Source organism: Pseudomonas fluorescens, from assembly GCF_040448305.1.
GTDB classification, from domain to species: Bacteria; Pseudomonadota; Gammaproteobacteria; order Pseudomonadales; family Pseudomonadaceae; genus Aquipseudomonas; species Aquipseudomonas fluorescens_BH.
The window spans coordinates 3,278,039-3,335,709 of the sequence record NZ_CP148752.1 but is presented as its reverse complement, the minus strand read 5'-3'; the positions used below and the strand labels follow the sequence as shown (position 1 = coordinate 3,335,709).

At 57.7% G+C, this 57,671-nt stretch carries 51 protein-coding genes and 1 pseudogene (1 of these 52 cut by a window edge); 26 read left to right on the top strand and 26 right to left on the bottom strand.

All coding sequences use genetic code 11. The annotated features are described in order from the left end of the window. From WHX55_RS15060 to WHX55_RS15000, 13 genes are all read left to right on the top strand, one after another. On the top strand, nucleotides 1–296 hold the 3' end of the coding sequence (locus tag WHX55_RS15060; protein ID WP_150755494.1) for a dihydrodipicolinate synthase family protein. The gene continues 616 nt to the left of window position 1, outside the view; 296 of the gene's 912 nt are visible here — the last part of the coding sequence; its start codon lies off the left edge, out of view; the stop codon is at nucleotides 294–296. Further along, nucleotides 289–1,806, top strand: a complete 1,518-nt coding sequence (locus tag WHX55_RS15055) for an aldehyde dehydrogenase (RefSeq protein ID WP_150723830.1) — start codon at nucleotides 289–291, stop codon at nucleotides 1,804–1,806. Before WHX55_RS15060 ends, WHX55_RS15055 begins: the two co-directional genes overlap by 8 nt. After that, the gene (locus tag WHX55_RS15050; RefSeq protein WP_353742995.1) at nucleotides 1,803–3,149 is read left to right on the top strand and encodes an FAD-binding oxidoreductase; all 1,347 of its coding nucleotides are present in this window, start codon (nucleotides 1,803–1,805) and stop codon (nucleotides 3,147–3,149) included. Before WHX55_RS15055 ends, WHX55_RS15050 begins: the two co-directional genes overlap by 4 nt. Nucleotides 3,150–3,217: 68 nt before the next feature. Next, nucleotides 3,218–4,069, top strand: coding sequence for a glycine betaine ABC transporter substrate-binding protein (locus tag WHX55_RS15045; RefSeq protein WP_353742994.1), 852 nt, complete (start codon nucleotides 3,218–3,220; stop codon nucleotides 4,067–4,069). Between the two features lie 75 nt (nucleotides 4,070–4,144). After that, nucleotides 4,145–5,263, top strand: a complete 1,119-nt coding sequence (locus WHX55_RS15040; protein ID WP_353742993.1) for a glycine betaine/L-proline ABC transporter ATP-binding protein — start codon at nucleotides 4,145–4,147, stop codon at nucleotides 5,261–5,263. Beyond that, entirely contained in the window at nucleotides 5,260–6,108 is an 849-nt protein-coding gene (locus tag WHX55_RS15035; protein WP_353742992.1) for an ABC transporter permease subunit, read from the top strand. Before WHX55_RS15040 ends, WHX55_RS15035 begins: the two co-directional genes overlap by 4 nt. Further along, complete coding sequence (locus WHX55_RS15030; RefSeq protein ID WP_150723835.1) at nucleotides 6,105–6,953, top strand: ABC transporter permease subunit; 849 nt, start codon at nucleotides 6,105–6,107, stop codon at nucleotides 6,951–6,953. Before WHX55_RS15035 ends, WHX55_RS15030 begins: the two co-directional genes overlap by 4 nt. Nucleotides 6,954–6,965: 12 nt before the next feature. Beyond that, nucleotides 6,966–7,964 (top strand): 4-hydroxyproline epimerase, encoded by a 999-nt coding sequence (locus WHX55_RS15025; RefSeq protein WP_353742991.1) that lies wholly within the window; start codon nucleotides 6,966–6,968, stop codon nucleotides 7,962–7,964. A gap of 102 nt (nucleotides 7,965–8,066) precedes the next feature. Then, a complete protein-coding gene (locus WHX55_RS15020) occupies nucleotides 8,067–9,080 on the top strand; it encodes a GlxA family transcriptional regulator (RefSeq protein WP_191624885.1) in 1,014 nt (337 codons plus the stop codon). A gap of 34 nt (nucleotides 9,081–9,114) precedes the next feature. Then, nucleotides 9,115–10,032: a DMT family transporter gene (locus WHX55_RS15015; protein ID WP_150723837.1), complete on the top strand. Its 918-nt coding sequence runs from the start codon at nucleotides 9,115–9,117 to the stop codon at nucleotides 10,030–10,032. 103 nt (nucleotides 10,033–10,135) lie between these two features. Further along, nucleotides 10,136–10,915, top strand: a complete 780-nt coding sequence (locus tag WHX55_RS15010; RefSeq protein ID WP_150723838.1) for an SDR family NAD(P)-dependent oxidoreductase — start codon at nucleotides 10,136–10,138, stop codon at nucleotides 10,913–10,915. 209 nt (nucleotides 10,916–11,124) lie between these two features. Continuing rightward, entirely contained in the window at nucleotides 11,125–11,832 is a 708-nt protein-coding gene (locus tag WHX55_RS15005; RefSeq protein ID WP_150724302.1) for a TetR/AcrR family transcriptional regulator, read from the top strand. Further along, the gene (locus WHX55_RS15000) at nucleotides 11,822–12,598 is read left to right on the top strand and encodes a pyrroline-5-carboxylate reductase dimerization domain-containing protein (protein ID WP_151213527.1); all 777 of its coding nucleotides are present in this window, start codon (nucleotides 11,822–11,824) and stop codon (nucleotides 12,596–12,598) included. Before WHX55_RS15005 ends, WHX55_RS15000 begins: the two co-directional genes overlap by 11 nt. 105 nt (nucleotides 12,599–12,703) lie before the next feature. On the opposite strand, the gene WHX55_RS14995 is transcribed toward WHX55_RS15000, so the two are convergent. Then, nucleotides 12,704–14,740, bottom strand: coding sequence for an NADH:flavin oxidoreductase (locus WHX55_RS14995; RefSeq protein ID WP_353742990.1), 2,037 nt, complete (start codon nucleotides 14,738–14,740; stop codon nucleotides 12,704–12,706). A 192-nt stretch (nucleotides 14,741–14,932) separates the two neighbouring features. Between WHX55_RS14995 and WHX55_RS14990 the strand changes: the two genes are divergently transcribed. Together WHX55_RS14990 and WHX55_RS14985 are read left to right on the top strand one after the other, a co-directional pair. Then, nucleotides 14,933–15,913 (top strand): 2-oxoglutarate and iron-dependent oxygenase domain-containing protein, encoded by a 981-nt coding sequence (locus WHX55_RS14990; protein WP_353742989.1) that lies wholly within the window; start codon nucleotides 14,933–14,935, stop codon nucleotides 15,911–15,913. 10 nt (nucleotides 15,914–15,923) lie between these two features. Then, nucleotides 15,924–16,850 (top strand): glyoxylate/hydroxypyruvate reductase A, encoded by a 927-nt coding sequence (locus tag WHX55_RS14985; protein ID WP_151213526.1) that lies wholly within the window; start codon nucleotides 15,924–15,926, stop codon nucleotides 16,848–16,850. A gap of 978 nt (nucleotides 16,851–17,828) precedes the next feature. Here the strand turns inward: WHX55_RS14985 and WHX55_RS14980 are convergent. From WHX55_RS14980 to WHX55_RS14970, 3 genes are all read right to left on the bottom strand, one after another. Further along, nucleotides 17,829–18,446 (bottom strand): dTMP kinase, encoded by a 618-nt coding sequence (locus WHX55_RS14980; protein WP_151213488.1) that lies wholly within the window; start codon nucleotides 18,444–18,446, stop codon nucleotides 17,829–17,831. Nucleotides 18,447–18,730: 284 nt separating this feature from the next. Continuing rightward, nucleotides 18,731–20,014, bottom strand: coding sequence for a salicylate 1-monooxygenase (salA, locus tag WHX55_RS14975; RefSeq protein ID WP_151213487.1), 1,284 nt, complete (start codon nucleotides 20,012–20,014; stop codon nucleotides 18,731–18,733). Nucleotides 20,015–20,190: 176 nt separating this feature from the next. Further along, nucleotides 20,191–21,531, bottom strand: coding sequence for an aromatic acid/H+ symport family MFS transporter (locus WHX55_RS14970; protein ID WP_150755307.1), 1,341 nt, complete (start codon nucleotides 21,529–21,531; stop codon nucleotides 20,191–20,193). Nucleotides 21,532–21,870: 339 nt separating this feature from the next. Here WHX55_RS14970 and WHX55_RS14965 point away from each other — a divergent pair, with 339 nt between their 5' ends. Further along, nucleotides 21,871–22,773 carry a LysR family transcriptional regulator gene (locus WHX55_RS14965; RefSeq protein ID WP_150755306.1) on the top strand — a complete coding sequence of 301 codons (903 nt, stop codon included), beginning with the start codon at nucleotides 21,871–21,873 and terminating at the stop codon, nucleotides 22,771–22,773. Nucleotides 22,774–23,128: 355 nt separating this feature from the next. On the opposite strand, the gene astA is transcribed toward WHX55_RS14965, so the two are convergent. From astA to WHX55_RS14930, 7 genes are all read right to left on the bottom strand, one after another. After that, complete coding sequence (gene astA / locus WHX55_RS14960; protein ID WP_150755305.1) at nucleotides 23,129–24,163, bottom strand: arginine N-succinyltransferase; 1,035 nt, start codon at nucleotides 24,161–24,163, stop codon at nucleotides 23,129–23,131. Continuing rightward, entirely contained in the window at nucleotides 24,160–25,098 is a 939-nt protein-coding gene (gene ctlX, locus WHX55_RS14955) for a citrulline utilization hydrolase CtlX (protein WP_151213486.1), read from the bottom strand. Before ctlX ends, astA begins: the two co-directional genes overlap by 4 nt. Before the next feature lie 268 nt (nucleotides 25,099–25,366). Further along, a complete protein-coding gene (locus WHX55_RS14950; RefSeq protein WP_007974731.1) occupies nucleotides 25,367–25,846 on the bottom strand; it encodes an Lrp/AsnC family transcriptional regulator in 480 nt (159 codons plus the stop codon). A gap of 12 nt (nucleotides 25,847–25,858) precedes the next feature. Beyond that, nucleotides 25,859–26,620 (bottom strand): ATP-binding cassette domain-containing protein, encoded by a 762-nt coding sequence (locus tag WHX55_RS14945; protein WP_007986657.1) that lies wholly within the window; start codon nucleotides 26,618–26,620, stop codon nucleotides 25,859–25,861. A 56-nt stretch (nucleotides 26,621–26,676) separates the two neighbouring features. Next, on the bottom strand, nucleotides 26,677–27,387 hold the full coding sequence (locus tag WHX55_RS14940; protein ID WP_353742988.1) for an ABC transporter permease: 711 nt from the start codon (nucleotides 27,385–27,387) through the stop codon (nucleotides 26,677–26,679). Beyond that, a complete protein-coding gene (locus tag WHX55_RS14935; protein WP_353742987.1) occupies nucleotides 27,384–28,109 on the bottom strand; it encodes an ABC transporter permease in 726 nt (241 codons plus the stop codon). The genes WHX55_RS14940 and WHX55_RS14935 overlap by 4 nt, the downstream gene beginning before the upstream one ends. 59 nt (nucleotides 28,110–28,168) lie before the next feature. After that, entirely contained in the window at nucleotides 28,169–28,948 is a 780-nt protein-coding gene (locus WHX55_RS14930; protein WP_150755301.1) for a transporter substrate-binding domain-containing protein, read from the bottom strand. A gap of 633 nt (nucleotides 28,949–29,581) precedes the next feature. Between WHX55_RS14930 and WHX55_RS14925 the strand changes: the two genes are divergently transcribed. Together WHX55_RS14925 and alr are read left to right on the top strand one after the other, a co-directional pair. Continuing rightward, complete coding sequence (locus WHX55_RS14925; protein ID WP_353742986.1) at nucleotides 29,582–30,628, top strand: ornithine cyclodeaminase; 1,047 nt, start codon at nucleotides 29,582–29,584, stop codon at nucleotides 30,626–30,628. 249 nt (nucleotides 30,629–30,877) lie between these two features. Then, nucleotides 30,878–32,116 (top strand): alanine racemase, encoded by a 1,239-nt coding sequence (gene alr, locus WHX55_RS14920; protein WP_223448335.1) that lies wholly within the window; start codon nucleotides 30,878–30,880, stop codon nucleotides 32,114–32,116. Nucleotides 32,117–32,264: 148 nt separating this feature from the next. Here the strand turns inward: alr and WHX55_RS14915 are convergent, their stop codons facing one another. Next, complete coding sequence (locus WHX55_RS14915; protein WP_150755298.1) at nucleotides 32,265–32,954, bottom strand: GntR family transcriptional regulator; 690 nt, start codon at nucleotides 32,952–32,954, stop codon at nucleotides 32,265–32,267. Nucleotides 32,955–33,280: 326 nt separating this feature from the next. On the opposite strand from WHX55_RS14915, the gene WHX55_RS14910 reads away from it, so the two are divergent. Next, nucleotides 33,281–34,015, top strand: coding sequence for an amino acid ABC transporter ATP-binding protein (locus tag WHX55_RS14910; RefSeq protein WP_150755297.1), 735 nt, complete (start codon nucleotides 33,281–33,283; stop codon nucleotides 34,013–34,015). A 27-nt stretch (nucleotides 34,016–34,042) separates the two neighbouring features. Here WHX55_RS14910 and WHX55_RS14905 read toward each other — a convergent pair whose 3' ends face one another. From WHX55_RS14905 to WHX55_RS14880, 6 genes are all read right to left on the bottom strand, one after another. Continuing rightward, nucleotides 34,043–35,155, bottom strand: a complete 1,113-nt coding sequence (locus WHX55_RS14905) for a CapA family protein (RefSeq protein WP_353742985.1) — start codon at nucleotides 35,153–35,155, stop codon at nucleotides 34,043–34,045. Nucleotides 35,156–35,244: 89 nt separating this feature from the next. After that, nucleotides 35,245–36,201 (bottom strand): ornithine cyclodeaminase family protein, encoded by a 957-nt coding sequence (locus WHX55_RS14900; RefSeq protein ID WP_353742984.1) that lies wholly within the window; start codon nucleotides 36,199–36,201, stop codon nucleotides 35,245–35,247. A 160-nt stretch (nucleotides 36,202–36,361) separates the two neighbouring features. Next, nucleotides 36,362–36,751 carry a Rid family hydrolase gene (locus tag WHX55_RS14895; protein ID WP_150755294.1) on the bottom strand — a complete coding sequence of 130 codons (390 nt, stop codon included), beginning with the start codon at nucleotides 36,749–36,751 and terminating at the stop codon, nucleotides 36,362–36,364. 11 nt (nucleotides 36,752–36,762) lie between these two features. Continuing rightward, nucleotides 36,763–37,854, bottom strand: coding sequence for an amino acid ABC transporter permease (locus tag WHX55_RS14890; RefSeq protein WP_150755293.1), 1,092 nt, complete (start codon nucleotides 37,852–37,854; stop codon nucleotides 36,763–36,765). Next, entirely contained in the window at nucleotides 37,844–38,980 is a 1,137-nt protein-coding gene (locus tag WHX55_RS14885; protein ID WP_353742983.1) for an ABC transporter permease subunit, read from the bottom strand. The genes WHX55_RS14890 and WHX55_RS14885 overlap by 11 nt, the downstream gene beginning before the upstream one ends. A 62-nt stretch (nucleotides 38,981–39,042) precedes the next feature. Continuing rightward, entirely contained in the window at nucleotides 39,043–39,567 is a 525-nt protein-coding gene (locus WHX55_RS14880; protein ID WP_353742982.1) for a hypothetical protein, read from the bottom strand. Here WHX55_RS14880 and WHX55_RS14875 point away from each other — a divergent pair. From WHX55_RS14875 to WHX55_RS14850, 6 genes and pseudogenes are all read left to right on the top strand, one after another. Then, a pseudogene (locus WHX55_RS14875) lies at nucleotides 39,559–39,888 on the top strand (M20/M25/M40 family metallo-hydrolase); the annotation flags it as partial. The gene WHX55_RS14880 and the pseudogene WHX55_RS14875 overlap by 9 nt on opposite strands. 177 nt (nucleotides 39,889–40,065) lie before the next feature. After that, complete coding sequence (locus WHX55_RS14870) at nucleotides 40,066–41,394, top strand: MFS transporter (protein ID WP_150755287.1); 1,329 nt, start codon at nucleotides 40,066–40,068, stop codon at nucleotides 41,392–41,394. Nucleotides 41,395–41,474: 80 nt separating this feature from the next. Then, entirely contained in the window at nucleotides 41,475–42,800 is a 1,326-nt protein-coding gene (locus tag WHX55_RS14865) for an OprD family porin (RefSeq protein WP_353742981.1), read from the top strand. 59 nt (nucleotides 42,801–42,859) lie between these two features. Continuing rightward, complete coding sequence (locus WHX55_RS14860; RefSeq protein WP_150758548.1) at nucleotides 42,860–43,249, top strand: RidA family protein; 390 nt, start codon at nucleotides 42,860–42,862, stop codon at nucleotides 43,247–43,249. 3 nt (nucleotides 43,250–43,252) lie between these two features. Beyond that, the gene (locus tag WHX55_RS14855; protein WP_353742980.1) at nucleotides 43,253–43,870 is read left to right on the top strand and encodes an RraA family protein; all 618 of its coding nucleotides are present in this window, start codon (nucleotides 43,253–43,255) and stop codon (nucleotides 43,868–43,870) included. A 216-nt stretch (nucleotides 43,871–44,086) separates the two neighbouring features. Beyond that, complete coding sequence (locus WHX55_RS14850; RefSeq protein ID WP_353742979.1) at nucleotides 44,087–48,925, top strand: glycosyl hydrolase family 28-related protein; 4,839 nt, start codon at nucleotides 44,087–44,089, stop codon at nucleotides 48,923–48,925. A 125-nt stretch (nucleotides 48,926–49,050) separates the two neighbouring features. On the opposite strand, the gene WHX55_RS14845 is transcribed toward WHX55_RS14850, so the two are convergent. Next, the gene (locus tag WHX55_RS14845) at nucleotides 49,051–50,598 is read right to left on the bottom strand and encodes a phospholipase D-like domain-containing protein (protein ID WP_353743053.1); all 1,548 of its coding nucleotides are present in this window, start codon (nucleotides 50,596–50,598) and stop codon (nucleotides 49,051–49,053) included. Between the two features lie 307 nt (nucleotides 50,599–50,905). Between WHX55_RS14845 and WHX55_RS14840 the strand changes: the two genes are divergently transcribed. After that, nucleotides 50,906–51,727 (top strand): DeoR/GlpR family DNA-binding transcription regulator, encoded by an 822-nt coding sequence (locus WHX55_RS14840; protein WP_150723844.1) that lies wholly within the window; start codon nucleotides 50,906–50,908, stop codon nucleotides 51,725–51,727. Between the two features lie 53 nt (nucleotides 51,728–51,780). Here the strand turns inward: WHX55_RS14840 and otnI are convergent, their stop codons facing one another. The 7 genes from otnI to WHX55_RS14805 all read right to left on the bottom strand — a co-directional run bounded on the left by otnI (nucleotide 51,781) and on the right by WHX55_RS14805 (nucleotide 57,503). Next, on the bottom strand, nucleotides 51,781–52,563 hold the full coding sequence (gene otnI, locus WHX55_RS14835) for a 2-oxo-tetronate isomerase (RefSeq protein ID WP_353742978.1): 783 nt from the start codon (nucleotides 52,561–52,563) through the stop codon (nucleotides 51,781–51,783). Nucleotides 52,564–52,584: 21 nt separating this feature from the next. Continuing rightward, a complete protein-coding gene (locus WHX55_RS14830) occupies nucleotides 52,585–54,045 on the bottom strand; it encodes an SLC13 family permease (RefSeq protein WP_353742977.1) in 1,461 nt (486 codons plus the stop codon). Nucleotides 54,046–54,234: 189 nt separating this feature from the next. Next, the gene (locus tag WHX55_RS14825; RefSeq protein ID WP_353742976.1) at nucleotides 54,235–54,873 is read right to left on the bottom strand and encodes an aldolase; all 639 of its coding nucleotides are present in this window, start codon (nucleotides 54,871–54,873) and stop codon (nucleotides 54,235–54,237) included. Nucleotides 54,874–54,881: 8 nt separating this feature from the next. After that, on the bottom strand, nucleotides 54,882–56,180 hold the full coding sequence (otnK, locus tag WHX55_RS14820) for a 3-oxo-tetronate kinase (RefSeq protein ID WP_353742975.1): 1,299 nt from the start codon (nucleotides 56,178–56,180) through the stop codon (nucleotides 54,882–54,884). A gap of 10 nt (nucleotides 56,181–56,190) precedes the next feature. Further along, nucleotides 56,191–57,096: an L-threonate dehydrogenase gene (gene ltnD, locus WHX55_RS14815; protein ID WP_353742974.1), complete on the bottom strand. Its 906-nt coding sequence runs from the start codon at nucleotides 57,094–57,096 to the stop codon at nucleotides 56,191–56,193. Next, a complete protein-coding gene (locus WHX55_RS14810) occupies nucleotides 57,089–57,256 on the bottom strand; it encodes a hypothetical protein (RefSeq protein WP_353742973.1) in 168 nt (55 codons plus the stop codon). Before WHX55_RS14810 ends, ltnD begins: the two co-directional genes overlap by 8 nt. A gap of 73 nt (nucleotides 57,257–57,329) precedes the next feature. Continuing rightward, entirely contained in the window at nucleotides 57,330–57,503 is a 174-nt protein-coding gene (locus WHX55_RS14805; protein WP_191633649.1) for a hypothetical protein, read from the bottom strand. Nucleotides 57,504–57,671 lie beyond the last annotated feature (168 nt).

Sequence of the window (57,671 nt, the reverse complement as noted above, 5' to 3'; positions counted from 1 at the left end):
GTTCCAACTTCCTGCCCAAGGAACACGTCGCGCTTTATGAAGCCTGCGTGATCGAAAAGAACTTCGACAAAGGCCGTCAAATCATGTCGGCAATGATGCCGCTGATGAATGCCCTGGACGGTGGCAAGTTCGTGCAGTCGATCAAGTACGGCTGTGAAGTTGCCGGATTGAAAGTCGGTAACGTGCGCCTGCCATTGCAGCCACTTGAAGCGGACGAAAAGCAGAGTTTCGCGTCGGTCATTACTGAACTCAAACGTAACGTAGCCAACATTTCTTCGGGAGCCAGCCATGGGTGATCTTCTGAACAAGGCCGAGTATGCCGCTCTGGCCAAAGACATTTCGCTGCCCTCCAAGGCATTCATCAATGGCGCGTTTAAACCCGCGATCTCGGGCAAAACCTTCGCCACGAACAATCCGGCGACGGGTGAGTTTTTGACTGACGTCGCCGCCTGTTCGTCCGAGGATGTCGACTTTGCGGTGAGCAATGCCAAAGAGGCCTTTGAGGATGGACGCTGGAGATCTGTTTCTCCTCGGGAGCGCAAAGCGGTTCTGTTGAAGTTTGCAAACCTGCTTGAAAGCCATCAACACGAACTGGCCATCCTCGAAAGTCTCGATAGCGGCAAACCGGTCAGTGAATGTCAGTTGGTCGACATCCCGGACACCATCCACACGATCCGCTGGCACGCAGAACTGATCGACAAGATTTATGACAACACCGCCCCGGTGGGCAGCGACGCGCTGACCATGGTGGTCCGGGAGCCGATCGGCGTGGTGGGCTGCGTATTGCCCTGGAACTTCCCGCTGCTGATGCTGGCCTGGAAAATCGGCCCGGCGCTCGCCGCAGGATGCTCGGTCATCGTCAAACCTGCTGAACAAACGTCGCTGACCACGTTGCGTGTTGCTCAACTGGCGTTTGAAGCCGGTATACCCGCCGGTGTACTGAACATTGTGACCGGCACGGGCAAAGAGGTCGGCGAGCCCATTGGCTTGCATAACGACGTCGACATGGTGAGCTTTACCGGTTCCACTGCGACCGGCCGCCGCTTCCTGCATTACGCCGCCGATTCGAACCTGAAGCGCATCGTCCTTGAGTGCGGCGGGAAAAACCCGGCCGTGGTGATGGACGATGCCCAAGACCTGGATCTCGTCGCTCAGCATGTCGTCAATGGCGCGTTCTGGAATATGGGCGAGAACTGCTCCGCGACCTCGCGTCTGATCGTCCATGCGTCTGTTAAAGACGAACTGCTGGAGCGCATGGGCGCGTACATCCGCGAATGGAAAATGGGTGACCCACTCGATCCGGAAAACCGCGTAGGGTCGCTGGTCAGCCCTGAGCATTTCGCAAAAGTGAAGTCGTACCTTGAGCACGCCACCGCCGGAAAGCTTGAAGTGGTTTACGGTGGTGCGACCAAAGACGGTGCCTTCGTAGAGCCGACCGTGATAGACGGTGTCGGTCCAGACAACCGTCTGTTTCAGGAAGAGATCTTCGGCCCGATTCTTTCGGTCACCACCTTCAATACGATCTCGGAAGCGATTGCCCTGGCCAATAACACGGTCTACGGCCTGGCAGCCTCGGTATACACCGCCAGTCTGCGCCGGGCGATCAGGTTGTCACGGGAAATTCGCGCGGGCATCGTCACGGTGAACTGCTTTGGTGAGGGCGATGCTTCGACGCCATTCGGCGGCTACAAGGAGTCGGGCTTCGGCGGTCGGGACAAATCCATTTTTGCCCATGACCAGTACACCGAAATCAAAACAATCTGGATCGATGTGTCTGATCGGTCGGATGAAGAGACCGAAAAATGAGCACCCATACCATCAAGCGCCTGCCGGTAGATACCGGGGTTTCGGGTTGGGAGGCGATTTCCGCACGCACTGCGCCTGTCCGCATGCTTGATGGAAACGTGACGGCGGATTGGCTGATTATCGGTGCCGGTTTTGCCGGCTTGTCCGCCGCTCGCAGACTTTCACAGTTACACCCCGGTGACAGCATTGTTGTGGTCGATGCTCATGAAGTCGCCAAGGGGCCGGCAGGCAGAAACTCTGGTTTCATGATCGATGTGCCGCACAGTCTGTCGTCTGGGGAATACTCCGTGGCGAGTGAGTCTGCAACGGCGCTGGAAATCACGCAAAATCGTTTTGCGATCGATTTCGCTGCGCAGGCGGCACGCGAGTACGGTATGTCGCCAGACACCTTCGACCCTTCAGGGAAGATCAACGCGGCCGCCACTGAGCGGGGATTGAAGCTGAACGTCAATTACGCACAATCCCTTGAGCGCATCGGCGAGAAGTTCGAGATGTTTGATGCCGCGCAAATGCGCGAAATCACTGGGTCCACCTATTACAACGGTGGGATCTACACGCCCGGCGCAGTGTTGATTCAACCCGCACAATACATCCGAGACCTGGCAGCAGGGCTCGAAGGGAAAATCACGCTGTTCGAACGCTCTCCGATTATTGAATTGACCAAGCAGGGAAGCGGTTGGAGCGCTCGATCTCATAACGGGACGGTGCACGCACCCAAGGTCATTTTGGGGGTTAACGGGCACATTGAAGACTTTGGACATTATCAAGGACGCCTGTTGCACGTCTTCACTTACGCCTCCATGACGGCCGCGTACAGTGATGATGCATTCAAGAAAGACGTGCCGGGTAGAGGCAAGTGGGCATTGTTGCCAGCTGATCCAATGGGGGCGACTGTTCGTAAAATCTCTACAGACGGTCTCTCGCGTATCGTCATCCGGACAAAATTCACCTATGACCCGAGTATCCAGGTCACGCCAGAGCGTGTAGCGGCGGTGGCCAAGGAGCAGCGACACTCCTTGGACGCCCGCTTTCCGGAATTGAAATCCACTGCATTGGAATTCAGTTGGGCCGGCCGTCTGTGTTTGAGTCGTAACAGCGCCGCTGCATTTGGCGAGATCGAAGAAAACCTGTATTCGGCTTGCTGCGAAAATGGGTTGGGAACGGTCAAGAGCACTCTGGCAGGTGTAATGGCGGCGGAATTGGCTTCGGGTATACGTTCTGATTTTCTGGATAGTATCAGTCACGCGCCAGGACCCAGCAGGCTACCCCCCCAAATAATAACGAAGCTGGGCGTTAGCTCGGTCATTCGTTGGCATGAATTTTGGGCCGGGCGAGAAGGTTAACAAGTTTAAGCTGTCGGCTTTTCCTATAAAGGCCGTTTAATAAGTCACTAATAAGAACGGAACAATCCATGAAGAGTATTTGGAAGGCATTCTGCGCGCTCGCGTTTGTGGGTATGATGAGTTTGCAGGCACACGCTGAAGAAAAAAACATAGTAATGGGGACCATGTCTTGGGAGGATTTGGTGCCCATTACCGGCATTACCAAGAAGGTACTTGAGAACGCTGGGTATACCGTAAAAGTCGTGGAGTTTTCCGAGTGGGGGATCGCCTACGCTGCACTCAGCAAAGGGGATATTCAGGTATTGGCATCCCAGATTGATTACGCCGCCGCCGATTATTGGAAAAAGAACAAGAACAAAATCGAGAAGCTGTCACCGGTCTCCTTTGGTCTTTATCAGGGAATGGCAGTACCCAGTTACGTAGACATCGACTCCATCGAACAGCTGAATGCAAACGCGGACAAACTGGGGAACAGAATCATTGGTATTGAGCCAGGTTCGGGTTTGATGAGTGACGCGAACAACGTCGTCAAAGCGTACGACATCAAGCTCAAGCTGGTCGAAGGCAGTACTTCCGCCATGACCGCGGCTTTAAAGTCGGCAGCCGACCGAAAAGAATGGGTGGCGGTAACCGTCTGGGATCCTTCCTGGATGACCAAGAAATTTGATCTCAAATTCTTGAAAGATCCAAAAGGGGTCTTCCCGCCGTTGCAGGGTTATTACTGGATTGGACACAAAGGCTTCGCTGAAGCCAATCCGCGTGCGCGTGAACTGATGGCCAGTGTTTATGTGCCTATCACGGACATCACCGCGATGAATGCTGAAGTCAAGGATGGCAAGACCATGGACGAGGCTATCAAGGGTTGGATTGATAGTCATACAGATCTTGTAAATCGTTGGGGAAATATCAAGAACTATTAAGTTTTGTTTCTTTGCCACTGCCGCCCTTTGATTAATTAAAGAAACCAGCAAACAACTGGTTCGATGGATTGCGAAATGACAATGGCCACAATTAATACTGACGAAGTGCTGGTGGATTGCCAGTCGGTTTGGAAAATCTTCGGTAAAAATGCACCGACAGCCATGGACGCGGTTGTCCAGCAGGGTCTTTCAAAGACCCGGATCCTTCAAAACTATGGCTGTGTGGTCGGGGTTTCCGATGTCAGTCTCCAGGTTCGCCGGGGGGAAATCTTTTGCATCATGGGTTTGTCCGGCAGTGGCAAATCCACCCTTATAAGGTTGCTGAACAAGCTGATCACCCCGAGCTCGGGGAAGGTGCTGGTCAAAGGCAAGGACGTTTCATCCTTGTCGCCGGCACAACTGCGAGAGGTGAGGGCGCGTCACATCGGTATGGTCTTTCAAAGTGTTGCCTTGCTGCCTAACCGTACGGTTCTTGAGAACACCGCGTTTGGCCTGGAAGTGCAGGGTGTGGGCAAGGCTGAACGTTACAAAGTGGCCGAGCAGGCGCTGGCGAAGGTTGGATTGAGCGAATGGACTTCACGCTATCCAGGCGAACTGTCAGGCGGCATGCAACAACGGGTCGGACTGGCGCGTGCACTCACAGCTGACCCAGAAATAATTTTGATGGATGAGCCGTTCAGCGCACTTGATCCGCTGATTCGCCGACAGTTGCAGGATGAGTTCCGTCAGCTGACCAAGGAGCTGGGCAAGTCCGCGGTGTTTATCACACACGATCTGGACGAGGCCATCCGCATCGGTGACCGCATTGCGATCATGAAGGATGGCGCCATCATTCAGGTTGGCACCGCTGAGGAAATCGTGCTCAACCCGGCTGACGACTACGTGGCGGAATTCGTCGCCGGCATTTCCCGATTGCATCTGGTCAAGGCTCACTCGGTCATGACGTCTGTCCAGGCCTACAAGGCTGCACAGCCGACTTGCGATATTTCCAGGCTCATCCAAACCTCGCTTGACGCCGATATCGATGAACTCATCAGCTTGACGATGAAGTCCAGGCGCGACGGGCTTGCCGTCGTCGATAACGGAACAGTGGTCGGGATCATTACGCCTCGTGATCTGCTGCGTGGCGTTCAAGGTATTCCCAACGAGTTGGCGCCCGCAGCTACTGCCAACGCGATGGAGGCGTCCGCATGAGCATGCCGGATTTTTCCAGTCAGTTTGATACCTCCATTGATACAGGACTGGAATGGCTTTCGGACAATGGCGAGTTCGTGTTCGATGCCGTCAATGCGGTGCTGAATGGCATATACGAAGGCGTGCTGTGGTGTGTCGCCTATCCACCGCACTACGTTGTAGCGATTGTCATGGCGTTGATTGGCTGGCGTCTGGCTGGCGTTCGCTTTGCAATTCTTACAGGTTTGGCCTTGTTGTTTTGCGACGTCATCGGCTTGTGGCCAGAGACAGTCAGCACGCTTGCCCTGGTGCTCACAGCGACTGTCCTGGCACTGGTTGTCGCCATTCCGCTGGGGGTCATTGCCGGTCTGGCGCCGGCCTTTGATCGTGTGGTTGATCCTTGTCTGGATTTGATCCAAACGATGCCGCCCTACATCTACCTGCTACCGGCCATTGCACTGCTCGGCTACGGCCCTGCCACGGCGCTGTTGGCGACTTTTATCGTCGCGCTTCCCCCTGCGCTACGACTGACCTCCCTGGGTATTCGCATGACACCCAAGGAGTTCATCGAGTTGGGAGATGCCAGCGGCGTGACCGGAATGCAGATGTTTTTCAAGATCCGCTTACCGTTCGCCATGCCCAGCATCATGGCCGGTGTCAACCAAAGCCTGATGATGGCGTTCGGTATGGTCGTCATCGCCGGCATTGTGGGTTCGGGCGGTTTGGGCGAGGCGATTTACGGTTCCATCCGTACGTTGGATATCGCCAAGTCGATCAACGCGGCCATCGCTATCGTTATCCTGACCATGATCCTGGATCGTCTGGCGCAGAGTGCTGCACAGGCGCGGGTGAGGGCTTCCCAATGACAACGCACATTCAATTTTCTCCAGGCGATTACCTGGCTCCCGCCGTTGACTGGCTGAACACTAATTTACATGGATTGTTCAAAGGGATAAGTCAGGTCATTGAGGCGGTACTCGGTGCAGTGGAGGGGGCGCTGCTTGCTCCCCATCCGTACTTATTCATCGGTATTGTCGTCGTTGCGGCCTTCTTTTTTGCCAATAAACGAGTCGCTGTTTTCTCTGCGGTGATGTTGGCTTTCTGTTTGTTCGCTGGCCTTTGGGTCGCGTCCATCCAGACGATTGCGCTCGTCAGCGTGTCGGTCCTGATCTCTGTTGCCATTGCTTTCCCGCTGGGGGTTCTGGCCGCCCGGGTGAAGCGTGTAGATGAAGCGTTGCTGCCGATTCTGAACATCATGCAAACGGTGCCGCCCTGGGTATACCTGATCCCCGCAGTGATGCTGTTCAGCTTGGGACGAGTGCCCGCGATCATCGCAACGATTGTTTACGGCATCCCGCCGATGCTCAGATTGACGACTCTGGCCTTCAAGCAGTTGCCCAAGGATCTCCTTGAGTTGGGCCAGGCGTCCGGTGCTTCACCTAAAGACATTCTGTTCAAAATTGAACTGCCGACTGCTGCACCCACACTGTTGGTAGGCCTGAACCAATGCATCCTTATGTCGCTGGCGATGGTGGTGCTGGCAGGTTTGGTGGGGGCGGGCGGTCTGGGGGCTGAAGTTACCCGTGGCCTCTCCAGGATGGAGATGGGATTAGGCCTTCGAGCGGGCCTGGCCATTGTCGCTATTGCGCTGCTGTTGGATCGACTGTCACGGGGCGCGTTACAGCGTCACTCCCCCAGCAAACTCCTTTGAAAGGGCATCAGTATGAGACGCAGTTTTTTTTGCATTGATTCGCACGCGTGCGGCAACCCGGTTCGGGTTGTAGCGGGCGGAGCACCGCTGATGCCCTCCGTATCGATGGCGGAGCGTCGCGATATTTTCGTGCGTGACCACGACTGGGTACGCACCGCATTGATGTTCGAGCCTCGGGGACACGACATCATGTCTGGCGTCATTATTTATCCATCGGTACGTGATGACTGCGACTTCGGTGCGCTGTTTATCGAAGTCAGCGGCTGCCTGCCGATGTGTGGAGCGGGCACCATCGGATTATCGACCGTGGTCATTGAAGAGGGCTTGGTGACACCTCGTGAGCCGGGAAAACTGGCGATTGAAACACCGGCGGGACGGGTCGATGTCGAATACACCATGGGCGGCGAGTTTGTTGAGTCGATTCGCTTGTTCAACGTAGCCAGCTACCTGCACAGCGCCGATGTGGTGGTGGAAGTACCTGGTATTGGTACGTTTACAGTGGACATCGCCTACGGCGGGAATTTCTATGCGGTGGTCGAACCACAGGAGTGCTGGACTGGATTCGAAGGGCAGACGACGGCTGACATCGTGGGGATGAGCCAGAAGCTGCGCGCAGCGCTCTCGGCCATTTGTGACCCTGTGCATCCAGAGAACAGCAGAATCAGTGGTGTTCATCACATCATCTGGTGTGACAAACCACAGAGCAGAACCGTGCATGGCCGCTGTGCAGTATTCTACGGTGATAAAGCTATTGATCGTTCTCCCGGCGGTACCGGTACCTCGGCCCGGATGGCTCAGCTCTTCGCAAAGGGTCGGCTGAACGTCGGCGACGTTTATCGACTCGAAAGTCTGATCGGTACAATCTACGAAGGAAAAGTGGAGGCGTCGGTAAAGGTCGGAACTTTCGACGGCATGAATCCAAGTGTCAGCGGCTGGGCTGAGGTGATAGGTCACAACACTATTTTCGTCGATGACAAAGACCCTCTGGCCCACGGGTTCCAGCTCGCATAAACAGTACGGTCACGGCGCCGGCGGTTGATTCTTCGCAAGCGCGGATTCAACCGTGGTTTGCACAAAGGCTGCATTCGTCAGTGTAAAGAAGCGAGGCGTAAAGTGATCGAACGACGAGATTTCAGCGGGTGTATGAAAGGTAAAAACCTGCGCTATGTGGAAGAGACCCGGAGTGAGCCGACGGCTCATGCCCGGGCAGGATTTTTACTGCTCGAGCACTTCTCGTTGCCTGCATTTACGCAAGCGCTCGATACGATTGTCACTGCCAACCTTTTGCGTCCTGCGTTGTTCTCTTCACGAACCTTCGGGGTGCAGGACGGAGAGGTTACCAGCGACCTTGGCCTGGTCATTCGACCGGATGCGCGTTTGGACGTGGCAGCACTCAAAGACCTTAATTTACTGGTCATCTGCGGCGGCTATCGCACCGAACTCAAAGTCAATCACGAGCTGATCAGCATCCTTAAAACGGCATCGGAACTGGGTATCACCCTGGCCGGGCTGTGGAATGGGGCGTGGTTTTTGGGCGTGTCAGGTTTGCTTGAGGGGTATCGTTGTGCGATTCATCCCGAACACCGACCTGCGCTCGCAGAAATTTCAAAAGTCACGCATGTCACCAGTGAAGCATTTGTCATGGATCGAGACCGGCTCACGGCTTCGAGTCCGGCGGGTGCTTTTCATATGGCTCTCGAGTGGATCAAAGGGCTGCATGGCAAGGCGCTTGTCGAGGGCATCGAAGACATTCTGTCTTTCGAAGAGTCGCGGTATCGGCGTATCAAACCGACACAGAACATCTCGTTGAGCGCCCCCCTCAAAGAGGTGGTCAAACTGATGGACGCCAACCTTGAAGAGCCATTGCAAATGGACCAACTGGCGGTTTATGCCGGACGTTCCCGTCGACAAATAGAGCGCTTGTTCAAAGAGCAACTGGGTACCACGCCGCAACGGTATTACCTGGAATTGCGCATTACCGAAGCACGGCGATTACTTCAGCACACAGAGCTGTCTCAGGTTGATGTGCTGGTCGCATGCGGCTTTGTTTCACCGAGCCATTTCAGCAAATGCTACAGCTCGTATTTTGGTTACCGGCCTTCGAGAGAAACGCGGCTGGTGAAGTAAAAACCGGACTGTCGAAAAAATTAGGGAGGCGGGCATGACCGAGTTGCGATTGAAGTTTGACCGAACAAAAAATGCTGCGCCCACCGTTGCTGCTAGTCCTGGCGTCGCAAGGCCCCAACTCGGGATTTTTTTATGCCTGCTTTCAATGCTTATCTTTGCGAGCCAGGACGGAATAACCAAGGTGCTTGTCAAAGACTTCCCGGTTGCCCAACTGGTCATGGTGCGTTATTGGGTGTTTGTCGTTTTTGCCCTCGGATATGCCGCCTACCAAGGTAGGGTAAAGGAGTCTTTATGCAGTAAACACCCTTGGCTCCAAATCATTCGAGCACTGTTAGCCGTTGGTGAGATAGTACTGTTTGCAGTCGGGTTACGATATTTAGGTTTGGCTGAAATGCACGCTCTCTATGCGGTATTCCCTCTGATGACTTTGGCATTGGCGGGGGGCCTGCTAGGAGAGTTTGTCGGGCTACGACGTTGGATCGCTGCTGCCATAGGGTTCACCGGCACACTGATCATCCTCCGACCAGGCGCGGGCGTCTTTGAACTGGCAGCCGTGATTCCCTTGCTGTCTGCTTTAGGGTTCGCATTCTTCAATGTACTGACGCGCCGGATTAGCCAGCACGATTCCTTTGCGACGAACATGCTTTTTATGGCAAGTGTGGGTGCCCTGACGATCACATTTGTGGGGCTGCCCGCATGGGTTTCTCCGACTCCAGTCCAGGGCTTCTTGATGGGGATCCTGTCATTGACGGGAGTAGTCGCTCAGATTCTCCTCATTCAAGCACTGAAGTACGCGACCGCTTCTACCCTGCAGCCTTTCAACTATGCGCTTCTGGTGTTCGCCACTTTGATTGGTGTGATCGTCTTTGCCGAGCGCCCTGACACATGGGTAGTTGTCGGAGCAGCGTTGGTGATTATCGGTGGGCTGTATGCGATTAAAGCCAAGGCGTGAACACTCAACCTATCCTTTCGAGACTGATAGGCTCAGCTGATTTCTCTCCCCCTAGACTGCCATGGGGTCAGGGGCTAATCCCGGACGACAGGAGCAAAAGGCGATGGTTGCGGACTGGAGTGGGCAGGTAGCGCTTGTCAGTGGTGCCGGTAGTGAGCGTGGAATTGGATTTGCGATTGCGAAGCGCCTGGGCAGCTTGGGCGTACGGTTGATCGTCACTGGCAGCAGCGCTCGCATTCATGATCGAGTGGAGGAGTTGCGTGCCACAGGGTTTGAAGTGCAAGGGCGTGCGGCTGACCTGAGCCAAGAGGATCAAGTCCTTGAGCTGACCACTTGGGCCGAATCGGTTTGGGGGCGAATTGATATTCTTGTGAACAATGCTGGCATGGCCGCACAGGGGCATCCGGAGCCATTTGCCGATCTGGCGGACATGAGTGTCGATAGCTGGAATCTCTCGATTGCTCGAAATCTGACAACCGCCTTTCTGTTGACCCGTGGAATTTTGCCGGGGATGCGCAACAGGCACTACGGCCGTATCGTCAATGTCAGCTCCACGACTGGCACTCGGGCAGGTAATCCGGGAGAGGCGGCTTATGCTGCGGCCAAAGCGGGAATGGTGGGTATGAACATGAGCCTGGCCCTTGAGGTTGCGCGCTATGGAATCACTGTGAACTCGGTCGCGCCGGGCTGGATCGCCACAGGGTCAAGCACTCCAGAGGAAGAGAATGCAGCGAAGTATGTCCCGGTTGGCAGGGCAGGTCGCCCGGAGGAAGTGGCTGCTGCCGTTACGTTCCTGGCGTCACCTGAGTCCAGTTACATTACAGGCGAGTTGCTGGTGATCGATGGTGGCAATTGCTTGATAGAGAACAAAGCGCCCAAGTAATCAATGCCTGCCCGCCGCGAAATTTTGCAGCGAACCAGAGTCTGGCTTCGCGCAACCTGCAGCGGAGGAGGGTAAGTGACTCCCTCCATCGCACGGGGGCTGACTCGAGATCGAGCGTCTCGAAAATGTACGCCTATGTACATGCCGTGTACGCCACAGATCCTGAGGTGTACAGTGGCGAAGAATTTTCAAATAAAGGTGCAACCCGAATGTCACAGACAGGAAGGGCGAAAACCAAAGCGCAGGACGCAGGCTGGCGAGGCTCCGTCGATGGTTGGCTGGACGCCGCCTACGATGCTCTTAAAGAGTCGGGTGTGGATGCTGTGCGGGTGATGCCGCTGGCCAAACGCTTGAATTTGTCTCGTACCAGCTTTTACTGGTTCTATGAAGATAGGGAACAGCTGCTCGCGGCACTCCTGGCTCGATGGCGGGACAAGAACACCGGCGGCATGGTCAGCCAATGCGAGAGTTACGCAGAAAGTATTTCCGAAGCGATTCTCAACGTCTTCGAATGCTGGGTGAACCCTGAACTGTTCGACTCGCAGTTCGAATTTGCCGTGCGCAGTTGGGCGCTGCAATCGGACGAGGTCACTGCTGAAATCGCTCTGGCCGATGAAACTCGGATGAATGCCCTGGCCGCGATGTTCCGACGATTTGGCTACGACGGCGAGGGGGCTGACGTTCGGGCCAGGACGATCTACCTCACGCAGATCGGCTACATCTCCATGAAAACCAGTGAAGATATCGTCGTACGATTTCGACGGATTCCTCAGTACGTGAGTGTGTTTACCGGCAAGGTACCTAAGCGGCGCGAGCTGGACCGCTTTTATGGAAAGTTCGGCTACGCGGAAAAAGAGCCCGGCGTTTTCGTTCCTTTGGTTGAAACATTCGAGGAGTCGACTGCCGATGGAGAATAGAACTCTGGGCATCATCGGAGGTACCGGCTGGCTCGGGCGCGCAATCGCGCAGGCGCTGCTCGATAGCGGGTTCATCGAGCCTGACCGTTTATTGATCTCGAACCGCTCCGGCGTCAGTACCTTCGAGCCAGGCGTGAGACTGCTTGCCGACAACCAGCAGTTGGTGGACCTCAGCGATATTGTCGTGCTGTCCATCCGGCCGGAGCAGTTTCGTGAACTGCAGATTAACGCCCGCGGCAAGCTGGTGATTTCCCTGATGGCCGGAGTTCCGGCGGCAGCCATCAGCGCGGCCACCGGTGCGGATGTAGTGGTGCGGGCCATGCCGAATGCGGCCGTGGAAATCAGGCAGTCGTTCACGCCCTGGTACAGTGCCGGAAACCCTGTTGAACGCGACCGCCAGTGGGTGCAACGACTGTTCGAGTGCGTAGGTTCGGCGGACGAAGTGCCTGATGAAGACTATATTGATTACCTCAGCGCGTTGTCCGGGACTGGGCCGGCTTTCCCGGCAATGATGCAAATGGCACTTACTAATCAGGCGGTGGCTGCGGGAATTCCCCTTGCCATCGCGCAGCGCGCTGCACAAGGCGTGGTGGTGGGGGGTGGCCAGATGCTTGCCAGCCGCGATCCGCGGCAAATGATTGAGTCGTTGATGGCTTACCGTGGCGTGACGGCAGCAGCGCTGCAGTCGATGGCTGATCAGGACATCGAATCCATTGTGGGGCGGGCAGTCAATGCAGGCGCTGAGGTTGCGCGGCGGGGAATGTAGCCGGGGCAGGGGATATACAGGGAAGGCCCGCTGAAGGGCCTTCACTGCAGAAGGCGTCATGGGACGCTCCGTGCGGCCCTTGACCGCGCCAGACGTGACAGGGATTCAGATTTCTTTCACCAGGCGCAAAGCGTCGTAGATGGCCGCGTGGGTGTTGCGAGCAGACACGGCGTCGCCGATCCGGAACAGCTGGAAGCGTCCTTCGGGATTGGTGACGATGTTCTGCGCCGTGCCGGCGATCAGGTCATGCTGCTCTACCGCGCCGCCATTGGTGGAGAGAGGACGCAGGTCGAAGTACAAGTCGTCCAGCGGAAGGGTGCCGTGGTTGACGACCACCTGATCGACCACGCGCTGCTTGTGAACCTGTCCGTAATCGCTGCCAAAGGTTGCAACGAGTCCGCCATCACGTTTTTCCACTGTATCGACGCGGTAGGTCACGGTGAAGGTGACGTCCAGATCCTGCAGGCTGCGCATGTAGGGCACCAGGTTCATGGCCATGACTTCAGGTGCAAACGAGCGGTCAGAGGTGACTATTTCGACTCTCGCACCGCTTTGTGCGATGACCTCGGCAGCCTGCAGGGCAGCATGATCCCCCGCATCGTCGAAGATCAGTACGTTGCGACCGGGCTTGATGTCGCCGGAAATAATGTCCCAGGTTGAAACCACGAGTTCGTTGCCTTTGCTGAGCACCTCGGTATCCGGCAGGCCGCCGGTCGCAACGATAACCACGTCTGGCTCGAAGGCTTGCACAGTGTCGGCTTCGGCCCAGGTATTGAAGTGAAACTTCACCCCCAGCCGTTCGCATTGCGCCATTCGCCAATCAATGATGCTGATCATCTCGCGACGACGCTCGCTCAGCGCAGTCAGACGAATTTGCCCACCGGGTTGGTCAGCCGCTTCAAGCACCGTCACGTCATGACCGCGCTCACCGGCGACCCGCGCCGCTTCCAGCCCGGCAGGGCCGGTACCGACCACCAGCACCTTGCGCTTGACCGTGGCTTTGGGAATGTCATGAGGCATGGTGGTTTCCCGCCCCGTCGCTGCGTTGTGGATGCAGTAGGCCGCGCCGCCCTGGTAGATGCGATCCAGGCAATAGTTGGCGCCCACGCACGGGCGAATGTCTTCTTCGCGCTTCTCGATGATTTTGCGCACGATGTGCGGATCGGTCATGTGCGCGCGGGTCATGCCCACCATGTCCACTTTGCCCGAGGCGATCGCGTAGCGCGCGGTGGCCACGTCGGGAATCTTCGCCGCGTGGAAGGTCGGAAAGCCTGTCGACGAGCGAATCTCGCCAGCGAAGTCGAGATGGGGCGAGTTGCGCATACCCTGAATCGGGATGACATCGGTCAGCCCTGCATCCGTATCGATGTGACCGCGTACGACGTTCAGGAAGTCGACCAGTCCGCTGTCCTTGAGCATGTGAGAAACCTGCATGCCCTCGCTGGCAGTGAAGCCGCCGGGCAGTTCTTCATCACCGGTGTAGCGAACTCCCAGCAGAAAATCTTCGCCTACCCGCTGGCGGATGCCACGCAGGATGTCGAAGGTAAAGCGCATGCGGTTTTCCAGCGAGCCACCGTAAGGGCCGTCGAGGTCGTTGGTCAACGGCGACCAGAACTGGTCCATCAAATGCCCGTAAGCCTGAAGCTCCAGACCATCGAGACCTGCCGCCTTCATGCGCTCCGCGGCGTCTACATAGTCCTTGATGATCCGCTCAATGTCCCATTCCTCCATTTTCTTCGGGAAGGAGCGGTGCGACGCCTCGCGACGGTGTGACGGCGACACCACCGGTAACCAATCTGCCTTGTCCCAGCGGGTGCGACGGCCCAGGTGAGTCAACTGGATCATCACTGCCGCGCCATGTTCGTGGCATTCATCGGTCAGGTCCTTCAACCATCCGACTACTTCGTCCTTGTAGGCGAGCACATTGTTGAACACCGGCGGGCTGTCTCGGGATACGGCAGCGGAACCGGCAGTCATGGTCAGGGCGACACCGGCTTTGGCGCGCTCCACGTGGTAGGCGCGATAGAGGTCCTTGGGCATGCCGTCCACAGGGTAAGCCGGTTCATGGGAGGTGGTCATGATCCGGTTTCTGAGGGTCAGATTCTTGATTTTGTAGGGTTGCAGCAAGGGATCGCTGGACATCGCGGTGCGCTCCAAAGTGGGCTTCATCAGGCTAGGTGACTTAAAATTAGGATAAATGTACACCTGTGTCAACGTTTGAAGACACAGGTGTACATTTTGCTTGCGTGCCAAAAAAACCAGGATTAACATCCGCCCAAACAAGGACGAATGTCGCTCGTCCGCGTCTGTCATCCATTTAGAAAGGAGAGAAGCGTGACTGAGTTATTTGATATTCGTTTGGCCAGCAAACAAACTGCCTTCACTGAAATCCCGGTCATAGATATTTCGCCACTCATAAACGGCGAAAATCCGATGCGGGTGGCAAGCCAGATAGGTGAAGCGTGCGAAAAGGTGGGGTTTTTTTATATAAAAAACCATGGCGTTTCGCAGCAACTGATAGACGAGATGTACAGGCTCACCAAACTTTTTTTCAAGCTTCCAGCCGACGAGAAGAACACACTTAATATCGTGAACTCCGGGCTTACGCTACGTGGTTACATCCCGATGTATGCGGAAAACGTAGATCCTGCTAATACGCGCGACTTCAAAGAGTGCTTTGATTACGGCGCCCATTACGATGAAATTTCTCCGTTTTTTGGCCCTAATCAAATGCCGTCCGGACTGCCGCAATTCGAAACGGTTGCCGAAGCTTATCATTCAGCTGTATTGGCGCTTGCGAGAACGCTCATCGGCGGCATCGCGCTGAGTCTGGATTTGCCGCAAAATTATTTTGAACAGCGCCAACGCAAGCCCATCACTATTCAGCGCGTTTTGCGTTATCCACCTCAGATAGGAAAGGTCTCCCTGGAAGAGATCGGTATTGGTGCTCACACGGATTACGGCTTCCTGACAGTCCTGTCTCAAGACACAGTTGGCGGTTTGCAAGTCAGGAACCGTGCAGGGGAGTGGGTTACTGCCCCACCAGTTGAAGGCACTTTTATCGTCAACATTGGTGATCTGGTTCAAACCCTCACCAACGATCGCTACACCTCGACAATGCATCGCGTCATAAATACTAGCGGTCTAGAGCGCTATTCAATTCCTTTCTTTATTGATTTGGATTTTGATGCAGTTGTTGAGCCTGTGCCAACCTGCGTGAGTGAGGCTCTACCCGCGAAGTACGAAGCGTACACTTGTGGTAAACACAAATTTAAGCGTTTCGTTGATAGCTATGCGCATCTGAAAGTCGAATAGGGAGTTTTCTATGTGCATCCTGTATATGGCCGACCCCGCCGATGCGCAGAAATGGCGAGATTGCCTGGCAACGCTCGCCCCTCAACTAGAGTTCCGCCAATGGCCTGATATCGGTAACCCGGCAGAGGTGCACTACATCCTGGCTTGGGAGCCTCTTACCAACCTGGCGGAGCAGTTTGCTAATCTTCGGCTTCTCTACGCTGCCGGGGCTGGAGTTGATCAGTTCGATTTGGCTCGTTTGCCTGCTGACGTGTCGCTAATACGGCTGGTAGATAGCTCGATGGCTGAAATCATGGCCGAGTATGTTCTGTTTAGTGTTCTTGCCATGCATCGAGACATCCTCGCTTACCAAGAGGATCAGCGCAGTGGTCGCTGGCAACCTAGACCAATCGTGCACGCTTCACAGCGGCGTGTTGGTGTCATGGGGGTTGGCAATCTCGGACGCGCCGCGCTTGATCGCCTTCAGCCATTAGGATTTCAGCTCAGTGGCTGGAATCGCTCTTTGAAGGAGGTGCCAGGTGGCCACTGTTACGTCGGCCCGGACGAACTGGAAGCGTTTTTAGGGCAGTGCGACATCCTTGTGAACATGTTGCCACTGACTCCCGAAACTGCCGGGATACTCAATGCTGCGAGGCTCGATTGCCTGCCTCATGGAGCTGGACTGATTAACGTGGGACGTGGCGCCCACGTTATAGAAACGGCTTTGCTTTCAGCATTGAATGAAGGTCGTCTGGGAGGTGCCGTACTGGATGTTTTGGCACAAGAGCCTCCCACTCAAGACAACCCACTCTGGAAACATCCCCGGGTGCTCCTGACGCCTCATGTTGCAAGCGATGTGCAGATTGAAGGTGGTGTGGCGTTGATAGTTGAGAATCTTCGAAGAGAGCGTGAGGGAATGCCTCTCTTGAATGTGGTTGATCGGTCTAAAGGCTATTAGCAACCAATCGTCTGTTTCGTAATGATCTCCTGTGCCGATGAATTAGTGAGGGAGAGGAGGAGTGGTAGCTCCAGTCGAATACCATCGATACTCACCTATAACTTAGCTCAACTAAATGGTTGTTTAGTTTAGTTATAATTTCTGGTTATTAATGAAGGAGGGGAGTTGACCAGATGATCCAGAGGTAGCTCAGCCTTATTCGCTATCTTCCAAATATGTGCGATATCTTTAAAACACACGTGTAATCGATAACAAGCCCCGTAAATCAAAGGCTCCAGCCATCTGCGGCGGCCATTCAAAGGAGTATGCAAGGGGGCCATTTTCCAATCTGGATGCGTCAAAGCGCTCACAATTACCTGAAAGCTGCTGGGATTCTGAACGTGCAGAACCTACCGCGCGTTGCCTAGGTCAATGCGGCGATTGGCATGGAAACCCTGCTCAACAGCTTTATTTCCGTGCCTGACCAGCATCAAGGCACATCCGGCGAGACGTACAAATCTCCACGCTGTAGCGCTGGCCGCGGCTCATCAGCATCTGAAAAGCGCCCGGTGCCCAAAGCTTGGCCCTGGACAGCCAGGAAGCGAGAAATACCGCGACGTGTTCACCAACAGCCGGTATCCGTATGAGTCGAGCAGCTGGAAATTTTCCGATCCGGTACTGATGAGGTTGCTGCGGTGGACTCTGGCCAACATGGTTGGCTATTCAAGGCGAAAAGTTCTCGCGATCCGTTCGGTCCTGGATTACCTCATTGAGGTGCAGGCACGAACTGCAGCAGAGTGATCGAGGCTTGGGCCTGCTTCAAATCTGGCCACCAGACGCTCCCAAGTCCGTATGTGGCGTTACGCATAATGTATATTATGTTAAATCAAGTATTACTCTATAGATGCGCATAGTGTCCTGTCCGTTTCCCTGCCGTCCGCTTTCCTCTTGGCATGCATCTCCAGCAATCGACGTCAAGGCCGGCGCAGCGAGCTTCGCCTACGGGTACCGAAGGACTCTATAGATCTCAGAAATCACCTGCATCGTTGCGTCTTCGATCGTTCCTTCGTTACGGCATAAAACCCAGCCGTGATCTGCAATTGCTTGCTCGAACGCCTTTGTACAAGCGACATGTTCTTCCAGCTTATGGATCACAGTACTGCCCAACCCACGTCCTCGTGCCGCAGCCCTTGCCCACGAAATATCAGGGGCGGTGACAACCCCGACATGCAGGTCTGGCACTCGCACGTTTCGATCAATGTTCAATTGTAGAATCTCTGCAAACGGGACTATCCGGCGAAACGCGGCATCAGACGGGTACCAGCGATCGATCAAGATGATGCTGTCTGGTGGCTGTTTAGTCAGCACGTTCCGGGAAATCCAGGTACGGCTATCAGCAAAGCGCTCACAAACCCTCAACTCCAAATCCCGGGTGGGATTTCTGACGAGCTTGTTAACGAGGGTCATTGTTTCACCCCTATAGGGATCGCTTTTTTTCTCGCAAAGTCGGATCACCTTTTTGTTGTCTGCCCTCAGTAATTTCGTCACGGCTTCCAACAGTGTGGTTTTGCCGGCTCCCTTGGGCCCATCTAGAGAAACAAACAGCGGACGATTCATTCTTCACATAACGATTGAGATACGATTTTTTTGCCCGGTTCGTTCGCTGGAAACGCTTGGCGCGACTACGCGAATCGAGTGTAGGGACCTCATGAACAGACATTAATGAACACTCTAACTTGGTTTCTGCCTAACGGGTCTCAAAAGAGCAATCAATTGGAGTTGACCCGGCATCAGTCTGCATCTGCCTTCGCTGGCGATTGTTTAGCTGATCTTGCACCACCATGCATTCACGAACGAAGAGAGCCGCTGGATGCTCCCTCCGTGCATGTTGGTTCAAGTCGTTAGGCAGAGGCTCGCCAACCCAACTGGGCACGAGCCTCTTGAAGGTCGGACTGCATATCGTGATTCCACAGCCAGTCGAAACGCTCTGCGAGGGTTTTCCCCAGTAGTTGTTCGTCGTCGGATACAGCTGGATCACGCAATTCATAAAGCTCCCCGGCTTCCCAGGATGTGCGCTGCACACGGCAGGCACGGGGACGACGGATTGCGTCGTAAGCCTCGAGCACCGCTTGTGGCTGGCTGTCCATGACCTGAGGATCTGCGAGCAATCGCGCCAGAAGCCAGGCGTCTTCCAAGCCCTGACCTGCGCCAGCGCCCTGGTGCGGCAACATGGCATGCGCAGCATCGCCGATCAGCCCTACGCGGCCATGGACATAACCCGGCAATTCATCGAGTTCATGCAGAGCCCAAAGGGTGGGTGCCGGAATGCATTCGAGCAGCACCCGTGCAGCGTCTCCCCAATGATTGAAGGCAGAGAGCATTTCTTCCTGGCTGGCATTGCGCACCCATGGAGAATCGCTTGGCCAGGTCGGATCAGGGCGACTGCGATCGGAAATGAAGGCCACTACGTTGATCAGCCGGCCTTGCTTGACCGGGAATGTGAGAATGTGTGCGTCGAGCCCCAGATACATCTGCGGGACGTCGACCAAGTGCTCATCGACACCCCGAGCCCGGTAGGCTGCACGCAGCTGTTGGCTGTCGATCATCCCGCGGTAGGCGCAGGTACCACTGAAACGCGGTGCCACCAGGGGCTGGCCAAGACCGTTGAGGACATGATCACGAATTGAAGACTTGATACCGTCCGCGGCGATCAACAGGTCGCAGCGATACTCAGTGCCATCGGTGAACCGTACGCGAGCCTGTCCGGCATCCTGCTCCACGCTGACGGCGCGCTTACCGAACCGGGCGATCCCTTCGGGCAACTGACTGGCCAGAGCATCGAGGAAGTCAGCACGGTGTACCGATGACTGCCCTACCCCTTCGGCCAGGCTTGCGCCCAGATAACCGGCATCTTCACCACGACGCCATTCGAACCAGATGTCCTGCCACGGATCCTGCGTCTGGTCGGCAATCTTGCGGTAGGGTTCGGCAATACCCAGACCCGCAATGGCACGAACAGCGTTGGCACCGAATGAGACGCCCGCTCCGACCTCGCCAAAGGCAGCAGCCGCTTCGAACAACTGCACGTTCAGATGAGAATGACGGCACAGGTCCAGGGCCAGAGCCACGCCGGCAATACCGCCGCCAACAATACCGATGTGCAATTTGGATTGAGAAGTACGCATAGCAAGTTACCCATGAGGCTGATTGTTATTGGAGTAACCCAATCATCGCCATCCGAGCGCTATTGATAAATACCGCAACTCCCATACATTCCATCATGGGTGTGAATATTACTCTTGCGCACGAGCAGTCATTGGTCAGGCGAGCCCTACCTTGAACTCGCCTTTTTCAGCAATCGTTACTGCGGCACGGTTTGCCTGGATGAAGCGGCCTGCCGGCCTGGAGCGTTCTGAATCAGAAACACCAAGATAGCGATGGCCCCTATCAGACCTGGTACTGCGAAGATGAGAAAGCTTGCCTGCAGCGGCAGTGATGACGCGTGCAGCGCGCCGCCCAGCAATGGACCGATAATGGCTCCGGTGCGACCGACGCCCATCGCCCAACCAAGTCCTGTGGACCGTATGTGCGCGGGGTAATACTGCACCGTGCAGGCGTTGGCCAGGATCTGGGTGCCAATGGTGCACGCCCCCGCGATGGCGATGAGCAGATAAAGAACCGGTAACGGCGCCTTGAGTGCTAACAGGCTCAAGGCCAACGCTCCGCAACTGAAAAACCCGAACAAGACCTTGGCGATGCCGATTCGATCCCCCAGCCATCCACCGGCTACCGCGCCAATAATCGCGCCAACGTTTAGCGCCAGCAGAAACGCCAAGCTGGAGTTCAATCCATAGCCTGCGGCAGTCATGAGTTTTGGCAGCCACGAACTCAATGCATAAACCATCAGCAAACAACAGAAAAACGCCAGCCACAGCATGAAGGTGTTCAACTTGCGCCCCTCTTGGAATAACTGCGAAATCGACACAGTCGTCCCTTTGGCAACCATCTGGTTCAACTGGTCGTTTACGCTTGGTTCATAAGACGGAGCAACTTGTGCCAACAGGTGTTGGGCCTTGACGATCTGCCCGGTGCGCAGCAGGAAATCCATCGATTCTGGCAATTGCCGTATCAGAAACGGCAATGCCAACAGAGGAATCAGCGCGACATAGAACACGGCTTGCCATCCCCACTGCGGGATCAGCACCATGCCCAGGCTCGCCGATAGCATTCCGCCTAACGAGTAGCCACTGAACATGATCGCGACCAACGTGCTGCGGGATTTCTTCGGCGCGTACTCGTTCATCAACGCTACAACGTTGGGCATCACCCCCCCGATCCCAAGGCCAGCGATGAATCGGCATAAGGCGAAAGCCTCGGGACTCCGTGCCAGGCCGTTGATCGCTGTGACTGCGCTGAAGATCGCGACACACATCATGATGGTTTTTCGTCGGCCTATACGATCCGACAGTGAACCGAAAAACAGAGCACCCAACATCATGCCAACCAGCGCACAGCTACCTAACGCACCCGCCTGTAACGAACTGAGGCCCCACTCGGACATCAGTGAAGGCAACACGACTCCATAGATGACCAGATCATAGCCGTCGAAAATGATGATGAGCGCGCACCAGAACAGCACGCGCGCATGGAAGGCATTGAAACGTGCCCCGTCAATCAGGGCTGAAACATCAATCGTACGCATGGCATCGCTCTTCTTGTCATTGTTATAGAGCCGGAAGACCTGATGCCTCCGGGAATGGCGCGGTGCCCAATGGTGTTACGCAAAAGCGTTCAGCACCGGGCATGGATTCGATCATGGGCAAACGATCGGCCGTGATAAATGCAGCCAGGTGAATAGGCATTATTTCGAACGTGAATAAAGATCGAAGGGGAGTAAAAGCCCCATCGATCTCATCGATGGACGCGGCGGTCTGGCACTTGTTAGGCTTTGGCTCTTGCAGCGACAATTTCAGCGCGGTGCAGACCCAACGGTGGGCAAAGATTTATAGCCCTTATGAGCGCGTAATCTGCACGAGGCGTTATGGAATTACGTGAGCTGGATCTCAATCTACTTCTGGTGTTTAACCAACTGCTCATTGACCGCCGGGTATCAACAGCGGCGGATAGCCTTGAGTTGACCCAGCCCGCTGTCAGCAACGCGTTAAAGCGACTGCGTGTCACGTTGAACGACGAACTGTTTGTTCGCACCTATCAAGGAATGGAGCCCACGCCTTACGCCCAGCAGTTGGCTGAACCGGTTGCACTGGCCATTCAGACCTTACGCGATGCACTGAGCCGACAGGACACGTTCGACCCGCTCAACTGCAATCGTCGATTTACGATGGCGATGACCGATATTGGTGAAATCTACTTCATGCCGCGGCTGATGGACGCGCTGGCTGAACGCGCTCCGGGCTGCTCGATCAGCACGCTGCGCAACACCTCCGATACCTTGGCCGAAGGGTTGCAGAACGGTACGATCGACCTCGCCGTTGGATTACTGCCGCACCTGCAAGCCGGATTTTTTCAGCAGCGCCTGTTTCACCATCGCTATGTCTGCATATGCCGCAAGGACCACCCCGCTACCAGGGAACCGTTAACGCTTGAGCGTTTTTGCAGTTATGACCACGTTCGCGTCGTAGCGGCAAACACGGGGCACGGCGAAGTCGATACCTTTCTGGCGCGGGCCGGCATCGAGCGCAACATACGCCTCGAGGTTCCCCATTTCGTCGCAGTCGGCCACATACTTCAGCGCACCGACTTAATGGCAACAGTGCCTGAACGATTCGCCAGCAGTTGCGAACAACCCTTTGGGCTCGTGGTTCTACCGACGCCAGTGGAGCTGCCTAATATCGAGATAAACCTGTTCTGGCATGCACGCTATAACAAGGACCCAGCCAATCGTTGGCTTCGCCAACTGATGTTCGAGCTGTTTTCTGATTGAGGTGCCCTCAGTCCCAGTAACTTCTCAGTCTGCGCCAGGCAGGCGCGGTACTAATTCCAGAAAAAGCCTTCTATAGATAATTGAGGGCTCCTCATGAACATAAATCTGTGAACAAGTGCACCTGTATTTGACCGTGGAGCCCACGGTGCTAGAGGCTTGGGACGACTCATGAACGTTCAACATCGCCCACAAGTTAAATCACGTATTGAGGCAGATCCCCGCTTCAGGTTCTGAGGTCCACAATCTCAAAAAATCGTAGCCGGCAACAGCTCCGTTCACCGCGCTCACCTCTAAAACGAGATGAATGCGCACCTGCAGGGGCTGCCGCCGGCTGCGATCTTTTTCTGCCGGTTATCTAAGCCGCTGATTGTTGCAAGGCAGGCACTGCCAGACTCACCGCCCGCACCGAAGCCCCCGCAATCAAGCCCAACGCCATGGCGACTTGAGCGTCGACAATCAGCGTACCGGCTGCAACTCGCGCCGCTGCCGCAGTGATCCGGCAATCGGCAAACTGACGGTTATGAATCAAGTAAGTCGCCGCGTGCTCCCCCGGTGTGCCAATGCTCAGTTGCAGCACCTGGCTATCGCGCACCGCACGAATATCCCCGGTGGCGCATTCGATCAGCGGACCACCGTCGAAAATGTCGATGTAGTCACGATGCTCGAATCCTTCAGCCTTGAGCATACCCAGCGCCGGTTCGGTGTTTGGGTGAACCCTTCCGATGACCGTTCGTGCCCCCTCCGGCAACAGGCAGGTTGGCAGCGGAAACTTGGGCATCAGTTCCGCGATGAAGGTCTTGTTGCCCAACCCGGTGAGGTAGTCGGCATCGGCAAAATCCATCTTGAAGAAGTGCCGTCCCAGGCCTTCCCAGAACGGTGAAACGCCCTCTTCATCCGAATAACCGCGCATTTCCGCAATGACCTTGTCACCGAAGCGATCACGAAACTCCGCCAGAAACAGGAAGCGCGCCTTCGACAACAAACGACCATTCAGACCACTGCGGTGATCGGCGTGTAAAAACAGCGAACACAGCTCGGAATGGCCTGTCATGTCGTTGCCTAGAAACAACGTTGGCAGCTGTTGATTGATACCCAGGTTTTTCGACGCTGCGACGAACAGGCCCACGCGGTAGTTGTACCAGGGCTCCCGCAGGCCGACAGCACCCGCCAGGGCACAGATACCCACCGCTTTATTGTGTTCGTTCTCCAGCACAAACAGGTAATCGGCATCGGCACGCTCGGCTTCGCCGGCGAAGGTTTTGGCCGCCCATTCCAGGCGCTGGCGCAGTCGCGACGCATCAGCCGGCAAGGTGGTCAACCCGGTGCCGGCACTATGGGCCAAGGCCAGTAGAGCCGGCAGATCGTCAGGCGTTGCAGGGCGGACGATCATCGCACTTGTTCCTGGGTGGACGAATGCCTGGGCAGGAACACCTCGGCCAGCATGCAGCGCGCGCTGCCGCCACCGATGCGCTCGATGGTGTCGATGTTCACCGGCAACGGCGTGGTGTGAGCTTCGATCAAGCGACGCTGATTGGCGTCCAGCGATTGCCAGGCCGTACGCGACATCACCAGCAGCGGCTCACCCGCTGCGTTGTGCACTTCGAGCATGTTGCCGGCAAAGGACTCCAGTTGCGCCCAATTCAAGGCGATGACCTGTTTACCGCTGGTTTCGAGTCGGTTACGCAGCGCCGCACTTTCGCCCGGATGGGGCACGGACGCCAGGCAGGCCACCGCCAGGCGGGTGCCGACACTCATCATGACGTTGGTGTGATAAATCGCCACGCCCTGGCGGTCCACCGCGTTGAACGCACACAGTTCATAGCCCAGATGGGTGACCAGCTGATCCAGGGCGCGGGCGTGGGTACGGGTCGAGTACCCGGCGTAGCAGATCCGCTGTTGCCGATCCAGGACCATGCTGCCGGTGCCCTCCAGGAACACCTCCTGCTCTTCGAGGCTGGACAGGTCCAGCAACTGCTCGACCCGGTATTCACCCAGCAACCCGTCGAGTACACCTTTGTCCCGCTCCAGACGCCGGTTGTGGCCCTGCATCGGATACAGGACCAAGGTGCCATCCGGGTGGCTGCTCCACCAGTTGTTGGGGAAGATCGAGTCCGGGGTATGCGGCGCTTCGCGATCGTTGTGCACCAGGACTTCAACGTCGTGCCGACGCAATGCGTCAACATAGCCATCGAACTCGGCAAGGGCCTTGAGTTGTACGTCTTCGGCAACCGTTGCCGGACGCTGGAAACGGTTGTTCGCCGCCGTGTCCTGATTGAAGGAGAAACGTGTCGGGCGAATCATTAATACCGTATTGGTGGTTTGCATGGGCACAGACTCAATGAGGGGCGAGAGAGGCTCATTGTCTGTTTCGAGGTGGGAAAAACCCGGTTGATAACGGCTTTTGCGCTGATGGAAACGGCTGAAGATTCTGACCCCTTCAGCCGATTCGGTGAACGACACAAATCAAATGTGGGAGCGGCGGTGCGGCGATCCGACTTGCTCGCGAAGGCGGAGTGTCATCCAACATCAATGTCGACTGACACATCGCCTTCGCGAGCAAGCCCGCTCCCACAGGTTGTACGTCGTTCGATGCCTATTCCATCGTGGTCTTGACCATCGCCAGCTCCGGGTGGCTGACCAGTTTGTCGATGTGTAAATCCGGGTCGTCAAACCAGACTTCGGTCAACACCCGGTAATGCTCCATGTCACGGCAGCGCATGCGCAGGCTGTAGTCGAACGCGCCGCTGATCAGGCGACATTCCAGCACCTGCGGGCAGGCGCGGACCTTGGCTTCGAAGGCCTTTTGCGCCGCGCGTCCGCTCTGGTTCGACAACGCCACCAGCACCAGCAACGACAAGCCCGGCGTCAGTTTCTTCTCATCGAGAATCGCGCCATAGCCGCGAATGACCCCAAGCTGTTCGAGCTTGCGCACCCGTTCCAGGCAAGGCCTGGGGGTCAGGTGCACGCGTTCGGACAGCTTTTGATAGGTGATGCGCCCTTCGTGGCGCAACACTTCAATGATTGCCTGATCGATACGATCAAGCACGATCGACAGATCGCGGATATCCGCCATGTACGCCTTGCCTCACTTCAAACGACCCGATAGAAATTGCTGCAAACGTTCACTGTTTGGCCGGTCGAGTATCGTAGCATCACCCTGCTCCTCGACACGGCCCTGATGCAGGAACAACACCTGGCTTGAGACCTGCCGGGCAAACCCCATTTCGTGGGTCACCATCAACATGGTCCGGCCTTCTTCGGCCAGTGCCTGAATCACCTTCAGCACTTCACCCACCAGTTCCGGGTCGAGTGCCGAAGTTGGCTCGTCGAACAACAGGATTTCGGGTTCCACCGCCAGGGCACGGGCAATCGCCACCCGTTGTTGCTGCCCGCCCGACAGAAACGCCGGGTACTGATCGGCCACCCGTTGCGGTAGGCCGACCTTGTCCAGATACGCCCGCGCGCTCTCCTCGGCGGCCTTGCGACTCATGCCCAGGACTCGACACGGCGCCAGCACGATGTTCTCCAGTACTGTCAGGTGGCTCCACAGGTTGAAGTGCTGGAACACCATCGCCAGTCGCGTGCGCAAGCGCTGCAATTGCTTCGGGTTGGCGACACGCATGCCACCGACACCCTGACGGGTGAGCACTCGCTCGCCATCCAGAGCAATGGCGCCTTCGTCCGCCCGTTCCAGAAAGTTGATGCAGCGCAGCATGGTGCTTTTGCCCGAACCGCTGGCACCGATCATGCTCACCACGTCCCCTGCCCTCGCGTTTAATGAGACGCCCTTGAGCACTTCATTGTCACCAAAACGTTTATACAGATTTTCAACCGTGAGTTTGTACATGCGAGTACTCCTGGAGCGGCACGCTTATCGGCGCCGCTCTGGATAAATGATGGAAGTCAGTGAGCCGGACCGAGGAAGCTCAGCCAGCGCTTCTCCGCCAGGCGGAACGCGCCGACCAGCCCGAACGACAGCACGAGGTACAGCAGACCGGCGATACCGAAAGCCTGAAACGTCATGAAGGTCGCGGCATTGGCGTCCCGGGCGATTTTCAGGATGTCCGGAATCGTCGCGGTGAACGCCACCGAAGTCGCGTGCAACATCAGGATCACTTCGTTGCTGTAGTACGGCAGCGCACGGCGCAGCGCCGAAGGCAGGATCAGTTGCAGATACAGGCGCCAGCCACTCAGGCCGTAGGCATGGGCCGCTTCGATTTCACCGTAGGGAATGCTGCGGATCGCTCCGGCGAAGATTTCCACGGTGTAGGCGCAGGTGTTGAGGGTGAACGCCAGCAAGGTGCAATTCATGGCGTCGCGGAAAAACGCTTCGAGCAATGGCTGCGAACGGACCACGGCAATGCCGTAGATCCCGCTGTAGCAAATCAGCAACTGGATATACAACGGCGTGCCGCGAAAGATGTAGGTAAACAGCTGAACCGGCCAACGCAAAAAGCCCCAGCGCGAGACGCGCAAGATCGCCAGGGGCAACGACAGGAAAAAGCCCATGGCAATACTCGCCACCAACAGCCACAGGGTCATGGCCAACCCGGTGAGGGTCTCGCCGTCGCTGAACAGAAAGGGTCTCCAGTATTCGGCAATCAACTCGATCATCGCGCCATCCCCCGCACACCCTGGTTGTAGCGCCGTTCCAGCACGCGCAAGACATAGTTCGAAGCGCTGGTGATCAGCAAGTAAAGCGCTGCGGCCAGCAACAGGAAATCAAGCATATTGAACGTGCTTTTGCCGGCCTCCTGCGCGACCTTGACCAGGTCCGACAAACCAATGATCGATACCAGCGCCGTGGCCTTGAGCAGCACCAGCCAGTTGTTGCCAAGGCTCGGCAAGGCGAAACGCATCATTTGCGGGAACACCACGAAACGAAAACGCTGCCAACGGTTCAGGCCAAAGCACGCCGCGGCTTCCTCCTGCCCGCGTGGCACACTCAGAATCGCCCCGCGAAAGGTCTCGGTGAAATACGCCCCGTAGATAAAACCAAGGGTGATGATCCCGGCCACGAATGGGTCGATTTCCATGTAGGGCCAGCCCATGGACTCGGTCAGGGCGCTGAGCCAGCCTTGCAGGCTGTAGAAAATCAGCAGCATCAACACCAGGTCGGGCACGCCACGGATCAATGTCGTGTAAATGGTCGCCGGCAGATTCAACAGCTTCAGCGGCGACAGCTTGGCCGCCGCGCCGAGCAGCCCCAGCGCCATGCTCACCAGAAGCGCAAGCGCCGACAGTTTGAGGGTGACCCAGGTGCCGTGCAGCAACAAAGGGCCATAGCCTTGCAGGGCCGAAAGGTCGACCCCCAGAACGTTCAGGAAGGAATTCACGCCAGTCACCTGTCTTGATGCGCCCCGGTCGCTGCAACACAGCGACCGGGACGCGAGGATCAGTTGTTGTAGAGGTCCAGGTCACCGAAGTGTTTCTGCTGGATCTGCGCATAGATGCCCTTGTCGTGCAGGGCCTTGATGGCGGCGTTGAGCATGCCTTTGAGCTCTTCGTTGTCCTTGCGCACACCAATGGCGATCTCTGCCGGCACCAACGGGTCGCTGATGCCTTCACTGTTGTGGAAGTCCGCCCCTTGTGGCGAGGTCAGGAAACTCATCTGCGCTTGCAGCTTGTCCTGGATCGACGCATCGAGACGGCCAAATACCAGGTCGGCATAGACCTGATCCTGATTCTGGTAGGCCCGCAGTTTCACCCCGCCCGGCGCCAGTTTGGCCTTGGCGTAGGTTTCCTGAATCGTGCCCTGCATGTAACCGATGGTTTTGCCGCGCAGCGACTCGGCGGTAGGCAGCAGTCCGGAGTCTTTGCGGGTAACGATGGCGGTCGGTCCGGCGTACAGGCGATCGGTAAAGTCGATCTGTTTTTTGCGCGCGTCGGTAACAGTCATCGAAGATTCGATGGCATCGAACTTGCCGGCCTTGAGCCCCGGAATCAACCCGTCGAAATCATTGCTGACCCACACACAGGTCAGTTTCAACTCGGCACATATTGCATTGCCCAGATCCACGCCGAAGCCCTGGACCCCACCATCGGCCGTGGTGGATTCAAAGGGTGGGTAGCTTGGGTTGACGCCAAATCGCAGCTCCTTCCATTCCTTGGCACTGGCGCCCGTGGTGCAGCATAGCAACGCGAGTGCCGGCAAAGTCAGCCATTTGATGTTCATTTTCTTGAGTCCCGGATTATTTGGATTTATCGCGATCCGGCGCCTGCGTCGGACCACACTTTTTGACAGGGGCAGAGAGTCGATGCGGTCTTCACCGCAGCCGTTTTTTGTTGTTGTTTTCGACCGGAAGCAGCCAGTCGTCGGAGTTGCACTCCATCTCAAGCAGCGAACGACAAGCGCTTGAAACGGACCGTCAGAATGCCAATTGCCGGGAGGGTGCTGGTGTCGTAACCCCACGTTCAAACAGCGTGCCTGTGCTGAATGAATGGCTTGCACAGCCGATTCTGTCGTCTGCTGTAAGTCACTGTTTTTCCACTTAAAGGGAGCGGCACAGGAAGTGTGATTGTCTTTTGGCCTTCTACTTCATCTGCATGACGATGCGTCGTGAAGCACATCGCGATTGAGCCGTGCGAGCGAGGTGCGACTGGTAAATGTCACGCGGCCGATTCCGCTGTGCGCTGTCTGTTTTTCGACTTCTCTCGCTGTGTCCGGGGTCGGTATTGGCCGAAATCTTCTCTCCATTGCCTCGACAATAGGTCCGTTGCAAACACATGGACCACCTCCTGAGTCTCAGCCGCCAAAGCGCAAGGTAGTCCAGACCGGCACACCAAAAAACGCCCAAAGGAACCCAATATGACCCGTTACATTGACGTCAATGATCTGAGCCGTCTCGTCCAGGAAAAAGGCTTGCCTCGTTGCCTGATCGAAATGGCCGAGTACATCCGTCAAGACTACGTACGCTGGCCGGATTTCGAAAAGTGCGCGCGCCTGGCGAACCACTCACCCGAGGGCGTCATCGAGCTGATGCCCGTGTCTGATGCATCGCTCTACGCTTTCAAGTATGTCAACGGACATCCGAAGAACACCCACAATGGCATGCTGACGGTCATGGCGTTTGGTGCGTTGGGAGACGTCGATACCGGCAAGCCGGTTTTGCTGAGTGAAATGACGCTGACGACCGCCATTCGCACCGCTGCCACTTCCGCACTCGCGGCCCGCTACCTCGCCCGACCGGACAGTCGCCGAATGGCGCTCATCGGCAACGGCTCACAGAGCGAATTCCAGGCCCTGGCATTTCATACACTGCTCGGCATTACTGAAATCAGTCTCTACGACATCGATCCAGCGGCAACGGCGAAGCTGGTAGCCAACCTGCGGGCCTACCCCGCCATACAGGTGACCGTTGCCAAATCCGTCGCGCAAGCGGTACGTGGCGCCGATATCGTGACCACGGTCACGGCCGACAAGGCCTACGCAACGATTTTAACCCCTGAAATGATCGAGCCCGGGATGCACCTCAACGCCGTGGGCGGCGACTGTCCCGGCAAGACCGAACTGCACCGGGACATCGTCGAGCGTGCGCGGGTCATGGTTGAGTACGAACCGCAAAGCCGCATTGAAGGCGAAATTCAACAGATGCCCGCCGACTCACCGGTTATCGAGTTCTGGAAAGTCATCAACGGTCAGACCCAGGGTCGCCAGCATGCCGAGGAAGTCACCTTGTTCGACTCGGTCGGCTTCGCCATCGAGGACTACTCTGCCTTGCGCTATGTGCTGGATGTTGCACGAACGCTCAACATTGGCAGCGACATCCAACTGGTACCAGAGCTGCAAGATCCCAAGAACCTGTTCTCGCTGCTGCTGCCTTCTGCAACAGCCGATGCAAGGCTTCGGGCTTAACTCCACTCGACACTTCAAAGCGTTCACCTGGCGGCCCCTTCGGCTGCCAGGCGCAACCCTGAACAATCCCTCGGTCGTTTGAGCCTTTTTTACAGCGCCATCCGCTGCGCGAGCCACCCGGTTCCACATAAACAAACGGCGCCGTTGCATAAGAATTCCATGGCTGTTCGCCCCATGCCCAATGGACCTGGCTGATGCCAAATCCACGCCAGCATGAGGTCTTTCCTCATCCACTATGGAAGACTCGATATGCCACGTTTCATGCTCAGCACGCTGACGCTCGCCCTGGCTTTGACGGCAATGATGCCGGTAGTCAATGCCGCACCTTTACTCGATCCCACACCTGAACATTCTCGCGCCGACAATCAATCAGGTCAGGCCAATACCTGGCTGGAGATTGATCAGGTCGCCTTCGAAGCAAACATCACCAAACTTCAGCAACGGCTGGCGGGTAAAAGCCAGATGTGCGCCGTGATGAAAGCCGATGCTTATGGGAATGGCATTGGATTATTGATCCCTTCCGCCATTCGGATGGGCATCACCTGTATCGGCGTGGCGAGCAACGAGGAGGCGCGTGTCGCACGGGAAAAAGGCTTCAAGGGACGCCTGATGCGTTTGCGCAGCGCTACTGTTGAAGAAGTCGAGAATGCACTGCGCTACAACATCGAAGAACTGGTCGGCAACCTGGAGGTTGCACGTCAGCTCAATGAACTGGCTACTCGCCAGGGCGTGAAGCTTCCGGTTCATCTGGCGCTGAATTCGGCGGGCATGAGCCGCAACGGTCTGGAAATGAGCACGGCTGCAGGACAACAACAGGCGGTGGATCTGACCCGACTGGCTCACCTGAACATCGTCGGAATCATGACCCACTTCCCGGTCGAGGAACGCGAGGATGTCCTTCAGGGTCTGGCCAAGTTCAAGGAGCAGTCCGGCTGGCTGATCGAGCACGCCAAACTGGACCGCAGCCGGATCACCCTGCACTGCGCCAATACCTTCACCACCCTTGAGGTGCCGGAAGGTTGGCTGGACATGGTTCGCCCGGGGGCTGCGCTCTATGGCTACCCAGTGGGTGGGCATAACGAATTTCAACGGGTGATGCAGTTCAAATCGCGGGTCGCGGCGGTCAGCGCCTATCCTGCGGGCAGTACGATCAGCTACGACCGCACCTTTACCCTGAGCAAAGACTCGTTGATCGCCAACATCCCGGCCGGCTACTCCGACGGTTATCGAAGAGCGTTCTCCAACAAAGCCTCAGTGCTGATCCGCGGCCAACGCGCGCCGGTGATCGGCAAGGTCACCATGAACACGTTGATGGTGGACGTCAGTGGCATCAAAGGCGTGCAGGCGGGAGATGAGGTCGTTTTGTACGGCAAGCAAGGCGGTGAAGAGATTACCCAGACGGAGCTTGAGACCATCAACGGCGCATTGTTGGCGGACTTGTACACGATCTGGGGCAACTCCAATCCGAAAGTATTGAAGTCTAAATAAGGAGAAAAAAACAAGGTGCGCAGGCTAAGCGCTGCGCCCCTGCTCGCGATGGACGTTAACGATAACGCGTGTTTTCTGAATAAACGCGCAGTCTTCGAGTCCATAGTCGGTACGTCGCCCGAAGCTATCGAGTGTCGACCGGCTGCTCCTACACCTCAAAGTGGTCCTTCAGGTACTCAGCCGCCTCATCCGATGCTTGCTTGAGATGCGTTGTCATCAACGCAACGGCCGCCTCCACGTCTTTTGCCCGGTACGCCGCGAGGATCGCACGGTGCTCGTCCTGGCTATCAATCCCTGCGGATCGCAGCTGCATATAGATGTGCGTATAGCGCTGCGCAATGGTGTGCGCACGGGTGATCATATTTTCCAGGTGTTTCATTTGCGCAGGTGCATAAAGCGCCGTATGCAGCGAAAGGTTCCATTGACTGCTCAGGAGAGGATCCTGAACTTTCTCGAACTCATCGATGATGCGTTCGACAGCATCGAGTTGCTCCGGTGTCGAGAGCGGTACCGAATGGCGGACGGCCAGCGGCTCTAAAACCGCTCTTAACTCAAAGCACTCATTCATTTCATTCAGGGACGGCGGTGTCACCATGAAGCCCCGATTCGGCATGAACTGGACCAGGCCCTGACCTTCAAGCTCGCGCAGCGCCTCGCGAACCGGCACCTTGCTGGTGTTGAGTTCGGTAGCGATCAGGTCCTGACGCAGAGGTTCGCTACCGGAGAGCGCGCCGGTGACGATGGCTTCCCTGATAACGGCCGCAACAAATTGCGGTGCGGACACACGTGCCAGCGGGATCAGTCCTGCAATGTACTTCAGTGGTGATTGGTTAGACATATGACACTAAGTGGCCAGGGGCGATTTAAAGGCGTGTCTGGGTTTGGCAGATACGAGGAACAACTACATCACTATGCACAACCGTATACGATTATACGAAAACGAACAAGGACGGCAGCCTCAGCCTGGTCCCCCCGAACTGCAGTCCAGCCCCTCTCCCCATTCATCTGAAATACAAGCCTGATTCATCGCTTTGTGGTTGTCGTTAGCGAATCAGTAATCGTATACTTTCTACAGTAGGAAAGGACAGATACACCCTGGTTAGCCTTTTGCGATCAGGTCCTCGTCCCTCTTGCGCCATCTGCAACCACATCAGGACAACCACCGTGATCAACATAAAAAATGTTTCCAAGTGGTACGGCAATTTTCAGGTGCTGAGCGACTGCACTACCGCCATACAAAAGAGCGAAGTCGTCGTGGTGTGCGGCCCCTCCGGTTCTGGCAAGTCGACGCTGATCAAGACCGTGAATGCGCTTGAACCCTTCCAGCAAGGCGAGATTGTCGTAGATGGCATCAGCCTCTCGGACCCGAAAACCAACCTGCCCAAGCTTCGCAGCCGGGTCGGCATGGTATTTCAACACTTCGAGTTGTTTCCGCACCTGTCAGTGACGCAAAACCTGACGCTCGCCCAGATGAAGGTGCTGGGCCGTGGCCAGGACGAGGCGTTAAAACGGGGCCTGAAGATGCTCGATCGTGTTGGCCTGAGCGCCCACAAGGACAAGTTTCCCGGGCAACTCTCAGGTGGCCAGCAGCAGCGCGTGGCAATTGCTCGTGCCTTATCGATGGATCCGATCGTGATGCTGTTTGACGAACCCACCTCGGCACTGGACCCGGAAATGGTCGGAGAGGTACTGGACGTCATGATAAAGCTGGCGAACGAGGGCATGACCATGATGTGCGTGACCCACGAAATGGGCTTCGCGAGGAAGGTCAGTGACCGGGTAATTTTCATGGACGCGGGAAAAATCATTGAAGATTGCAAAAAGGAAGAGTTCTTCGGCACTCCCGAAGCACGCTCCCCCCGCGCCAAGGACTTCCTCTCCAAGATCCTGCAACATTGATCATTCGGGGTCGCTAAGGGAGTGTTCTCACCAACGCAACTCGAAGGCATTTTTCGCGCCCGCCTGGATGCTGCTGCCCAGGCGGGCGCACTCGCGAGAAAGGGTGTCGTGCAGCCATTGACGGTCATCCCCTTCGGCGCGACAGAGGCGAAAGCGACGCAGGCGGGTGGGTATCAGGTCCAGCGACTGCAACTGCCCGCCCGGGTCCAGCGAGGCGAAGTATAGAAGCCCCAGGTCGCCGCGAAAGGCTGTGTGGCCCTCGATGCCTTCGTAATCGTTCAGAAGATCACCGCAGCCATAGAGAATCAGGCGTTCGTGGTACACCTCGATGCCTTTGACGTGGTGCGAGGAATGCCCGTGCACCACGTCAACCCCGGCCTCGTCGATCAAGGCATGGGCGAACCGGACTTGCTCGCGCGGGATATCGAACCCCCAGTTGCCGCCCCAGTGAATGGAGGCGACCACCAGATCCCGCGGTTTTTTGCCCTCGAGAATCCGTTTGGCCACAGGGCGCAGGCTTTGCATCGACAGATCCTCCAGCCGCGCGACGCCCGCGCGCCTATCCGTGGCGGCCCAGCCCGGCGCAATGCCGCTGTCGGGCGCGCCGAGGCCAAACACCAGCAAGCGTCGCCCGCCAGGCTGCAGCAACACGGCAGGCGCTTCGGCTGATTGCCGGTTGTGCCCGGCGCCGGCGCTGCACATACCATTGCTCGCCAGGGTCTCCAGTGTATCGGCCAGGCCGGCTGCGCCCCAGTCCAGCACATGGTTGTTGGCCAGCACGCAGCAGTCGATGCCGGCTGCGCTGATGGCCGGGAAGTTCTCCGGGCTCATGCGGTAATTGATGCCCTTTGGCTCCGGTCGTCCGCGGCGGGACACTGCAGTTTCCAGATTGATGATGCGTGCGTGTGGCTGGCGAAGTTCGAACTCATCCAGCGCAGCGCCCCAGACATAGGCGAAATCGACTGGGCGGGGAATCGAGCCATTGACTCGTTCTGCCAGCCGGACGTAATCGCCGGCATTCTTGACGTAAGCTTCGTAAAGCCGCGGATCGCCAGGATGCGGCAGTACTGCGTCGATGCCGCGGGCAGTCATGACGTCGCCGGCGAGAAACAGCTTCAGCGTATCGGTAACAGCTGCCATGGCACCCTCCCGAATATAAGCCGGGGGATGTTTCCATCCCCCGGATTATTATTACGCTGAAATAGGCAGAACGACTTCTAAACCTCTACTCAGTTGTTCTTCATATGCAACTGATAAAGCTCATTGGCAATGGCGATATCCTCCAGCCCCAGTCCGATCGAGCGGAAGAAGGTATGGCGCTCGGGATCGGGAAGTCGGGCGGCTCCCGTCATCAGCTCCGGCAAATCTCCGCAAATACTCTCGGGTAACCAGCCATGCTGGTCTTTTGCCAGGCGCATTTCCCCTGCGCTGTCGGGCGTTGTAGCCCGGTAGTCGCAATAGACGCTCATGTTCAGCAAGGACTCTGGCGGTACTTCATGTGCCAGGGGTGCATTGGTACAAATGGACGTGATCAGCGCAGGCTTTTTCAGCACGGCAGGGTCAAGCACCGTTCGACCGGCCGAGGTGCAGAGCATGATGACATCCGCATCGTCGACGGCGCTGGCGAGTTCGGTATGAAGGCTGACGCGCGGATCGATATCGCGCAGTGCCTGCTGCTCGGACTCTGGCAGAGAGCCAATATTGGGCGCGTACAGCCTGATATCCACCCATTCGCGCAGCGACAAGACATGCCGGGCATGAGCCTGACCCAACCGCCCTGCTCCCACCACGGCCAGTTTGCTGACACGCGCAGGCGCCAACAAGTCTACGGCGAGCGCTGTGGTTCCCGCGGTTCGCTCGACAGTCAGTTGTCCTGAATCACAGAGCAAGCGCGGTTGACCGTCCTCCATCGACATCATCAGCGTCCAGGCTGTCACCAAGGCCCCCTCCGGGCGTGGGATATAGGGCGAGAGCTTGGCGCCAAACACTTGCTCCTCGGCCAGCGTTCCCAGGTAACTGATAAAGTTGCCTTGCCCATTGGGAAACGGATTGCGCAGTTGTGGCGGTTGCACAGCCATTTCCTGTCCCAACGCCAGGAACATACGACGCAATGCGGACAGCACATCAATCTGGCCGATCAGTTTGGCCACTTGAACTGAATCAAGTACGGCAATGTCATTTTTCATCGAATACATTCCTTCATCGAGCATCTGACAGAAAGCCTTAAACGTCGAAACCACTCGGTTCGAGTTCATGGGAAAGAATATTAAAACAACTAGCTGAATAGCTTATAGCTACCAGGAGAACTGATGCTTCTTACACAATACAACCCAGCACATCCGTTTTCTAAAGATGGGCAACTACATCGATTTCAATATCAAACGGAAACGGCCAAGGCTTGACTGCAACGAATGAGCGGACGGGTGGATTCTCGGGAAAATACTTGCGATACACCGCGTTCACCTCATCCATCATCGATGGATCCGTTACGAAGATCGTGGTTTTCACGACGTTATCGAGGCACGATCCTGCCGATTCAAGTACAACTTTCATCACCTGCAATACAGCGTGAGTCTGTTCAACAATCGTGCCTCGAACAATATTCCCGGTCAGTGGATCGAGCGGCGGCAGGCCACAGGTATAGAGCATCGAACCCGAGCGAATCAGCAAAGAGGTCGGTGTATTCAAACGTCTGAGCGCTTCAGACAAAAACGGTACTTCAATTATTTCTTTCATGGAGGCATCCATTATTGATACAGGCGGGCCCTACGTTCACGTTCAATCGACGCGACGTAGTGTTGGATATACATGCAGATAACGAAGTAGATGACGCCGACAAACAGATAGAGCTCTTTATAGAACCCTTGCCAGTTTTCGTCATAAAGGCTTGATCTTGCCGATCCAAGCAAATCGAAAAGACCGATGATCATCAACAATGAACTGTTCTTGACGAACGCGATGGCGATGTTGGCAATCGGTTGCAGCGAATGGGCGATGACTTGCGGCAAGATAACGTAGGCATGACTGCCCCAATAGCCGAACCCCAGGCTTGCCGACGCTTGGCGCTGACCGACTGAAAGTGCTTGCAGGGCACCGCGCAAGGCCTCGGAAAAGTAAGCGGCGGTAAATAGCGAGAGACCGATACCTGCCCGAAAAAGCTTGTCGAAAATAAGCTCGTCCGGAAGGATCAACGGAATGATCGCAAAGGTCATGAAGACAATGGTGATCGCCGGAACACTGCGAATGAGATCCACATAAAGCCGGCACGGAACAGAGACAAGCGGCATCTGCGACCGACACCCCAACGCCAGCAGCACGCCCAAAGGGAACGCACATACAAGGCCGGCAATGCTGATCAGCAGGGTGATCGGCAGTCCACCCCAACGCGCACGATCCACGGGCTCAAGACCGAACAGTCCGCCACTCATCAATAGATAACCAATCAACGCGGCCAGTACCCACAGCACAATGGCCACTGTGTGATGGCGGACCCGGAACAAACACCAGAGCGCAACCGCCGCGATCAATGCAACGAAGGTGATCGGACGCCACAGCGATTCCGGAGGATAGGCCCCGAACAGGATGAGATTGAGCTTGGTGCCGATGAACGCCCAGCAAGCGCCTCCGTTCTGGTGGCATAGCGCGGCATTACCGCTAAAGGTTGCATCAAGCAACAACCATTTGAAGATACCTGGGCCAACCAAAACGACGCCCCAGAGAAACAGTGCGCCGAGCACAATCCGGCTTGGCATACCCGAGCCCAGGCCTTTGAGGCGCTGGATTAGCGTCAAGGGTGCGGCAATCGATACCTGGGCACCATTATTCAGATCACCAGACATAATGTTTCTCCCAAAGACCGATTACCCGCGTCGTAATAATGTTTACCGTGACGTAAACCAGCATGAAAATGCTGATCAATTCGATGGCCTGCCCCGTTTGATTCATGGCGGTGTTTCCCGCCGAGACCAGTTCCGGGTATCCCACGGCAACACCGAGCGAACTGTTTTTCATCAGGTTCAGGAGTTCACTGACCACCGCCGGCATCGCGATCCGGAAGGCTTGTGGCATCACGATGTAACGCAGAACGCCAAAGTGCGTCAGGCCCAACGCATAACCTGCAGCAATCTGTCCCTGGGCAATGGACTGCACGGCCCCACGGATCGCTTCGGCTATATCAGTGCCGGTGTACACAGAGAGCCCGATGAACATACTCATGAACTCGGGTGAAAAGTGCCCGCCGCCGCCGATTGAAAACTTGCTTGCCGTGGGCCATTCAAATGTCATTTGCCCGGACCACAGGGCATAAGCCGTGGACACGAAGGCAATCAGGCTCAGGAGCATCAGCAAGGCTCCCGGATTTTTCAGTGCGCTGCCACCGGTACGCACGCTTCTGAGGATAAACGCCACGACGGTGCAAAAAATCGCGACGATTGCTGCCAATGCGAAGGGGGACGGCCACGGGAAATTAATCCCGCGATTACTGATGAACACACCCGGTACCGGCTCCAGAGCCTCCCGGACTACCGGTAGACCGTAAGTAAAAACAGCGAACCAGAAGAACAACTGCAGCAGTAGCGGCGTATTGCGGATCGTCGAGACATACACTTTGGCAATTCGTCTGGCCAGGCCGAATTTGGACAACTGAGCCAGCGCCGCCAATACCCCGAGCAGCACGGAGAACACAATGGCGCAAAACGCCACTTTGAGCGTGTTGGAAAACCCCGCGAGCAGGGCGTACGCATATGAGTAGTCACCGCTGAAAGCAATCATGCTTTCGCTAAGGTCGAAACCGGCGCGAGCCCACAGAAAGCCGAACCCGGTATTGATCCCTTTCTGTGTAAGGCGCTCGTTGATCACGTGCCCGAAATACCAAACCGCAATCACGACAGCCGTGAGTACTACAAGCTGGACCAACACCGTGACTGCCCGGTGTTGGTGTTTAACAGCGCCATCTCTTGCCGACATGACCTTCACCTCTCGTTTCTGATTCGCCATCTACGCGGCGTTTGAGCCATTCACATCGCGGATCAGAAAAGCGGGGCGTACAGCAGGCCACCGTCCGACCACAGGGAGTTCTGGCCACGCTTCATCTGCAAGGGAGTATTGGCACCCACGTTGCGCTCGAAGATTTCTTCGTAGTTGCCTACCGCGGAGATGACATTGATCACCCAGTCATCCTTGAGGCCCAGCCCTGCCCCCACACCTGGCGTTACACCCAGAAGGCGCCGGACGTCTTCATTGTTACTGGTGAGCATTTGTTTAACGTTTTCTTTGGTGATACCGAGTTCTTCTGCAGTAAAGGTTGCGAAGACGGTCCACTTGACGATGTCTGCAAAGTGCTTGTCATCACCCCGCACGACTGGACCCATTGGCGACTTCGAGATCACATAAGGAAGGATGGCGTAGTTTTCAGGGTTGCCTGAGTTGAGCCGGATAACCGCCAGCTGCGACACGTCGCTGGTGATTACATCGCAGCGGCTGGCGAAAAAGGCCGAGAAGAATTCAGTCCCGCTTTCGATCACCACAGGCACGCCGTATGCGAGCGCTTGCAAATCGTTGCCGACAAACGCGGTTTGAGCCTGGCGATCAGTCGTCACTGGCTCAGCCCGGCGACACCCTTCGATGCCGATTGCGTGACCGCTGTACGTTCGGCGGTCCAGGCGCTGGGTTACCCCCATCAAGACATCGTCAGCGGTGCCGGGCATGACGCCATTCACCTCGCCGGGCATTGCCCCACCACTATGGTCTTCATTCCCTGTGTCGGTGGCCTGAGCCACAACGAAGCCGAAGACGCCCTGCCGGACGATGTTCGTATGGGCTGCGACGTGCTGCTCAATGCGGTGCTGCGGCGAGCTCAGCACCTGAGCGACTGATTATGCAAGCAACACCGAACCTCCGAGGTCGTGTCATCCACACGACCTCGGAGGCAGGGCCCGCTTGCGCCTGAAAAAACAATAAAACCGATCTCCGGCCACAGCATCACCGTTACCCACACTGCCATCCAATAAATCAATCCACTGAGCCCGACGCTCAACTTGGAGAAAAAAGGCATGAACAGCTCCGCGTGCATCCAGACCGCTACCCCGACGGTCGAACCCAGCGTCAACATGAAAAAAGTCGCCGTCGCCAGCGTCATCGGCACCACGGTGGAATGGTACGACCTGTTTGTTTTCGCCACGGCTTCCGCCCTGGTGTTCAACAAGATTTTCTTCCCGGCGTTCGATGCCTTGATCGGCACCCTCCTGGCGTTCGGCACCTTTGCTTCGGCTTATGGTGCACGCATCGTCGGGGCTGCCTTGTTCGGCCACTACGGCGACAAGCTTGGGCGCAAATCGATGCTGCTGATTTCGCTATTGACCATGGGCGCGGCAACCTTTGCCATCGGTCTGTTACCGGATTACGCCGCCATTGGCATCTGGGCACCGATCCTGCTTTTAACCCTGCGGATCATTCAAGGCCTGGCCCTGGGCGGTGAATGGGGTGGTGCGGTGTTGATGGCCGTCGAGCATGCCCCCGCCAACCAGCGTGGTTTATATGGCTCATGGGTACAGATCGGCGTGCCGGCCGGTACCATGATTGCCAACCTGGCCTTCCTGGCGATCGCCTGGCTGCTGCCGGCTGAAGACATGCTTGCCTGGGGCTGGCGCATCCCGTTCCTGGCCAGCGCGCTGCTGATTGCCGTGGGCCTGTACATCCGCCTCAACATCACCGAGACACCTGCGTTCCACAAGGCTCAAACCAGCGAACCGCAAATCAAGCTGCCGCTGGCCGAAGTCTTCAGCAAATACTGGAAGCAAGTCCTGCTCGGCGGCGTGGCAACCATGTCGACCGGTGCATCTTTCAACATCATCGTCGCCTTCGGCCTGACCTATGGGACCCAGACCCTGGGCTTCAGCCGCACCATCATGCTCAGCGTGGTACTGGCCTCCTGTGCGCTGTGCATTGTGCTCTTGCCAGCCTTCGGTGCACTGTCTGACCGCTTCGGCCGCAAGCCGGTGATCATCGCCGGTATCGTCGGTGAAGCGCTGGTCGCCTTCCCGATGTTCTGGCTGATGGATACTCGCGAGCTGCCGCTGGTGTTTCTCGGTTATGGCCTGTTGATGACCGCGTTCGCCGCCAACTACGGGCCTATCGCAACTTTCCTCGCCGAGCTGTTCGGCACCCGTGTGCGTTATTCCGGCCTATCGGTGGCTTACATGCTTTCCGGGCTGCTGGGCAGCGCGGCCACGCCTATCGTGACCACGGCCCTGCTGGCGATGACCGGCAAAGGCTCGTCAGTGGCCTGGTACCTGATCGGCTCTGCGGTCATCTCCCTGATTGCCCTGTTACTGCTGACCGAAACCTTCAAGCGCGACTTGAGCGCTGGACGGGCTGAATAGCACCAAGTGACCCACAACAAGAATAAATCCACCTGCACTTGACCCTGCTGCCATTCACGCACCCTCTGGATTCGTACACCATGGAAAAAACCCTGCACCTTTTTGGTGTGAGCGCCGGCGCTTGCCTTTTGACCCTGAGCCAGGTCGCTTCAGCCGATTTCATTAGCGACAGCAAGGCCACACTGGGCCTGCGTAACTTCTACTTCAACAACGACTACCGCGACCGGCCCGGCAGCGCCGGCCAGAGCAAGACCGAGGAATGGGCGCAGGGGCTCATGCTCAATTACACCTCCGGTTTCACCGCCGGCACCCTGGGGTTTGGCATCGATGCGCTGGGGCTGGTGGGCCTGACTCTGGACAGCGGCCAGGGCCGCCATCGCGGCAGCTCGATGATCCCGACTGAAGGTAATGGCGCTGCCGATGAATGGAGCCGCTTGGGTTTAACCGCAAAAGCCCGTTTGAACAAGACCGAAATGCGTTACGGCACGCTGACGCCCAAGCTGCCGATCTTGGTCGCGAACGACGGTCGCCTGTTGCCACAGACCTTTGAAGGCGGCCAGATCACCAGCAGCGATCTCGACAAGCTGACCTTGACCGCCGGCCGTCTGGAGCACGCTACCGGGCGTGGCTCCAGTGATAGCACCGGGTTGGCGGTCAGCGGTGGGAGTCAGGAGAGCAACGAGTTTCTCTTCGCCGGTGCCGACTACAAAGTCACTAAGGACCTGACCGCCCAGTATTACCTGGCCAATCTCGAGGACTACTACACCCAGCACTTTTTCGGACTGCAGCATGTGCTCGCACTGGGCGAAGGGCAGTCGTTGAAGACCGACCTGCGCTACTTCGATACATCTTCCGACGGCGCCAACAGCTCGGCCAGCGGGCGGGCCGACGGTTTCCGGGTCGGTGGCTATAGCCGAAACGGTGCCGGTGAAATCGACAACCGCACCTGGAGCGCCATCTTCACCTACAGCCTTGGTGGCCACGGGTTGACTGGCGGTTACCAGAGCGTTTCCGATGGCAGCAACTTCGTCCAGCTCAACCAGGGTTCCCTGGTGGACAAAGGGGCCGGTGGCGCAAGCCTGTATCTGTTCACCGACCGCATGCTCACCAGTTTCAACCGGGCCGGCGAACGCACCTGGTTCGGCCAATACGCCTATGACTTCGTCGCCTCGGGCGTACCTGGCCTTCGTGCGTCGCTGGTTTATCTCAAAGGCAACCAGATCAAGACCACGTCTGGCAGCGATCAGCAGGAATGGGAACGTGACCTGGCCCTGGATTACGTGATCCAGGACGGCACGTTCACAGGCCTGGGTTTCGGTTGGCGCTATGGCGTTCTGCACTCCGAGGCCGACGCCAATCAGGACCAGAACCGCGTGTTCGTCAGCTACACCCTGGCATTGTTCTGATTCACCGGCCCGCCGCCCATGTCGGGTCGGCGGGCCTCTATTCTCAGCGAGGCTCTCTCATGAAACGCATCCAGGCAGCACCCGGCACAATTGGCCCGGTCGGTCCTTATTCCCAGGCAGTGGTCAGCGGCCATCTGGTGTTCACTGCCGGCCAAATACCCGCTGTAGGCGGACTGGACCAGCAACCCGAAGGCTTCGAAGAACAAGTGCGCCAGACCTTGCGCAACCTGGAAGCCATCCTGATCGCAGCGGGCTCGGACTTCGATCACGTAATCAAGGTTAACGGCTATCTCACCGATCCAGCTCAACTGGAACCCTTCAACCGGGTCTATACCGAAGTGCTCGGCCATGCGCCGCCGGCACGAACCACGGTCTGCGTGGCACTCTGGGGGGTGGCACTTGAGATCGATTGCGTGGCCGAACTCATTGATTCAGCAAAGCAGAGGTAAGCCATGAACGCCCCTACTCAATTGCTTGAAAAACTCCATCAGGTCAGCTTCGCCACCCTCGGGCATTTGCTCGAAGACGGCTTTGTCAGTGCCGAAATTCGCTCAATGCTGAGCGCCGTCAAAGTGGTAGGTCGCGCCGTGACGCTGAGCGTGATCGACGCCGATGCCATTGCTGTCAACCGCGCCTTGGCAAGCCTGCAAGACGGCGACGTGCTGGTAATTGACATGAACGGTGATCGACGTCACGCCTGTGTCGGCACAGTCACCGCCTGTGCGGCTCAAGCGCGAGGCGCCAGGGCCATCGTGGTCGATGGCCTGGTGACCGATATCCTTGAACTGCGTGAAGCCGGACTGCCGGTTTTCGCCCGTGGCACCAGCCTGCTGACCACCAAACTGCACGGCAACGCCGAGAGCCAGTTGAATGTACCAGTGCAGTGTGGCGGGGTTCAGGTGCACCCGGGCGATTTGGTGCTGGGTGACGATAACGGCTTGCTGATTCTCGACAGTCAGACACTCGCCGCAGTCATCGACCAGGCACTGGCCAGTGATCGTGCAGAACCCGGCCTGCTGGAACGTCTTGAGGCCGGAGAGTCAATAGCATCCGTACTGCGTGTTCAGTGATTGATCGCTTGTAATGCGGACCGCCGCGCGGCGGCGAGCGTCAACAGAACGTTATTTTTTTGAAATACTTCACAGCCGCTAATCAGTTAGTTCGGTTTTTTGACACTCCCCCCGATATGCGGTCACAACTTTTGCGCTCCGTTGGGTCATAACACGGTAGCTGCCGATGGAATATTGGCATCTACCGAGGTTCTCGCCTGATACGGAGATAAACTCATGATTTTCAATGTACAAAATTTTGGCGCCAAAGGAGATGGCATCACTGACGACACGGCGGCGATACAAAATGCAATTAATGCGGCGGCTGCAGGTGGGGGGCAGGTGTACATGCCGACCGGAACTTACATCGTTTCGGGAGGAGAGGAACCCTCAGACGGCTGCCTGATGCTCAAGAGCAACGTCTACCTGTACGGCGACGGCATGGGCGCAACCACCGTCAAGGTGGCTGACGGCTCCGACACAAAGATCACCGGGGTCATCCGCTCCGCCTATGGCGAGCAAACCCACGACTTCGGCGTCAGCAACCTCACCATCGACGGCAACCGTGACAACACCACGGGCAAGATCGACGGTTGGTTCAACGGCTACATTCCCGGCGAAGCGGGCTACGACTCCAACGTCACCCTCGACAGCGTCGAGATCAAGGATTGCTCCGGGTACGGTTTCGACCCCCACGAGCAGACCGTCAACATGGTCATCAAGAACAGCGTGTCCCACGGCAACGGCCTGGACGGTTTCGTCGCTGACTTCCTCAGCGACAGCACTTTCGAAAACAACGTCGCCTACGACAACGACCGGCACGGTTTCAACGTCGTTACCAGCACCCACGATTTCACACTCACCAATAACATTGCGTACAACAACGGCGGCAATGGCATCGTCGTGCAGCGCGGCAGCGAGGACATCCCCTCCCCCAGCAACATCACCATCACCGGTGGCGAGGTGTACGGCAACGGCGCCGAAGGGGTGCTGATCAAAATGTCCAGCGAGGTGACCGTCAGCGGCGTCGAGATTCACGACAACGCCAGCGCCGGGATCCGCATCTACGGCAGCAACCACGTCGAGATCATCGACAACACGCTCAACAACAATTCCCTGGGCAACCCCGTACCGGAAATCATCATCCAGTCCTACGACGATACCCTCGGCGTGTCCGGCAAGTACTTCAACGGCAGCGATAACACGATCCAGGGCAACATCATCATCGGCAGCGACCTGTCGACCTACGGCGTCGCCGAGCGCAACGAAGACGGCACTGATCGCAACGCCATTATCGGCAACACCATCAGTCACACCAGCAAGGGCGCCACGCTGATCTACGGCGACGGCAGCTACGTCAGCGCCACGGTGCCGATGACCACCGTGCAAGGTACGGCTGGCAACGACACCCTGCTGGGCAGCGCCGCCAGCGAGATTTTCTACGGCGGAGCCGGCAACGACACTATCAATGGCGGGGCCGGTGGCGACATTCTGGTGGGGGGTGCAGGCATCGACAAACTCACCGGCGGTACCGGCGCCGATACGTTCCGTTTCACCGTTCAGTCCGACAGTTACCGCAACGCAACCACAAGCTTCGATGACACCATCACCGACTTCGACGTCACCCAGGACAAGATCGACCTCACCGGCCTCGGTTTCACAGGCATAGGCAATGGCCGTGGCGGCACCTTGCAGGTCAGCTACAACGCCAGCAGCGACCGCACCTACATCAAGGACTACGATGCCGATGCCAGTGGCAATCGTTTCGAGTTGATTCTCTCGGGCAACTTCGCCAGCACCCTGACCGCCAGCCATTTCATCTTCAATCGCGTGGTCACTGGCACCAGCGCCAGCGACTCGCTGCTGGGTAGCGATTCGGCCGACACCCTGCTCGGCCTGGCGGGTAACGACAGCCTCAGTGGCGGCGCGGGCGACGACAAGCTCGACGGCGGTGCCGGCATGGACACCCTCACCGGTGGCTTTGGTGCGGACGTCTTTGTGTTCTCCAATCGCCTGGACAGTTACCGCAACTACAACACCGGCGGTGCCAACCTTGGCGACCTGATCACCGATTTCGATATCACCGCTGACAAGATCGATCTCTCGGCCATGGGTTTCACCGGCCTGGGGGATGGCAAGAACAACACCGTATACCTGGTGCTCAACAGTGCCGGCACCAAGACGTACATCAAGTCCCTGACCGCCGACGCCGATGGCAACCGCTTCGAGGTGGCACTGAACGGCAACTACCTCGACAAGCTGACCAGTGCCAATTTCGTCTTCGCCACGTCATCACCGGGCAACCAGGCGCCGGTGTCAGCCACGCCACTACTGGATCAGAACGCGACCGAGAACACCCTGTTCAGCTACGTGGTGCCGGCCACCAGCTTCACCGATCCGGATAATGACAGCCTCAGCTACACCGCCAAGTTGGCTAATGGCAGCGCCCTGCCCGGCTGGCTGACCTTCGATGCAGCCACCCGTACGTTCAGCGGTACACCCAACGACACCGCGTCAGGCAATTACAACGTGCTGGTTATAGCCACGGACCCGGTTGGTGCATCGGTCAGTGATAGCTTTGCCCTGGTAGTGGCCGATGCGCCCGCCAACACCATCACCGGTACCAACAACGCCGAAACCCTCAACGGTACGGCGGCTGCAGACCTGATCCTCGGCCTCGGTGGCAACGACACAATCAAGGCCGGCACCGGCGCGGACATCGTCGACGGCGGCGCTGGACGCGATTCGCTGTACGGCGGCGACGGTGCCGACACCTTCCGCTACAGCAACGCACTCGACAGCTACCGCGACTACGACACCGGTGGTATCACGGCCACCGACACGATTTATGACTTCACCGCGGGCGTCGACAAGATCGATGTTTCGGGCCTGGGCTTTCTCGGCTTGGGCGATGGCAGCAATGACACGCTTTACATCACCCTCAACGCGGCCGGCGATAAGACCTACATCAAGTCCGCGGAGGCCGACGCCGATGGCAATCGCTTCGAAATCGCCCTCAGCGGCAACTACTTCAACACTCTGACCGCCAGCGACTTCGTGTTCGGCGAGCTAGCCCAGCAAGACATCCTCTACCTGCCCACACTCGGCCAATCCAATGCGCGCCTGCTGCGCATGACCGAGGACGACGGTCAGTCCGGCACCTCGATGCTGGTCAACGACCTGGACCGCTACACCACCTATGATGTGCGCAGCCAATTCACCGATGCCGATGGCAACGGCATCGACATCGCGGTGGGCGGCAGCACGGTCACCGGCCTGTCGACGCTCAGCGCCGAGGAACTCAAGTTGTGCTGGTGGCTGACCGACACCAACCAACCCGGGTCTGCGCTGTTGCGCGCCGTGACGCTGTTGCGGGACCAGCTCACCGAACTGCAATCGATCAATAACGTCACCATGGGCATCATTTGGGGCCAGGGCGAGGAAGCCGCCCAGGAGATCGCCCGCGCCACAGACAAAGCAGCGGCAGCAGCGGCGTACAAGGCCGCGACCCTGAAGGTGCTTGATTACCTGCATGCCCAGTTCGGCAACTTCAGCGTGTACCTGATGGAAACCGGTCACTACGAGCAGGATGCGGCGCGTGCCCGTGGTTATTCACAAGAGAAGATTGCCTCCATCGTTGAGGGGGTTGGCTATGTCCGCGCCGCCCAGGAAGCCATCGCCGCCGAGCGCGCCGATGTCAAGTTGGCGGCGGACTACACCGACCTCCCCTTGCGCCACGAAGTCGATCCGCTGGCATATCCCGACGATGTCTGGCACCTGCACGAGGAGTCGGCGGAGATCGTCGGCCAGCGTTTGGCCGACTACATTGCCGGTGACCTTGGCTTCCAGGGCAACCCCAACGACAACAACAGCGTGCAGGACATTTTCGACAACGCCCGGAACATGATTTCCGGTACCGACCAGGCGGATACCCTGGTGGGCAGTTCGGGTAACGACACACTGGATGGCGACCTGGGAGCCGACACCATGACCGGTGGCAATGGCAACGACATCTATGTGGTCGATAACGCGTTCGACCGCGTGGTGGAAACCAACACCTCGACCTCGCAGATCGATACGGTGCAGGCCTCGGTCAGCTGGACCCTGGGCGCCAATCTCGAGAACCTGGTGCTCACCGGCGTGTCGGACATCAACGGCACCGGCAATGAGCGGGACAACTTCATCACCGGCAATGCCGCCAATAACGTGCTCGAGGGTGCCGCAGGGGTCGACAGCATGAGCGGCGGCGATGGCAACGACACCTACTATGTCGACAACGCCGATGACGCCGTGATCGAGATCAACAGCAATGCGGCGCCTGGAGGGGTCGACCGTGTGCACAGCAGCCTGGCGACCTATACCCTCGGCAACAACGTCGAGCATCTGTATATCGACAGCACTGGCGCCGCCAATGGCACGGGCAACGCGCTGGACAACACGCTGTTCGCCGGAGCCGGCAACAACGTGCTGGACGGGCGCGATGGCATTGACACGGTATCTTTTGAACGCGGTCTGTCCGGTGTTACCGCAAACCTGTCGACGTCAGCGCAACAAAACACCGTGGGTTCCGGGCTCGACACCTTGAAATTCTTTGAAAACCTGACGGGAAGCGCCTACGCCGACAGTCTGTCGGGCAACAGCGCCGCGAACGTGTTGAACGGTGGTGCGGGCAACGATACGCTCGTGGGCGGTTCGGGCGGTTCGGGCGATGACCGGCTGATTGGCGGTGCAGGCACCGACAACCTCACCGGTGGCACTGGCGCAGACACCTTCGCGTTCAGTGCGCTGTCGGACATGGGCGTCGGGGCTTTGCGCGATGTGATCAACGGTTTCAAGAGCACCGAGGGCGATCATCTGGATTTCACCGGCCTGGACGCCAACCCGCTGACCGCCGCTGTCGACGCTTTCACCTTGATCGGCAGCAATGCCTTCGACCCTGCCAACGCCACCGGCCAACTGCGCTTTGCCGATGGCATTCTCCAGGGCAGTGTCAACGCCGACGCCACCCCCGAGTTCGAAATCCAACTGGTGGGCGTCCAGGCGCTGCACGCCAGCGATTTCACAGCCTTGAGTTAAGCCCACATCCTGTGGGAGCGGGCTTGCCCGCTCCCACAGGGGATTAGCAGTGCCCGAAAGATCAAAGACCAACACATGCAATGAATGCGAGGGAGACGACTGTCGCAGGGTAAGGCGATTTCGCTCTAGAGCATTTTCTCCAGGCCGATCTTGTCGCTGAGCCAGGCCTTGAAGCTGCGCCATTTGCCGCCGGGCTCCTCATGCAAGGTATGCAGGCGGTCGTCGTCCTCGGTGAGCCAGACGACTTCGCCGTTTTCCAGTCGGGCCTGGTAACTCATGGCTGGCGCCATGCCCTCAAGCGCCAGCTGGCGCACTTGGCCGGCCAGTTCGGGACTATCGACCAGCACCCCGACTTCAGTGTTCCAGAACACTGAACGCGGGTCGAAATTGAACGAACCGATGAACACTTTCTGCTTGTCCAGGATCATGGCCTTGGTGTGCAGGCTGGAGTCCGAGCCACCACTGAAACCAAACGAAGAACTGCGACCGGGATCGTCCGGCTGGCGCCGCAGCTCATAGAGTTTCACGCCATGCTCGAGCAGAGTCTTGCGATACGGTGCATAGCCGCCATGCACCGCCGGCACATCGGTGGCTTCCAGTGAGTTGGTCAACAGGCGCACATCAACGCCGGCATCGGCACGACCCAGGAGATAGTCCATGCCCGGCTTTTGCGGGACGAAATAGGCCGAGATCATGATCAGCTCGTTATTGACGCTATCGAGTTCAGGCCGCAGCTGTGTGGCCATCAATAGCGCGCGTGCCGGTTCGCCGTCGGCCAGGACCTTGCTCGGGGCATCCCACATCGCCGTGTTATGGGCCCAGATCAGTTGCTTGCGCCAGGTCTCGAGCTGCGGTTGGCTCCGGTAGGTCATGAGGTGGTCGTACAAGGCCTTGCTCTCGATACGTGCGCTCTGCAGCGATTGTTCCAGGCGCTGGCGGCTCTGGAGCAAGTCTTCGGCGGTTGGCTTGTCGAGCACGAAATCACTGATCGGCTGGCTCAGGGCGCTGTTCCAGTACTGATCGAAGCTGTGGCCCAACTGCTCGGCGACCGGGCCGATGCACAGCAGGTCCATGTCGGTGAAGTTGAGATCGGGCTTGGCGTCGAAATACTCATCCCCCAGGTTGCGTCCGCCAACGATGGCTGCGCTGTTGTCGGCCAGCCACAGTTTGTTGTGCATGCGGCGGTGTTGTTGGGAAAGATCGAGCAGACGCCCCATGGTTCGAGTGACCATGGTGCTGCGCCCCAGATGCAAAGGGTTGAACACACGGATATGGATGTTCGGGTGCACGGCCAGGGTAGCGATGACTTCTACCTGGCCGTCGCTGGCCGTGTCATCGAGCAAGATGCGGATACGTACGCCGCGATCGGCTGCCAGCAGCATTTCACGCACCAGTGCCCGGGTGCTGAGACCGTTATGCACGATGTAGTACTGCAGATCGACGCTTTTCTGCGCATTGCGGATCAACTCGGCGCGCGCCCGGAACGCTTCACTGCTGTTGGGCAGCAAGCGAAATCCCGAACGCCCCTCATGCGTGGTGGCTTGAGCCTGGATCGAGCGCCCGAAAGCCGAATCGCTGGCGGCTATCGCCTCGCTGAACTCGTGGGGCAAGCGCGTGGTGGCACAGCCGGCGAGCAGCAGCGCGAGCAACATGACAGGGATGAACCGGGACATGGGCAAGGAATTGTCCTCAACCTCGACGGGTGTGGTTTCAGCCTGGGGAGCCAGCCAGTACTTGTTGGCTGCAGTGAGCATCCAGCCCACGGCAATCAGCACGACTTATTCCAGTAAAGCCCGGTTCAAGCAGCGTGTCGAAGTTTTCAGCAGTTCCATCCAGAGCACGAAATCGCCCTGGGGCCAGGTGCAGGCAATGCGACGCGGATCGGCCCCGATGCCTCATCACGCTACTGATCCGGCGGCAGATTCGCTACTATGGTTGCCCGCCTTCCTTGTCTGTGGATTTCTTCATTCTGGAGCCCGAATGCCTAGTCAAAAGGACATCGCCGCCGAAAGCGGCGCACCGATGATTCCTGAACAGCGCCGTGAATTGATGCTGCGACAGTTGCGCAAGCATCAGGTGCTGAGCGTTCATCAATTGATGGAAATGTTCGACTGTTCGCACATGACCATACGCCGCGACATTGCGTTGCTGGAGCAGGAAGGTCGTGCTTACTCGGTAACGGGTGGGGTGCGGATCGCCAGCCAGCTGCACAGTGAGCCCAGCCATCAGATCAAGGCGGTGGTCGAGTTGCCGCAGAAGCAGGCCATGGCCAGGCTCGCCGCCCGGCTATTGCATGCCGACATGACGATTTACCTGGATGCGGGAACCAGCACGCTGGAAATCGTCCCCTACATCAAGGCGCTGTCCGGCATGACCGTGGTGACCAATGACTTCGGCATTGTCCAGGCACTGATCGAAGCCCCCCATGTCACGGTGATTCATACCGGTGGGCAGCTGGATCACTCCAATCAATCGTGCGTGGGCGGTCTGGCGGTTGCCACCTTGCGTCAGGTGGTCACCGATATCGCGTTCATATCCACCAGTTCATGGGATTTGCGTCGCGGCCTCACCACCCCTTCGGCGCTGAAGGTTGAGGTCAAGCAAGCCGCGATGCAATCGGCTTCGCAAGTGGTGCTGGTGGCCAGCAGTTCGAAATACGGCACCTTCAGCATGTACAGGATTGCCGGGCTCGAGCAGTTCGACATTATTCTCAGCGATGACGCGTTGACCGCTGCAGCGGCCGATGGCATCCGCAAGCAGGGTGTCGAACTGTTGCTGCCGGCTGACAGTACACCGGCGTGAAACAACGGACTCCTGCATCCTGCGGAGTCCGTCGCCGCCCTCCTCTATAATGCTTAACGCGCTTTCCAGTCGCGCAACCACTGCAAGCCGGCAGACGTATTGCCTCGTGGCCGATATTCGCACCCTACCCAGCCGTCATAACCCAATTGGTCGATCAGCTCGAACAGATAGGGATAATTGACTTCCCCCAGGTCCGGTTCATGCCGGTCAGGCACACCGGCGATCTGGATATGGCCGATACCATCGAAGTCGCGACGCAGTTTAGTCGCCAGGTCGCCCTCGACGATTTGGCAGTGGTAGCAGTCGAACTGAACCTTCAGGTTACTGGCGCCCACTTCCTTGCAGATGGCCTGGGCCTGATCCTGGCGGTTGAGGAAAAAACCTGGCATGTCTCGTGTATTGATCGGTTCGAGCAATACGGTGACGCCTGCCTTGGCCGCCTGGGCGGTGGCGTAGGCGAGGTTCTCCAGGTACACGCCGTGATGCCGCGGGCGATCGCTTTCCGACGGCAACAGCCCGGCCATCACATGGATGCGCGAATTACCCAGCACACCGGCGTACTCCAGGGCACGGTCAAAACCGCTACGAAATTCACCCTCCCGACCGGGCAACGACACCGTGCCCCGCTCCCCCGCTGCCCAATCACCGGGCGGCGCGTTGAACAGTGCCTGCACCAGGCCGTTGTCGCTCAAGCGTTGCTTGAGTTCTTCAGCGCTGTAGTCGTAGGGGAACAGATACTCCACCGCTTCGAAACCGTCAGAGGCAGCGGCGGCGAAGCGATCCAGAAACTCATGTTCCGGGTAGAGCATGCTGAGGTTGGCTGCAAAACGAGGCATGGTAGCTCCTGAGATAAAGGGTTAGACAAAGGGCCAGATCAGCAGGGTAATACAGAAACCCAAGGTGCCGAGCAAAGTGGTCATCACCGTCCAGGTGCGCAGACCGTCGGCCACGTTCAGGCCTGACAGCTTGGTGAAGATCCAGTAACCGGCGTCATTGATATGGGACATGGCCAACCCGCCACCGCCCATGGCCAGACACAGCAGGGCCATGTGGTTCGGGGTGAGATCGAGGGTCGCAATCAGCGGGCTGATGATGCCGGCAGTGGTCACCAGCGCCACCGTGGTCGAACCCTGCACTGCGCGCAACAGCATGGTCAGCAGAAAGCCCAGGGCCAGCACCGGCAGACCGGTGGTGCGCAGCATGTCGGAGACCACGGCACCGATTCCGGTGTCCACCAGCACCTTGCCGAACACACCGCCGGCACCGGCAATCAGGATCACCATGGCGACACCGGGCAAGGCCGAACCGATCACGTCTGATACCTGAGTGCGGCTCCAGCCCCGGCGCGAACCCAGCAGCCAGGCACACAGCAAGGTATCGATCAGCAGCGCCACCAGCGGCGCGCCGAGCACAGTCATGATGCCACGCAGAGTCGATTCGGCAGGCAGCAACGAGGTAGACAGAGTCCCCAGCAGAATCAGAATGATCGGCAGCAGGATCAGGCTGACGATCAGGCCAAAACCTGGTGCGGGGGCCGACGGCAATTTGGAAACGATGCTGCTGGTCGACTCTTCCAGGCCCATGTGTGATACGGCTTCAGCCGCTCGCTCAGCGCTGATGTCGTTGCCATTGGACCAGGCGGCCAGATCCTCGTTGGTGACATGCGGACCATAGACCTCGGCACGAATATCGTCGGTCATCGGGTACGCCCGACGGGTCATGCGCCCGGCCACGCGGTAGCCGACATAGCAAAGGAACGCGGTGATCGGCAGACCGAACATCAGCACGTGGCCCAGGTCCGCACCCAATTGGCTGGCAGCAGCCACCGCACCCGGGTGTGGCGGCAGGAAGGCATGTACGGTCAACAACGCAGCACACATCGGCAACGCAAACACCAACAGCGGCTTGCGCGCACGCCGGGCAATGCCATAGGCCAGCGGCATGAGGATGATTACGCCGACCTCGAAGAATACCGGCACCCCGACCATGAAGCCGGCAATCGTCAACGCCAGGGGCGTACGCCGGTTGCCGAAACGGGTGATCAGCGTCTTGGCCAGCGCCTCGGCACCGCCGGAGAGCTCGATGATCCGCCCGATCATCGCGCCCAGGGCAATGATGATCGCGATATGGCCCAGGGTCTTGCCCATGCCGCCTTCGATGGTCGCGACCAGATCGGCCGGTTTCACCCCGGCCACCAGCGCCACCAGAATGCTCACCAGCATCAAGGCCACGAAGGGCTGGAACTTGTACTTGAGCACCAGGAACAACAACAGCGCAATGCCTGTCCCAGCGGTAATCATCAGGATTAACGGGCTCATTTCACAAACCCTCCACGCCGGGTAAATGAAAGGGTACTGCCAATGGATCTGAACATGCCGCAGTGAAGGTGAGTCATGCTTGGATTTCCTGTTGTTATTGTTTTTTCAGGCAAGCTGGGGCCGTCGAGAGTCGCTGTGCGTCTCCCGGGCAGAGCCTGTGTTATCGATCTGTCGTGTTAAGCCAATGCGTTACCAGTGCGCACCAAAGGTTGCTCGCAGTTCGTCCAGCGCCACCTGATCCAGCGGTTCGGGCTTGGGATTGCTCATCAGCCAGAGCCGCGCGGTTTCCTCGAGCTCTTCCAGGGCATAGCTGGCCCTGGAGACCGAACTCTCCCAGACCACCGGGCCCAGCCGTTCGAGCATCACGCCGCGAACGCTATTGGCCAGCAGCGCGACCTGTTCGGCAACCTTCGGCGAGCCGGGTCGCTGGTAGGCGATCAACGGGATATGCCCGACTTTCATGACCTGATACGGCGTCAGCGGCGGCAGAATGTCGTTCGCCTGCCAGACACCTGCGAGCGTCAACGCCACCAGATGGGTGGAGTGGGTATGCACCACACCACCAACATTCGGGTTGCGGTCGTAGACCTGGCGATGCAACGCCAGGGTCTTTGAAGGCTTGTCACCGGACACCCATTCACCGGCCAGGTTGACCTTGGCGATGGTCGCCGGATCAAGACGTCCGAGGCACACATCCGTCGGCGTGATCAACCAGCCGTCATCCAGTCGCGCGCTGATATTGCCGGCGCTGCCGACGGTATAACCGCGCTCATAAAGGCTGCGGCCAACCTCACAGATTTCTTCGCGCAGGGCGTTCTCGTTACTCATTGCGCAGCTCATTGTGCACCCCCGGCCTGGGCGAGTTGGTTCAAGGCTTTACTGAAGAAATCCCGGCCACCGAAGTTGCCCGATTTGAGTGCCAGCGCCAAAGGTTCCTCGGTACTGCTGACGGTCGCCGGTACACCCGGATCAATCTGCGCGCCGATCTGTAGCAACTGCACACCCAACGCCTGGACCACAGCCCCCGAGGTTTCTCCGCCGGCGATCACGAAGCGGCGCACACCGGTCTGGCGCAGGCCCTGTGCAATTTCGCCAAAGGCGTTTTCCACCAGGCTACCGGCCTGCTCGACGCCCAGTTGCTGTTGCACCAACTTGACCTCTTCCGGTGAGCTGGTGGCGTAGATCAATACGGTTTGCTCGTTATCACGGGCGAAGGCCAAGGCTTGCGCCACCACCGGTTCCCCCGCCGCCAAGGCCAGCGGATCAATCCGCAAAGCCGGCCGACCGGCTTCGAGCCAGGCGGCCACTTGTCCATTGGTGGCGATCGAAGCGCTACCGGCCAACACCACTTCCCCGCCGAACACCACCGGAAGTTTCGAGGCATCAAGGTCGCGCAGCTTGCCGGCACGACGGAAATTTTCCGGCAGGCCCAGGGCCAGCCCCGAACCACCCGTCAACAACGGCAGATCGGCGCAGGCGGTACCCAGGGTGTACAGATCGCTATCCGATAAGGCATCGGCGATGGCCATGCCGACACCTTGAGCCTTCAGCTCGGCGATGCGCGCCCGCACCTGCTCAGCGCCACGGGCAATCGTGTCGTAGCGCAACAGACCGACATTCAGACGGGTCTGCGATTGCAGCACGCGAACCAGGTTGGCATCGGTCATCGGCGTCAACGGGTGGTTCTGCATGCCCGACTCGCTGAGCAGTTGATCCTGCACAAACAGGTGGCCGCGAAAGATCGTCCGGCCATTTTCCGGGAACGCCGGGCACGCAAGGGTAAAGTCGCTACCCAGTGCGGCCAGCAGCGCTTCGCTGACCTGGCCGATGTTGCCGGCCGCGGTGGAGTCGAACGTCGAGCAATACTTGAAAAAAATCTGCTCGCAACCTTGTTCGCGCAGCCAGGCCAGCGCGGCGAGGGACTGCTCGACTGCTTCGGCGACCGGCGTGGTACGCGACTTCAGGGCAATGACGATCGCATCGGCATCAAGCCCGGCAGCCACTTCCGCGCTCGGGATGCCAATGCTTTGCACGGTGCGCATACCGCCGCGTACCAGCATGTTGGCAAGGTCCGTGGCGCCGGTGAAATCGTCGGCGATGCAGCCCAGCAGCGGGCGTGCGGTGGAGGTAGTCATGGGGTGTTCCTCAAACAGGCTCAGGCTTGGCAATCGGCAATTCGATGCCCGGGAAAATCTTGATCACCGCCGAGTCGTCCTCACGGCCGAAGCCGGCACTGGATGCCTGCATGAACATCTGGTGAGCGGTGGCCGACAGCGGCAACGGGAATTTGCTGGCCCGGGCGGTATCCAGCACCAGGCCCAGGTCCTTGACGAAAATATCCACGGCGGACAACGGCGTGTAGTCCGCCTTGAGAATGTGCGGCACGCGGTTTTCGAACATCCAGGAGTTACCGGCGCTATGGGTGATCACCTCATACAGCGCATCGGCATCGACCCCTTCACGCAGGCCCAGCGCCATGGCTTCGGCAGAAGCGGCAATATGCACCCCGGCTAGAAGCTGGTTGATGATCTTGACCTTCGAACCCAGGCCATGGACGTCGCCCAGGCGATACACCTTGCCGGCCATGCCAGCGAGGATCGACTCAGCCTTGGCGTAGGCGTCGGCCGGGCCCGAGGTCATCATGGTCATCTCGCCAGCGGCAGCCTTGGCCGCGCCACCGGAAATCGGTGCATCCAGATACAGCAAGCCCAGCGCGGCCAGGCGCTGGCCCAGGTCCACGGCGTAGGTCGGAGCGACTGTGGCGCAGCCGATCACCAGGCTGCCCGGCCGCAGAGAGGCCACGGCACCACCCTCACCAAACAATACCGTCTCGGTCTGCTCGGCGTTGACCACCACTGTAATGATCACGTCACACTCAGCGGCCATGTGCGACGGTGACAGGCAAGCCACGCCGCCCTCCCCGGCGAACTGCTCTGTTACGGCAGTGCGCACATCACAGGCATGCACATTAAAACCGCTGCGCAACAACGAGCGGGCAATGCCCAGCCCCATCGCGCCCAGACCGACCACACCGACATTCTTGTTATTCATGGGGTACTCCAGAGAAAAGCAGCGACTGCTGCCACGCCTGCAAGGCGCAGACGTTGGCCGCGTTGTGAATAAGGCAGCGATAGACAGAATCAGCACCACGCGGATAAACCAACTGAGGGGCGCTGTGATTCAGGACTTGAGTCGGGATCTCATCGAACATCAAGGCAATCCTGTTTTTGTCGTGTTATCAGGTTGTCATACCGGCTGATGAAGATCATCTACCAGTGATCAGATTATGTGAAGTATTTTTTACTAATAACATTTTTTAACACGCCTTTCGCCGCGCCGAAAGAAGAGATGCTGCTCTCCCGGCGGGACACCACCGAATCACGAGCCCGTTGAAGCCCTGGATCGGCCAACGTTGGCGCTGGCTTATCCCCCTTGGGGCGTTCGCTGAAAATCCGCATGGAAGTCTCCAGCTACGACGCGCTATGCCTGATGGTTCAGGCCGGCCTGGGCATTGGCATCACGCCCGAGGGGAGCGCGGCGATTTACAGAATGGAGGTGCGAAGGCGATCAGGCTGGAGAGCCATGGGCCTGCGGCGAACTCAGCGTGTGCGTGAGGTCGCGAGAGG

Excerpts from the sequence above, each read along its gene's own strand:
- ltnD (WP_353742974.1), bottom strand. The coding sequence starts at position 57,096 with ATGAATAACAAGAATGTCGGTGTGGTCGGTCTGGGCGCGATGGGGCTG.
- WHX55_RS14985 (WP_151213526.1), top strand. The coding sequence starts at position 15,924 with ATGTGCATCCTGTATATGGCCGACCCCGCCGATGCGCAGAAATGGCGA.
- alr (WP_223448335.1), top strand. The coding sequence starts at position 30,878 with ATGCCACGTTTCATGCTCAGCACGCTGACGCTCGCCCTGGCTTTGACG.
- WHX55_RS15015 (WP_150723837.1), top strand. The coding sequence starts at position 9,115 with ATGACCGAGTTGCGATTGAAGTTTGACCGAACAAAAAATGCTGCGCCC.
- otnK (WP_353742975.1), bottom strand. The coding sequence starts at position 56,180 with ATGACTACCTCCACCGCACGCCCGCTGCTGGGCTGCATCGCCGACGAT.
- WHX55_RS14855 (WP_353742980.1), top strand. The coding sequence starts at position 43,253 with ATGAACGCCCCTACTCAATTGCTTGAAAAACTCCATCAGGTCAGCTTC.
- ctlX (WP_151213486.1), bottom strand. The coding sequence starts at position 25,098 with ATGCAAACCACCAATACGGTATTAATGATTCGCCCGACACGTTTCTCC.
- WHX55_RS15025 (WP_353742991.1), top strand. The coding sequence starts at position 6,966 with ATGAGACGCAGTTTTTTTTGCATTGATTCGCACGCGTGCGGCAACCCG.
- WHX55_RS15045 (WP_353742994.1), top strand. The coding sequence starts at position 3,218 with ATGAAGAGTATTTGGAAGGCATTCTGCGCGCTCGCGTTTGTGGGTATG.
- WHX55_RS15050 (WP_353742995.1), top strand. The coding sequence starts at position 1,803 with ATGAGCACCCATACCATCAAGCGCCTGCCGGTAGATACCGGGGTTTCG.
- otnI (WP_353742978.1), bottom strand. The coding sequence starts at position 52,563 with ATGCCTCGTTTTGCAGCCAACCTCAGCATGCTCTACCCGGAACATGAG.
- WHX55_RS14870 (WP_150755287.1), top strand. The coding sequence starts at position 40,066 with ATGAACAGCTCCGCGTGCATCCAGACCGCTACCCCGACGGTCGAACCC.
- WHX55_RS15040 (WP_353742993.1), top strand. The coding sequence starts at position 4,145 with ATGACAATGGCCACAATTAATACTGACGAAGTGCTGGTGGATTGCCAG.
- WHX55_RS14860 (WP_150758548.1), top strand. The coding sequence starts at position 42,860 with ATGAAACGCATCCAGGCAGCACCCGGCACAATTGGCCCGGTCGGTCCT.
- WHX55_RS15055 (WP_150723830.1), top strand. The coding sequence starts at position 289 with ATGGGTGATCTTCTGAACAAGGCCGAGTATGCCGCTCTGGCCAAAGAC.
- WHX55_RS14930 (WP_150755301.1), bottom strand. The coding sequence starts at position 28,948 with ATGAACATCAAATGGCTGACTTTGCCGGCACTCGCGTTGCTATGCTGC.
- salA (WP_151213487.1), bottom strand. The coding sequence starts at position 20,014 with ATGCGTACTTCTCAATCCAAATTGCACATCGGTATTGTTGGCGGCGGT.
- WHX55_RS14925 (WP_353742986.1), top strand. The coding sequence starts at position 29,582 with ATGACCCGTTACATTGACGTCAATGATCTGAGCCGTCTCGTCCAGGAA.
- WHX55_RS14830 (WP_353742977.1), bottom strand. The coding sequence starts at position 54,045 with ATGAGCCCGTTAATCCTGATGATTACCGCTGGGACAGGCATTGCGCTG.
- WHX55_RS14865 (WP_353742981.1), top strand. The coding sequence starts at position 41,475 with ATGGAAAAAACCCTGCACCTTTTTGGTGTGAGCGCCGGCGCTTGCCTT.
- WHX55_RS14940 (WP_353742988.1), bottom strand. The coding sequence starts at position 27,387 with ATGATCGAGTTGATTGCCGAATACTGGAGACCCTTTCTGTTCAGCGAC.
- WHX55_RS15030 (WP_150723835.1), top strand. The coding sequence starts at position 6,105 with ATGACAACGCACATTCAATTTTCTCCAGGCGATTACCTGGCTCCCGCC.
- WHX55_RS14905 (WP_353742985.1), bottom strand. The coding sequence starts at position 35,155 with ATGGCAGCTGTTACCGATACGCTGAAGCTGTTTCTCGCCGGCGACGTC.
- WHX55_RS14810 (WP_353742973.1), bottom strand. The coding sequence starts at position 57,256 with ATGTTCGATGAGATCCCGACTCAAGTCCTGAATCACAGCGCCCCTCAG.
- WHX55_RS14945 (WP_007986657.1), bottom strand. The coding sequence starts at position 26,620 with ATGTACAAACTCACGGTTGAAAATCTGTATAAACGTTTTGGTGACAAT.
- WHX55_RS14980 (WP_151213488.1), bottom strand. The coding sequence starts at position 18,446 with ATGAATCGTCCGCTGTTTGTTTCTCTAGATGGGCCCAAGGGAGCCGGC.
- WHX55_RS14995 (WP_353742990.1), bottom strand. The coding sequence starts at position 14,740 with ATGTCCAGCGATCCCTTGCTGCAACCCTACAAAATCAAGAATCTGACC.
- astA (WP_150755305.1), bottom strand. The coding sequence starts at position 24,163 with ATGATCGTCCGCCCTGCAACGCCTGACGATCTGCCGGCTCTACTGGCC.
- WHX55_RS14845 (WP_353743053.1), bottom strand. The coding sequence starts at position 50,598 with ATGTCCCGGTTCATCCCTGTCATGTTGCTCGCGCTGCTGCTCGCCGGC.
- WHX55_RS14890 (WP_150755293.1), bottom strand. The coding sequence starts at position 37,854 with ATGTCTGGTGATCTGAATAATGGTGCCCAGGTATCGATTGCCGCACCC.
- WHX55_RS14900 (WP_353742984.1), bottom strand. The coding sequence starts at position 36,201 with ATGAAAAATGACATTGCCGTACTTGATTCAGTTCAAGTGGCCAAACTG.
- WHX55_RS14805 (WP_191633649.1), bottom strand. The coding sequence starts at position 57,503 with ATGCGGATTTTCAGCGAACGCCCCAAGGGGGATAAGCCAGCGCCAACG.
- WHX55_RS14895 (WP_150755294.1), bottom strand. The coding sequence starts at position 36,751 with ATGAAAGAAATAATTGAAGTACCGTTTTTGTCTGAAGCGCTCAGACGT.
- WHX55_RS15010 (WP_150723838.1), top strand. The coding sequence starts at position 10,136 with ATGGTTGCGGACTGGAGTGGGCAGGTAGCGCTTGTCAGTGGTGCCGGT.
- WHX55_RS14840 (WP_150723844.1), top strand. The coding sequence starts at position 50,906 with ATGCCTAGTCAAAAGGACATCGCCGCCGAAAGCGGCGCACCGATGATT.
- WHX55_RS14885 (WP_353742983.1), bottom strand. The coding sequence starts at position 38,980 with ATGTCGGCAAGAGATGGCGCTGTTAAACACCAACACCGGGCAGTCACG.
- WHX55_RS14950 (WP_007974731.1), bottom strand. The coding sequence starts at position 25,846 with ATGGCGGATATCCGCGATCTGTCGATCGTGCTTGATCGTATCGATCAG.
- WHX55_RS14825 (WP_353742976.1), bottom strand. The coding sequence starts at position 54,873 with ATGAGTAACGAGAACGCCCTGCGCGAAGAAATCTGTGAGGTTGGCCGC.
- WHX55_RS14970 (WP_150755307.1), bottom strand. The coding sequence starts at position 21,531 with ATGCGTACGATTGATGTTTCAGCCCTGATTGACGGGGCACGTTTCAAT.
- WHX55_RS14915 (WP_150755298.1), bottom strand. The coding sequence starts at position 32,954 with ATGTCTAACCAATCACCACTGAAGTACATTGCAGGACTGATCCCGCTG.
- WHX55_RS15035 (WP_353742992.1), top strand. The coding sequence starts at position 5,260 with ATGAGCATGCCGGATTTTTCCAGTCAGTTTGATACCTCCATTGATACA.
- WHX55_RS14965 (WP_150755306.1), top strand. The coding sequence starts at position 21,871 with ATGGAATTACGTGAGCTGGATCTCAATCTACTTCTGGTGTTTAACCAA.
- WHX55_RS15000 (WP_151213527.1), top strand. The coding sequence starts at position 11,822 with ATGGAGAATAGAACTCTGGGCATCATCGGAGGTACCGGCTGGCTCGGG.
- WHX55_RS14850 (WP_353742979.1), top strand. The coding sequence starts at position 44,087 with ATGATTTTCAATGTACAAAATTTTGGCGCCAAAGGAGATGGCATCACT.
- WHX55_RS15005 (WP_150724302.1), top strand. The coding sequence starts at position 11,125 with ATGTCACAGACAGGAAGGGCGAAAACCAAAGCGCAGGACGCAGGCTGG.